Origin of the sequence: Acinetobacter stercoris (genome assembly GCF_900323515.1) — a bacterium.
Lineage (GTDB): Bacteria > Pseudomonadota > Gammaproteobacteria > Pseudomonadales > Moraxellaceae > Acinetobacter > Acinetobacter stercoris.
In genome coordinates this window covers 1-44100 of sequence record NZ_OOGT01000004.1, presented here as the reverse complement: position 1 = coordinate 44100, position 44100 = coordinate 1, and the positions used below count along the sequence as shown (strand labels likewise).

Here is a 44100-nt window from a genome sequence, read left to right as displayed (position 1 = left end):
ATGTTAATAGAGCACTATTTTTAGAACAAACTGTTGAATTAATAAGACACACCAGAGCATATACTTAGAGTAAAATTTTCTAAATATATGCTTTGCAGTTTACTTAGGCAGGACAAAGATCGAACTATTTTCTCTTGCATTCAACTGATAGTCTCGATCATAAACAGGCACACCAGCAATACTCAGAGGGCGAACAGATAATTTTTCGGAGTTAGAGCTTGATTGACTACATCCCAGAATTGTAAATGTAGTGAGTACAAACAAATATACGGATAATATTTTCATCACATATCCTCAACTCATTTTTGTTATGTTTTTAGAATAACATTCTTGTTTAAAAAATCATCTATTTTCTNTTACAAATTAATTCAGCTTTTATTCTGCATTTCACTCACTTTCATCTGGTAACATGGCGAAGACTGAGTTCGATAATCCCCACCCCAAGTTCGATATGCGACTGTGTCAATATGATAACTATGACTCGGATAAACACCCAATCCCAGTTTATATTCAGCACCGTATTCTTGCCAAAAGAGGCATAGTTCATGCTCTATGCTTTTATAATCAGAATAAGCTTTCCCATGTTCATCTAAGACTTTAAAATCTACTGCAAAATTATTTAAATGCTGGCTTTTCTTGGCGCCACCAACACAGCTATTTAGCTGAGGACTACGATAGGTTGAAATTATTTGAAATTGTTTAAATATTCCGACCTCTTGTAGTTTTTCAATAAGTTGCAAACTGGGTATAATTCTTTTCCATTCTTTTTCAGCCGGAATAGCAAATCTGAATATTTCACAATTTTTTGGTAAATGATGCGCAGTATAAGTCAATTCATATAAAGATAACTTGTGTTTCAAATTTTCATTGATCATATTTTGATACTGTTGCAATAACACAGGATCCTGTGTTTTTTGCCATTGATTAAATTGCTGCTGATGTTTCAATGTTTTTGAACTTATTTCAGATTGATCAGTTTGATGTCCACACGCGATCAATAAAAGTATCAAACTAATTAGTCCGAAAAACTTGCCCCCAATATTAAAAGATAAAATATTCATTTGTAATCGATTTAATTTTTACTTAATACTAAATATAATGCTTCGCTGGTAAATGATCCATCATCCTGAATCTGATAATATTTTCTAACCTCATCTGAAACTGCTTGTTGTAAATACCGGATTGTATTAATGGCTTCAATTGGTGTTTGCATGCGTTGTACCCAATGCTGGAAATTCAACGCCACATGTTGTTTCTCAATTGTCTCGATGCGAAAACCGGCATATTCAGCAAAATGCGTCCATTCCTGCAAACTATAATCACGCACATGGCTGGGATCACGAATCATTTCTATACTTTGTAAAAAACTATCAAATACTGGATTTGAATGCCCTAAGATATCGAAGATAATGATTTTTCCGTGTTGTTTTAGCACCCTGTTCATTTCAAGCATTGCTTGCCCAACATTTTGCCAATGATGTGCAGAGTAACGAGAAATAATGCAATCAAAAGTAGCTGCATCAAATGCTAACTGCTCTGCTGAACCAACTTGCCCGATAACATGACTAAAGTTTTTTTGTTTTGACTGCTGTTGAACGAGTTTCACCATCTCTGGAGTTAAGTCATAAGCAATCACTTGATCAGCATAAGCTGCGATTTGATATGTAACATGTCCACCGCCACACCCTAGATCCAAAATATTTTTTAATTTATGTTGTTGGATCAGCATGCGCATTTTGCCAAATTCCTGACCTTCTGCATGAACACTACTATGTAAATAGGCTTCTGACTTATCCTGGTATTGCTCTTGATTCAATTTATGTTGTGTTTTCATTTCTTGTTGCTCTGGTTATATAAGCAACAACAATAAACCGCAGAATACAAAAATAAAAATAATGTTTTTTAATTAAATTAATTACTAAAAGTTATTTAAATGTATAACATGGTGAGCGTTGTAAAGAGTGCCCTGTGCCCCACGTTCTATGCCCTAAAGTATCAATATGAAAAATATCCTGATCATAGATACCTAATCCCATTCGCAGTTCTCGCCCTTCCTTTCTCCAAAAAAGACACATTTTATTCATAATCAATGTCTTATTCATATATGGTTGATGATTTTCATCCAAAACCTGTATATCTATTGACTGATTATGCATATGGGGACTAATGGGTGAATGACTAAAACATGCACTTTCTAAATCTGGATGATAGCTTGAAATGATTCGATATTGCTCAAACAAACCATTTTCTTGTAATTTTTCAACCATTTGCAATGTACCAATAATATTTTTCCAGTACTCTTTGGGTGGGATATTAAACTGGTATTTCTCACAATTTTTTAAATTATTGGTTTGGTTATAAGTTAGCTCAAATATACTCGGAACTCGCTTTACATATTTCTCTACATAGTTTTGATATTCTGTGATCTTGTTTTTATCTTGTTTTTCGTACCAGAGTGCAAATTGCTTTTCCACAATTTTATTTGGGAATTCATATGGATAGTCTTGTTTCTTATTTTCAGGGTAACAGGCAACAAATACTATTGTTGATCCTAATATGATCAAACCTATTAAAAACATCTTGAACATAGTACGTTTATAAAACCTGATTTCTAGTCCTAAAAATTATTATTCTCATAGAATATTTTTTTATATTCATGCATTTCATGACTTAAAAATATGGTTGATTTGTAAAATGAATCATGTTGTAAATTTTTTACAAAAACACATCCGAATCATAATTTACAACGGACAAAAATGTCCGTTAAATATAACGATCATTCCCCATGCCTATTTGTATGCTTACACGCCAGCAACAGGCTGCTCAAAATCGCGAAGATTTGTTGAAGGCAGCACTTATTATTTTCCGTCATCATGGAATACGTGCACCCTTGCAAAAGATTATTGATCAGGCAGGTGTTGGACGAGCAACTTTTTATCGGAATTTTAAAGATCGTAAAGAACTGGTTATTGCTCTACTTGAATTTGGTCTTGAACGTTTAGAAAAAAATGCCAATTATTTTATACAATTTGAAGATGGTCTATTTCAGCTCATTCGTAATTATGTCAATAACCTTCCCCAACTTACAGCTTTGGTTGATTACTGGCGAGTAATTGACCACCATGATCCAATACTGATAGAAATATATACAAGGCGAGATGCGATTTTACAACCGCTGATTGATAAGGCGGTTCAGCACAAAGTTTGCCGCGCTGACCTAACTCCAAAAGATTATGCAATGATCGTTGGAATTTTGCGTTCTTCTTTTCAAGGTCTGACAGATGATGAACAAATCAAATTGGCAAATCGTGCTGTCGATTTGTTAATTAACGGTATTAAAGCCTAATTGAGGTCTCTATGGATAAAGCACCTCGTATTCTAGAACCAACACCAGACTGGACACCGGAAGAACGTCCAACGTTACCTGGTTCACCTGCCGCAATTGCACATTCAAACCATAAACGTTTGCTTTATTTGTTTATTGGCATATTTATCGCAATCTCTGGCAGTTTAAGTAATGGTTTTATTACAGCAAATTTACCGATTATTCAGGGCGAATACGGTTTAACACCAGCAGAAGGTGCATGGATTCCTGCTGCTTATGTCATGGCAAATGTCAGTTCTAACCTGATTTTATTCAAAGCTCGCCAACAATATGGGTTGCGTTTGTTTTCCGAGCTTGGACTGGTTCTATTTATTTGTGTCCTGATTTTACATCTGTTTGTACATACATTTCATATGGCATTGTTTGTCCGGATTGTCAGTGGATTAGCAGCAGCCCCTTTGAGTTCTCTTGGCATGTATTACATCATGCAGGCATTCAAACGTGTACATTTTGGCAAAGGGATGTACTTGGCACTAGGCTTTCAGCAACTTGGTGTTCCGCTAGCATGGATTATTTCTCCTTATCTGGTTGATGTAAATGACTGGACCCAACTTTATACCTTTGAGCTTGGTCTGGCTCTTTGCTGCCTAGCTATGGTCGTTTCGCTTAAACTACCACGTAGTTTGCGCATTGAAGTATTTGAAAAACAGGATTTTTTTACCTTTGCACTACTCGCACCTGGATTTGCCTGTCTATGTATAGTTCTAACTCAAGGACCAATTTTGTGGTGGTTTAACGCCACATGGATTGCTTATGTACTGATGGCAGGATTTGTACTGATTGTCGTAGGTCTTGTCTATGAGCATTTTAGGGTCAACCCGCTCATCATGACCCGCTGGCTCGGCACTGCCCCAACCATTCGATTTATCATTGGCGCATTGGCAATCCGTTTTCTAATGTCTGAACAAAGCTATGCAGCTGTTAACTTTTTAAAAACCGTGGGAATGGGACCAGATCAGTTCGTTTCACTTTATGTAGTGATTTTTCTCGGTATTACTTCTGGAACAATTTTTAGTGCCATGACTTTCGCTAGAGAACGAATGGTTTGGCATCTACTTCTTGCGGAACTACTCATCCTGATCGCATGTGCTCTGGATTATCACCTGACTAGTGATGTGCGTCCCGCAAACTTTTATCGTAGCCAGTTTTTAGTTGGCTTTGCGAGTGGTATGTTTATTGGACCGTTACTATTGACTGGTATTATTAGTGCCCTGCAAAAAGGTCCTACACATATGGTCACATTTGTGGTGCTGTTTTCTGCAACCCAAAATTTTGGAGGTCTGATTGGTTCGTCATTTTTCTCGACATATCAACAAATCAGGACACAATATCATAGCAATGAAATTGTAAGTGATCTTCCAAGAACTGACCCGCTGGTTGCACAACGTCTGGCTACGTATACGCAAAGTGCAACCAAATATACAATCGACCCTTCACTCGAACAAAACCAGGCAATCCGGAATTTAAATCAGGTCGTTACCCGTGAAGCTCAGGTGCGTGCATATAATGATGTTATTGCTTTAAATGGTATATTTGCAGTGTTATTACTGATTTGGGGGAGTTTCAATATCGCCCGAAGTAAATACCAGTTAAGAAAGCAGCAACGTATGGCAAAACCTGGCGAATAAAACCAAATTCAGCTTGTTATTTAACCCCATATTTAGTTGATTGAGTGAACTTATGACGCAAGAACAAAATAATACTGAAAAGCCATCAGAACCTTCTAAAGTTCATGCCACTCCAGCAGCTCCACCGCCTTCGAGTAAACTGATTCCAACAGCAACACGCACCTTGGTACTTATGTTTTTCGTATTATTGGTTGGGATTGGTGTAATTATGTGGGCATGGAAAATCGGCCCATTTAATAATGCTGTTCAGTCAACAGACAATAGTTATGTGAAAGGGAAAACAACTATTCTATCTTCTCAAATCAACGGTTACGTAAAAGAGGTTTCTGTTATTGATTTTGATCACGTTAAAAAGGGTGAAATCCTTATGCGTATTGACCCTACCATGTATGATCAAAAAATTACCCAAGCTGAGTCTGGTGTTGATCAGGCAAAAAATAGTCTCGCTAACCAGACGCAAGCAATAGAACAACGTAAAGCAGATATTATCGCTGCAAAAGCCAAAGTAGATCAGGCTAAAGCGACCTATGAGTTGTCTGTAGCACAATTAAAACGTTATCAGGAACTGGGGAATACTGGTGCAACTTCCAAGTCTGATTTAGATAAAGCTGCCGCAGATGCGAAAAATAATTTGGCACTGTTAAAACAAGCTGAAGCAAATGTTTTGGTTGCAAATCAGGCGTTAAAAACCGCGCAGGTTGCTGAATCTGGTCTAAAAGCTCAAGTAACGAGTGCCCATGCACAACTGGATCAGGCAATCACCACGAAAGATTATAGTATTATTTCAGCCCCAATGGACGGACAGTTAGGTGAAGTTACGCCACGTGTCGGCCAATATGTTGCCGCAGGAACACAACTATTATATCTCATCCCTAAACATACATGGGTGACAGCAAATTTCAAAGAAACACAAATTGCGGATATGAAAATCGGGCAAAAAGCATGGTTTACTGTTGATGCAATGCATCATCAGAAATTCTATGGTCGTGTTGAGGAAATATCGCCTGCTGCCGGGGCAGAATTTAGTGTGCTAAAACCAGATAATACAACAGGAAACTTTACTAAAGTTGTGCAACGTATTTCTGTGCGTATTGCAATTGATCCAGATCAAAAGGGTTTAGAGTTTTTACGCCCTGGTATGTCTGTTGTCACTTCTGTAGATACAGCATCCGAACCAATATTGAAATAAAAGCTCTTTAACATATGAGTCTCAATATTCAGTACAATACTGTGAAATATCAATCCAACCATTTTGTATGTTTGACAGTATTGCTGAAATTATTCCTTATCAAAAAATCAATCTGGACAGTCCCCTGCACCTCACAGTTAAACGTCTAGATATGATTCACCCTGAAATATCAGGAAATAAATTTTACAAACTCAAATATAACCTGCAAAAAGCAAAAAAATTGGAAGCACATTGTCTCATTACTTTTGGTGGTGCTTATTCAAATCACATTGCAGCAACTGCATATGCCGCCCATTTATTTGGATTTCAAAGTATTGGCATTATTCGTGGTGAAGAACTTATCCATCAGCCTCTTAATCATACCTTAGCTACAGCACAAAAATTCGGTATGACGTTTGACTTTGTTTCACGTGAAAAATATAGACAAAGGAATGATCCCATATTCCTTGAGCAGTTGAAAACCACTTATCCAGAAAGCTATATCATCCCGGAAGGTGGAACAAATCATCTGGCAATACAAGGTTGTAAGGAAATACTCACATCTCAGGATCAACTGGATTATGACTATATTTGTTGTGCCGTTGGAACAGGAGGAACAATTTCTGGAATCATTGAAGCAAGTAATGAGCGACAAAAAATTCTGGGGTTTTCAGCACTAAAAGGTAATTTCCAAAAATACGATGTGCAAAGGTGGACACAAAAAATCAATTGGAATATTACGGATGATTATTGCTTTGGCGGGTATGCTAAATTTTCAGCAGAGCTACATCAGTTTATAGGTGACTTTGAAGATCTATATCACATTCCCCTTGACCCAGTTTATACAGGAAAAATGATGTACGGTATCATGGATCTTATCTCAAAAAACTATTTCCCCAAACATAGCCGGATCCTGATCATTCATAGTGGTGGTCTGCAAGGTAAAATTTCACGTTGATCAACACCTGAAATTTACAGAAAACTTAGCTATAATTCGCGGCTTTTAATCATGGCGAGTTCCTTATGTCTTCTCAACAATATGATGTCATCGTATTGGGTGCTGGTGCATCTGGCTTAATGTTGGCTGCTCTCGCTGCTGCACGTGGTCGCCATGTTCTTATTTTAGAAAAAGCCAATAAAATAGGCAAAAAGATCCTCATGTCTGGTGGTGGTAAATGTAATTTTACGAACTTATATGTTGAACCTGAGAACTATATATCGCATAACCCTCATTTCGTCATTTCTGCACTTAGCCGTTATAGCAACTGGGACTTTATTGGCAAGGTTTGCGAATATGATATTGAATACGAAGAACGTAAGCATGGACAACTTTTCACATTAAATGGTGCAAAAGAAATTTTGAAAATGCTTGAAAATGAATGTGAAAACACAGGTAGAGTTGATATTAAAACCAACTGTGAAGTCAAAGCAGTCACAGCTATAGAGGAATATGACTTTCAAATCTCTACTGTTCAGGGGCATTTTCAATGCCACTCTGTTGTGGTCGCTACAGGAGGTTTGTCTATCCCTACCCTAGGTGGTTCAGGATTTGGCTACGAACTGGCAAAACAATTTGGACATCATGTTTATCCTACCCGAGCAGGTTTGGTCCCTTTCACTTTCTCAGATCAGTTCAAAGAAGTTACAACCCGCTTAAGTGGTAATGCAATTAATGCTACGCTTTCAAATGACCTGAATAGTTTCAATGAAGCACTCCTTTTCACTCATCGTGGTTTAAGTGGACCTAGTTCCCTACAACTTTCAAACTACTGGGATATAGGACAAAGTTTTCACATTGATTTATTACCATCTTTGGACATTGCCAACTTTTTAAAAAATAAAAAACAAAGCCACCCTAAAGCACTACTTCGTACATTACTAAATGAACATTTACCCAAAAATGTCACACTAGAGTTTCAAAACCTGATTTGGCCTGATATCGCTGAGACACCGATATCAAATGTGAGTGATGAAAAACTACTACAAATTGCGAACAGCATACATGCTTTTGAGGTCAAACCCTCTGGAACAGAGGGTTATCGTACTGCCGAAGTGACATTAGGTGGTGTTGATACCAGTGAAGTATCCTCAAAAACAATGGAAAGTAAAAAGCAAAAAGGTTTGTACTTCATTGGTGAAGTACTTGATGTCACAGGACATTTAGGTGGTTTTAACTTTCAATGGGCATGGTCATCAGCATATGCCGCATCACATTATGTTTAACAATAATAGAGGTATTTATTTTACCTCTTCAATTTCATCTGTTTGCTGATTTTCACTATATAAATCATTCTGTAACTGATGTGTTTCCTGCTTTTTCTTTTTAGGTTTTGCAAAGACAAACTTATAAGCACTTGCCAAAAAACCCACTGTTATTCCAGCAATCACAATAGGTGCTAAAAATTTATTAAATTTCTTTTGCGGCATCTTTATCCCCCTCATAAAAATAAAAAAGATCGACCATATTTATCCTGATCGATCTTTCATTAAATTAAAAGGTTATTTTAGGTCATCTTTTGAATCTGTATCTTTAGAGGATTCTTCGGTTGAACCATAAGGAGGATTTGCATCCTTATATTCAGATTCAATAACGTCAATATCCTCAGTGACTTGGTTATGCACTTGTGTATCTGGATTAACAGTTGACGTTTCTTCCTGATGAAGTGGATTCGGCTGATTAGCTTCTTTTTTAGCTTTATCAATCAAATCAGTCAGTACCCGTTCGGCAGGTTGTCTGCCTCCAAGTCCAAATGCCAGAGCAAAAGCGACAGCTACCGAACCAAGCGTTAATCCAAACGCCAGATTCACAATAGAGTCAGCGATACCCATTGCTCTTAGCCCCATGGCAAGAACCAATCCCATGATCAGAATACGAACCAGATTACCTAACCATCTTGAACTGTTATATTCACCACGTTGTACAACATTTGCGACAATATTTGCTAACCAGAAACCAATTACCAAAATGACAGCACCCAGTAAAATACTTGCACCAAACTGGATAAAGATTGCAATCAGCTCACTGATTTGCTCAAAACCGAGTCTATTTGCTGCTTCTGATACAGCAAACAGCATAGTGAAGAATACGATTAGATAACCCAAAATATGTGAAACTTTGGTATTACCTAAAAAGCGCTGAACTTCCAGCTTTTCAGGAATCTCATCAACACCTGTTCCAGCCACAAGCTCTGCAACCAGTCTGGCAACAAAACGTGAAACAATATAGGCAAGAACCAGAATCAATCCGGCAGCAATCACATTTGGAATAGCTGTCATGATTTGACTCAGCATTAGAGTCGCTGGTGCGGAAATCGCTTCGATACCCAATGCTTCAAACGCTACAATTAATGCTGTGATAATAATAATTGCAAAGACAAATGAGCCTAAAAACTTAGAGACATTTGAGTTTTTAAATAATCCGATCTTTTCTGCCTGACTTTGTAAATTCAGACTATTGGTTAAACCCTCAACAATTCCCCGCACAATTTTTGCAAGAATATATCCTACAAAAATAATCACACCAGCTATAAATATATTTGGAATATATGAAACAGCAACATTCACCATATTTTGTACTGGTGTGAGTAAACCATTTAATCCCAAAATCGAAAGTACAATAGGCAAGAATAATAATAAGATTAGCCAATAAATAATTTCAGCAATATTTTCACTGATCGGGCTTACCCCAACATCTGCACTGAGTTTTTCATCAAGCTGCGTTTTGGCTAAAACCCTGACCAACCCTGCTCTTGCTAAACGTGCAACGACCCAGCCAATAAATCCAACAACGATAGCAGCAATAATATTAGGGACAAAAATTAAAAACTGCCCGATCATGTCACTAAGTGGTCCACTGACACTACTGATATTGAGTACGTTAAGTGCAGCAATAACGGCTAAAATTAAAATAAACCAAAATACGAATTTTGAGATTATCGACTCATAATCAGGTCTATGTGAATCTGCAACAGTCCTCCCTGTTGCACTGGAAAGATTATGATTTGTATTCACTTTTTGTAGCAGTTTTTTAATACCTGCTGCAACAATCAATGCAATAATCCATCCTACAATGAGGATTAAAACTGCTGCGATAATGGGATGAAACTGATCCCAGTAATACATCATATTTAATCCTCTTGGATCTCCAGTAAAATAACCATTCATCGTATTACCCTCTTGTTATCATCTATTGGCAAAGATGTTGTTGTGTTATCAATAGATTTGTATCTTATTAGATACAACATTATAAATAGGTGATTTTTTATTCAAGCAAACTATGCATAAATACAACAAAAGTTTTACAGGCATTAAAAAAGCTTTAGCAAGAAACTAAAGCTTTTTTATATATTTCAACTTTATAGATATATCAAATTTGACATCACTGTTGATTTGATATTTTTATCACTGAATAATTTTCAATGACCAGTTTATTCAATAACTTATTTTGCCCAGTCAGCAATCATATAAAGCAACATTGCTAAAAAGAACAAACCTACAATAATCAGCATATAAACAGGTAAGCGGCGTTTTTGAGCAATTTCTTCAGCACTGGTTACATGTGATGGTCGTTTAAAATCATGTTGCATACGCACCTCTCTTATTTATAATCGATTGGTGAATTTTTATACTATCTCTATTTCTTATGGCTGTGTGTGAAAATTTGTTATTGGAGGTATTTATCACAATTATTCAAAGTCTGGCTGCAAAATGCGCTATAATACTGTCCCTCTATTTTTGATTTCCAACTTTATGTCATATCAAAGGCAACCTGTATCTCTTGATCTAGACACAGATGTCACCCATCAATGTTATCTACATACAACACGAGATGAACATTTAATTGGAATACTTGAGTTTCATAAACCAAGTTATCTTTTAAAATGGGGTGATCTGGAATACTTTCGACGTCGTACTGAAGAATTATCAGTGATGCCTTTTCCTGATTGTATCAATGCAATGATTATTGATATTCGTAATGTACACCCATTTCTGGATAATGACGTTCCAATTATTCCCTGGCGTTTACTTGAAGAAGAATGTCCAATTCGTTTAGTCGTGCCTGCTGAACGTCTGGAATACTATGCCGGCTTTTTTGAACCAACATGGCTCACCAGCGATTTAGATACTGCTATCTATGAGCTTCGTGAATTTATGGATATGTTTGTACATTAAACATATCCTTATCAAAAAATAGAAATCATCACTAATATTGAAAATTACCAATAATTTTCTACAGCAATATTCCCCTCTCCACGTCTATTCATCGTCAATCCTCTTGCCTTTAATGCAGCCTTTGTATCATCAACCATTTGCGGATTACCACATAACATGACATGCGTCGTATCAGGATTAAATTTTAAGCCAACAGCATTTTCCAATTCACCATTTTCGATAAGTACAGGCAAACGTTCATGCAAAGGTGCGAGCGGATCCCGTGTAATTATCGGGACAAATTTAAAGCCAGTATGCCCCTCACCAAATGTCTCTACAATCTCATTAATACGATCAATATAGGCTAATTCAGAGGTGGTTCTTACACTATAAGCCAAGGTTATAGATGAATATTTTGACCAGGTTTCAAAATCTTGTAGCATTGAAAGAAATGGTGCCAACCCTGTTCCTGTAGCCAATAACCATAAATCTCTAGGAAGCGGTAACTGATAACGTGCCAACGTCAAAAAACCATAAGGAATTTTTTCTAGATAAAGTTCATCGCCTACTTTTAAATGTTGTAGATTGGAAGTAAATGCGCCATCAGGAACGACGATCGAGAAAAACTCAAGTGTCTCATCAAAAGGAGACGAAACAACCGAATATGCCCTGACAACCAGATCATCACCAACTTTCAGACCTATACGCGCAAACTGACCTGCGGTAAATTTAAAATGTGCTGGTCTTGTCATGGTAAAACTGAACAGATTATTCGTCCAGCGATGAACAGATAACACTTTTTCTAAGCTAAATTTTTCAATTGACATGATTTCAACGTGGCATGAACGACACTGCTCATGGTAGCATGACACTCATATTTTTGAATAATTTTAAATGTTAAGGCTAAATTCCATGCGCATGACATTACGCCAATTGGCTGTTTTTGTAGCAGTCGCCCAAGAAGGAACTGTGACTAAAGCTAGTGATGCAGTAAGACTGACTCAAAGTGCTGCGAGTATGGCTTTAGCTGATTTAGAAGATGGCCTGGGTGCTCCATTATTTGATCGTTTGGGTAAACGCTTACAACTTAATGATCTAGGTCGTTTTTTGCTTCCGCAAGCTTTGGAAATACTAGGGCGTTGTGAAGCTTTTGAACAGGCAGCGAAAGGTGAATTACAAAGCATTGATTTAAGAATTGGTGCAACCCTCACCATTAGTGATTATTTAATGCCTGATCTAATGGCTGGTTTTTTGCAAAAACAACCTCAGGCACATTTACAGCTACAGGTTGGCAATACACGCCAAATGATCGAGGCGGTAAACCAGTTCCAACTCGATTTAGCACTTATTGAAGGCTCATGTCACTTGCCACAGCTACAATGTATCCATTGGCGTGATGACGAATTAGCTGTCTGCTGCTCTCCTCAACATCCACTTGCTCGACTTGAGCGTACTTTGACAGTGAATGATTTTAACAACGTTGAATGGATTCTACGTGAAGAAGGCTCTGGTACACGTGAAGTCTTTGATAATGCTATCTTGCAAGATTTACCTAATGCGAATATCCGTCTTACACTAGGTCATAATGAAGCTATTTTAAAAATTGTCGCTGGTGGTCTAGGAATGTCCTGCATTTCAAAGCTTGCAATTGAACCACTTCGTGAAAAAGGGCAACTTGTTATACTGGATACACCATTCTGGCAATTGACCCGCCCTCTATTTATGCTTGTACATCGTCAGAAATATCAGGGACCAGGGTTGAAAGCATTTATGAACTTTTGTGAAAATTAATATATAAATCAGGCTACTCCCATATGGGAGTAGCAGAGTAAATCAGAACATGTAATCTATGGAAAGTAACTGTTTTTGAGTACCCATCTGTTTACTAGTCTAGAATAATTAGAATTTACTTATAAACTTCAGCCATCAGATCATTTATGTGAACATTTAATAAAAATCCTAAAGCTTTATTACTTTCATTTATCTATCTTGGATAAATACTTACATCTTGAAAATTATGTCATTTTCATCTGAACCTGTTCAAATGCTTTAATCGCAACTTCTTTCGGCAGTAAATTCAAATCATTGACTGCAGCCTGTTTTGAAATCAAACCCAAACCATCTGCCACCAATGACCAGTTATGTACATGAAAAATCCCTTGCCAACCTTTTCCAATATAATGATTGATATCGATTTCCCTTAAAGTACGTTGTTGCATAATCTGCTTAAGCTCATGATATTCATCAGGATACGGAAGATTAGAAATATCTTGCCAAAAAGCATTGTCCTTACGGGTACAATCATAGTGCATTCGAAGAAAATCACGAATCCCATGCCATGCGAGCAAATTTCCTTCATTATATTTTTCTATATTTTTGTCTGTAATCAACCATCCAGATTGACTGATGACCTGCCCCAAGCTTCTCAATTGTTCAAATGTTTGTCCCAGAGATGTGGCTTCCAATGGTTCAACAAATCCTGAAGCTAACCCAACTGACACAACATTTTTGATCCAGACTTTTTTATATATACCAGGAACAAAACTTAAAGTTTTAAACAATTCAATTTTATTGCCATGCCTTTGTTCCAGCTCATCCATAGCCTGTTGTTCGGTTTTATGAGCACTACTGAATACATATCCAGCCCCAATCCTGTCTTTTAACGGAATTTGCCACTCCCAGCCAGCTTCAAATGCTGTTGCTGTTGTAATTAACTCAGGATTCTCTTTAGGGTGCTGTAAATGATAAGGAATTGCCTTGTCTAAAATTAAATATTTTTCAAATGATTCAAAGTCAGATTTCAAATATTTACCAATCAATATTCTTTTAAAACCAGATGCATCAATGATAAAGTCGGTCTGTGTAATGCCTTTGTCAGTGATAATCTTACATACATTTCCTTGCTCATCTTGTTCAAAGTCTTGCACTTCAGCATCTTCATAAACTACATGTCTTTGTATAGCAATTTTTTTCAAAAACTCTGCGACCGCAAAACTGTCAAAATGAAAACTAACACCTATTCCCCCCTGATTTTCAGTTTGTAGCAAATGTTTAGTCATTTCATCAAAACCAATTGGCTTTATAATATCCTGATAAATAGGAATAATTTTATGTAATTCTTTTCCCAAAGCAATGTAAGCCGCCATCACAGGATAAATATCAGCATATTTTTCTGACATTTCAACTAAACGGTGATTCATAAAAAAATGAAAATATTCATCATTTTCAAGCCCAGTACGCCACCCCTTATATCGAAACCCCAATTTATAGTTTGCTTTGGTTTCTTTAATAAATTCTCCAGTTGGAATCTGTAAATGATTCAGGGTCTGAACAATATTGAGTAGCCCTCCTTCACCTACCCCAACTATACCTATTTTTTCAGAAGCAATTACTTTAACTGCAACACCAGGATGAAATATTTTTCGAATAACTAATGCTGCAAACCAACCTGCAGCTCCCCCACCGATAACAGTAATCTGTTTGGCATTTCTTAAATCAAGCATAGCGAACCTTATTTATTGATATTATCCCCGCAAGATACTATAAACTGTATTTTCTTTAATAGCAGATTAATTTAATAATTTCCCATTGATTTATATATTTTTATTTTTTCTACATTATCATTTAAATATAAAAAAAGGCCTTTTATAAGCCTTTTTTTATGATTATTACAATAATAATTCAATCAATCTTTTTGCACACTACCAAAGATTTTATCACCTGCATCACCTAAACCTGGAACAATATAACCGCTAGTATTTAACCCTTGGTCAATTGAAGCAGTGAAAATAGTTACATCAGGATGTTTTTCTTCTACTTTTTTGATACCTTCAGGAGCTGCAACCAACACCATCACACGGATATCCTTACACCCACTTGCTTTTAACACATCAATTGCAGCAACTAAAGATGATCCTGTAGCCAACATTGGATCAATGATCATTGCAATACGATTTTGAACATCTGGTACAAGCTTTTTATAGTATGTACGTGCCTGTAAAGTTTCTTCATCACGTTCTAAACCTAACACAGATACCTTGGCACTTGGGATTAGATTAAGAAAGCCTTCAAGCATCCCTATTCCAGCACGTAAAATTGGAACTACAGTGATTTTTTTACCAGCAATACGTTGTGTAATAACTTTACCAGCCCAACCATCAACTTCATGATCTACAACAGGTAAATCTTTGGTTGCCTCATAAGTTAGCAACATAGTGACTTCCTGAGCCAGTTCACGAAAATTCTTGGTACTAATATCTGCACGACGTAATAAACCCAATTTATGACGAATGAGCGGATGACGAATTTCATGAATAGCCACGGGAGAACACCTAAAATACAGTAAAGTTGAAATATTATAATTGTTTTTTTGATAATAAATAAGAAAAGCCCTCAACGAATGAGGGCTTTTTTTGTTAAAACTTATCGTTTTTACAGATTAATGTTGCTGACTCAAGATGAAATGCAACGGTGACAAGATTTCAGACTTTAACGCAAGGTTGATAATCGGATCTGGATAAACACCAATGATCAAAACCAAAGCAGCCGCACCAAGCACCATAATACCCCCCACTTTTTGTCCCCAATGGTCGACAGCATCAATACGAGGCTGGTCTGGTGGAGTCATATACATTACAACCATTACACGCAGGTAATAATACAAACCAATACCACTACCAACAATAATCATTGCTGCCAGGAACCAGTGCTGGGTTGTTACAGCAGCCATAATGACCATAAATTTACCAATAAAACCTGCTGTTAACGGAATACCCGCTAAAGACAGCATCATTACTGTTAAAGTTGCTGTAAGCACTGGACGACGCCAGAACAGTCCCCGATAATCTGCAAGGCTCTCAGCTTCATCGAGATTATTGTATGGGCTAGACATTAAAGCTACAGCGCCAAATGCACCAATCGTAGTCAAAGTATAGGCAATAATATAAACACCAACACTACCCAGACTTGCATAGGTCATACTGACTAAACCGATAAGTAAGTAACCAAAATGTGCAATAGATGAATAACCTAAAATACGTTTCAAGTTGACTTGACGAACTGCAAGCATGTTACCGACAAGGATTGAAAGCACCGCGATAATCATAATGATTGTATCAATCGACGGGATAAGGATCGCACCTGAAGTCAATAAGAAACGGATCACCAAACCAATTGTTGCAACTTTAGCAACTGTAGCCAAGAATGTAGCAATCGGAGCTGGCGCACCTTGGTAAACGTCTGGAGTCCATTTATGAAATGGAGCAAGCGAAAGCTTAAATCCAATAGCAAAAATGATTAAACCTAAGCCTAATACTACCATCGGTTGACGAATTGCTTCAAATAATGCCTGAACAGAATCATAGAATGATAATGAACCTGTATAAGCATAAATGAATGCCATACCCATCAATAACATTGCTGAAGCAGTAGCAGAAAGTACCAAATACTTCACACCTGCTTCTAATGATTTTTCACGTTGATAGGTATAGGCCAACAATCCATAAACTGGAATTGACATAAGTTCAAGACTGATAAAGAACGAAGCGTAATTTGAACTTGCCACCATTAATAAAGCACCAGTCACAGATGCCAACATCAATAGGTAAAGCTCTTCACGATTTTCTTTATAAGTTTCAATATATGCATGCGATAAAGTACAGCATGCTAGTGCAGCAATAAGAATCACCAATTGATAAAGCAATGTAAATGGATCAACCATAAACAAGTTCATCACGTTTGATGGAGCGAAACCACCACCAAACATCATGATTAAAATATCTAAAGCTGCAAGATTTAGACCTACCACTGAAGCTGTTGCGATTAAATTATGATTACGTTTAATTGCAGTGAGGATCATCACGACGATCGTAGTTAAAGCCACGATCATCACAGGAGCCAATGGCATGAGCTCAGAAAATGACATTGTGAAGTTCATGGCTTATTGGATCTCCACATTTTGTTGAGTCACTACTTGTTGGGCAGTATCAACGATTTCTTGAACAGGAATATAGCTGTTTGCTAACCACTGCATACTTGAGTTTGAAATATCCAAGAATGATTGTGGATAGATCCCTAACCATACCAACCCAAGTGCACAAATCAATAAAAGGACAATCTCACGAGCAGATAAATCTTTCAGTGAACTAGAGCCTTTCTGTGCATCTTTTGCTGTACCGAATAAAGTACGATGGATCAGGATTAGACCATAAAGACCTGCGAATACTAAACTTACAGCGGCAATAATCGTAAATGCCGGGAATTTACCAAACGATCCCATCATGATCAGGAATTCACCGATAAAGTTACCTAGACCTGGTACACCAACAAGGGCTGCAATAAAGAACATCAGGAAGAATGATAAATATTGCACTTGACCACGTAGCCCACCCATCAAACGCATGTCACGTGTATGAAGACGTTCGTACACTTGACCACACATGATGAACAATGCAGCAGATGATAAACCATGTGCCAACATCATGATCATGATGCCTTGGAAGCTAATAATGTTACCTGCATAGAGAGCAAGTAAAATAAAGCCCATATGTGAAATTGATGTATAAGCAAGAAGGCGTTTCATATCAGTTTGCTGGAATGCACACCAAGCACCGTAGAAAATACCAATTAGACCGAAGATGATCGCAATGTCTGCAAACTGTGCAGAAGCTGCCGGGAAGAATGGGATAACAAAGCGGAGTAAACCATACGCAGCTGTTTTGATCAAAATACCAGCCAAGTCCACAGAACCTGCTGTAGGTGCTTGGGCATGTGCATCTGGTAGCCAGCCATGAAGTGGGAACACCGGAAGTTTTACAGCAAAACCAATGAACATACAGATCATGAATGCATAAGCAACATGAGGTGCCTGAGCATCTAAGGTACGTGCAACAGCAAGCAGATAGTTATAATCGAAACCGATCATACCAGTCATCATATAGCCATACACAACTAGACCTAAGATACCAACGAGCATCACTAGACCAGCAACTTGTGTATAGATAAAGAATTTAGTGGCAGCATATACACGTGATTTGTTTTCTGACCCGTGATGCCCCCATAGAGCAATCAAGAAGTAGATTGGAACCAGCATCATCTCCCAGAAGAAGAAGAATAAGAACAAATCAATTGCAAGGAATACACCGATTACGCCACCTAGTGACCACAACAGGTTCAAGTGGAAGAAACCGACATTCTTCTGGATTTCACCCCATGAACAGCCTACTGCCAAGATACCAAGCAAAGCAGTTAAACCAACCATAAGCAGTGATAAACCATCAACTGCAAGGTGAATATTAATACCTAGAGCTTTAATCCAAGGAACATAAAACTCAGCTGCCCAAGTTGGTGCTTTTTGCCCCAACTCATATGTGTAGTTACCATGACTCCAAAGCGCTATCGTTAACCCTAAAGTTACGACCATACCAATTAAGGCTATGTAGCGTGGTAAATGGTCGTCGAGCTTATCGACGAGCCAGCAAATAAAACCTGCAATGAACGGTACGAGGATCAAAGCGGGCAAAATCCAATTATTTGTGATTTCCATCTTATTTCCCCACTACCTGAATAACGATCAAGATCATCAGTAAGACCACAACACCGAGTGACATACTTGATGCATATTCGCGTAGCGAACCTGTTTGACGAGCGCTGGTAAATTTATTACCACCTTTTACGATCGCTGGTAATACAAGCCATAAACCATCAATAGGATCACGACCAATGATCTTCGCCAAAAGTAAATATGGTTTTACAAAAACGATGTTATATAACGCATCAAAACCAAACGCATTACGGAGAATATTTGCAAGTCCTGCACCAAATGACGTATTGGCAAAACCTTTAACAGCATTGTATGCAAAAGCAAACAAAATAATCCCGACAACCAGACCAGCAAGTGCGATACCTACCGCTGTATATTCAGCACTATGCATACCAGCTTCTAAAGCTTCTGCTACATCAAATGCCGGAATTTTCGCAGCATTTAAAATATTTGCGACAGGATCTTTAAGTAATGCACCCACTGCTGTAGAAAGCACGAGTAAGATAGAGAGTGGTCCCCAGTAAGTTACACCCTTGATATCGTGATAAGGTGTTTTTTCTTCACCAAAGAATACAACCCAGATTAAACGGAATGTATAAATAGAAGTTAAGAATGCACCAATAACACCTGTCCAGTACAAGCAGTCATAAAGCGGATTTGCCTGACCTTGCACCCAAACGGCACCCAAAATCGCATCTTTCGAGAAAAAGCCCACAGTAATAAATGGAATAGCTGCAAGTGCACCACCACCGATAGCGAAACATGCAAACAGGAATTTATTACGTTTGAACAAACCACCCATTTTGAAAATGTTTTGTTCGTGATGATACGCAAGAATAACAGCACCAGAAGACAAGAATAACAATGCCTTGAAGAATGCATGCGCAAGCATATGGAATAGACCGGCTTGATATGCTTCTGCACCCACAGCCATGAACATGTAGCCAAGCTGACTCATGGTTGAGTATGCCAGGATACGTTTGATATCGGTCTGTACAAGTGCTGCAAAACCAGCAACAAGTAATGTTATCGCACCTGTAATCGCAATGAATTGAAGCACTTCAGGCGCCATTTCAAATACAGTATAGGTACGGCAAGTTAAATAAACACCTGCTGTTACCATAGTTGCTGCGTGGATCAATGCCGATACTGGTGTTGGACCAGCCATCGCATCTGCAAGCCATGTTTGAAGTGGAATTTGTGCGGATTTACCAGCAGCACCCAAGAACAACATCAATGCTGTCCAGATTGCCAAAGAATGCTGTCCAGCCAATACTTCATGTGCATTTTCAACGATTGTTGCCGTATGCAAAGTACCGAATGTCTGGTAAAGCAAGAATAACGCGATAAGTAGGAATACGTCGCCGACACGAGTTACAGTAAATGCTTTGATTGCTGCCAGACCATTGCTTGGATTTGAATAATAAAAACCAATCAACAGGTATGAACACAGACCTACACCTTCCCATCCCAAGAATAACAACGCCAAGTTGTCACCCAGTACAAGTAAAAGCATACTTGCAACAAACAGGTTAAAATATGAGAAGAAACGAGCAAAGTCTTCCTCACCACGCATATACCATGCAGCAAAAATATGGATGAGAAAACCAACACCAGTGACCATACCTGTCATTAATAATGACAGACCATCAAGCTGCAAACTGATACCAGGTGCAAAGTTACCAGCACTAAACCAGGTCCAAAGATGCTGGGTTTGAGAGACTGAACCATTATTTACAAAGTCCAATCCTGCAATCAATGCAAATAATGCTGATAAACCTACTGCTCCAACACCAATAATTGCTGAAACTTTCTCTGGTAGGTTATTACGCCCTGCCGCTAATAAAATAAAACCGATTAGCGGGAATAAAATCGTTAGATATAAATAACTCATCCGCGCATCTCACTAGCAGCATCCACATCCAAATGATGGAAGCGATGATAAAACTGAAGGACGATCGCTAGACCGATACAAGCCTCTGCCGCAGCAAGTGTCAAAATCAGGATAAACATGATTTGACCATCTGGCTGTGCCCATGCACTACCAGCCACAACGAATGCAAGTGCCGCTGCATTCATCATGATTTCAAGGCTCATTAACATAAACAATAAGTTGCGACGTACCATTACACCGTAAAAACCGAGTGCAAAAAGAATCGAAGCAACGATTAAACCGTGTTCTAAAGGTATATTACCCATTATTCTTTTCCCCTTCTGCACTTGGCTCACGTTTACCTAAGTGGAATGCTGCAACCAGTGCTGCTAGCAAAATCATCGCGGCAACTTCAACCAATAATAAATAGCGAGTAAAGAGTGCCTGACCGACAGCTTTAGGTCCTACAACTTCTTGTCCGATAGTTGCGCCCGCAGCCGTGTAGTCTGAACCAAGCATCCAGACCAAAGCCAAACCAAGCAAAAAGCTCATAAGTGCAGGATATGCCCATGTCGTTGAACTCAGCCATTTACGCTCTTGTTCTACTGTATGTGAACCTAGATTCAACATCATCACGACAAAGACAAATAACACCATAATCGCACCAGCATAAACGATTACTTCGAGTGCACCAGCAAATGGTGCCCCAATAGTCATGAAAATGCCTGCAACGGCAAGTAACGATACGATCAAGCTTAATAAAGCATGTACAGGATTCGTGTTAGTGACAACACGAACCGTAGAAATGATGGCCACGAGAGCCATTAAATAAAATGGCCAAATCATGGTAATAAGCTCCGTACGTCAACAGGTGCACTTTCTTTTTGCGCCTGACCTTTGTCTTTACCGTTAATTGCCATACCCGTTACACGATAGAAGTTATAATCCGGGTATTTACCAGGCCCTGAAATAAGTAGGTTTTCTTTCTCATATACAAGGTCTTGACGCACATATTCACCCAACTCGAAATCTGGAGTGAGCTGAATAGCCGTTGTTGGGCAAGCTTCTTCACACATACCACAGAAGATACAGCGTGAGAAGTTGATACGGAAAAACTCCGGATACCAACGACCATCTTCCTTTTCTGCTTTTTGTAAAGAGATACAGCCTACTGGACATGCAACCGCACAAAGGTTACATGCCACACAACGCTCTTCGCCATCAGGATCGCGTGTTAACACAATACGACCACGGTAGCGTGGAGGTACGATTTGTTCGGCTGGTACTTCAGGATACAAAATCGTATCGCGTTTACGTGTTACGTGGGTGAATACCATCCACAGCGTACGAACGATTGATCCTACTCCAGCTAGAATTTTATACATTTTGTACTCCCTGCTGTCCTAGGCTTGATTCATCAGAATCACAGCACCAGTCACCAAAAGGTTAACCAACGCTAATGGTAAACACACTTTCCAACCAAAGTTCATTACCTGGTCATAACGTGGACGCATTAAAGAACCACGTGCCAAGACAAACATCATTACAAAGAATGCTGTTTTAGCAATAAACCAGAATGCTGATGGAATAAATGAAATTTCCAGATTGAATGGTGCTAACCAACCACCGAAGAATAAAGTCACGATCAATGCTGAAATCAGGATGATGTTGACGTATTCAGCAACGAAGAACATCCCCCATTTCATACCACCATATTCTACGTGATAACCTTCTGCCAATTCTTGTTCTGCTTCTGGTTGGTCAAATGGATGGCGGTGAGTTACCGCAACACCTGCAACCACAAAAATCATGAAGCCTAAGAACTGAGGAACAATAAACCAGACATCACGTTGTGCTTCTACAATTTCACGAAGGTTGAAAGAACCCGCAATCGCAACTACTCCCATCAATGAAATACCCAAGAATACTTCATAAGAAATGGTTTGAGCTGCAGAACGTAGACCACCGAGTAATGCATATTTGTTATTAGAAGACCAACCACCAAATAACACTGCATATACTGCAATACCTGCCATTGCCATAAAGAACAACAGACCGATACTCATGTCGGCTACACCCAAGTAAGGACTTACAGGGATAACCATAAATGACATGACTGCAGTCGCCATCGCAACTGCAGGCGCTAAACGGAAAGTAAGCTTATCTGCAAATTTTGGTGTCCAGTCTTCTTTGAACATGATTTTAAGCATGTCGGCAACGATCTGGAACATACCACCCGGACCAACACGGTTAGGACCATAACGGTCTTGCCATAAACCAAGCAAACGACGTTCAATAAATGACATCAATGCCGCAAGCAATACCACGACCAACAGAATCACAATAGCCTGGATAACTGCATAAGCAATTGGCCAATCCTGTGCCCATGTTGGTAGAGCGCGTAAAGTTTCATTCATGATTACACTCCTACCGCTACAGATACAGGTTCAGCAAGTGATACCGTAGGTGCTTGACCAATTGGGTAACCGATATAACCTGCTGGTAAATAATCAATTACTTGCACAGGAAGACTAATGGAAGTTTCACCTGCTTTTACTGTAATAGTCTGACCGTCTTGAACATTCAGACGCTCGGCATCCTGCTCACCTACAGCAAAAGCAGCTTCAGGAATACGTGATTCCATAGCAGGTGTTTTCACTGTAAATTCACTAGAAGCAAAGATGTGATGCATCGGAACTAAACGGAAGCTTTCAGGATTCGCAACAACTGCTGTCGGAGCAACATAGCTACGTGCAGGACGTTTTGGTAAACGATCAAATAAACGAATACCAGAATCACCACCGATCAAGTGACCACCTACTTCATCTTGGTACTTATTCCAAGATTGTGGAGAGTTCCAACCTGGTGCCCATGCAAATGGAACCAATGAAGATGCTTTTTGTGGACCAACATAACCTTCCATGGAGAATGTTAATGCTGAGTCTACATCAATTGGTTGTTTCGGCTCATGCACTGAGATCGGAGCACGCATTGCAGTACGACCTGAATAACGACGTGGTTCACGTGCAATTTTCAAGCCTTGAACACGATAGCCTGCATCTGGTGCAACATCTTGAATTGCTTCAAGAACTGGAACGTTCTTGACAACAGTTTCAATCACATCATCCAGCAATGTCCAGGAAATAGCTTTACCTTGTACACCAGTTTCGATGGCATGTAACCAGCGCCATGATTCTTTGATGGCATATTCTGGTTTGTAATAGCTCGGATCATAAACTTGATAGAAGCGCTGAGCACGACCTTCCTGACTCACGACAGTACCATCACCTTCAGCAAAACTTGCAGCAGACAATACAACATCAGCAGCTTTAACAGTTTCAGTTTCAGAATGATCTAAAACAATGACTGTCTTGGCTTTTTCTAATGCAGCTTTGACTTGTGCAGCTGGTAAGCGGCGATACAGGTCATTTTCGACAATCACGATAGAATCATAATCTTGAGCAAATGCTTGCTCCAGGCTTAATCCACCGAATAATGCCAAGCCCATTGAATTCACTTCAGGAACAACCAATGTTAAGCCAGCATTTTCACCCAAGTTTTGAGTAAGTTGTGCTGCTGCTTCCATGATTGCTGGGTCTTGTAAACTTGTACCCGCAATAATCAATGGTTTTTTTGCAGCTTTTAAAGTATCAGCAACAGTTTGTGCAAATGCTTTCGCATCTTCATCTAAACCACTTACAGCTTCACCTTTTACACTTGCTGCAACAGCAAAACCTAAACGTGCTATATCGTTAGGAGAGGCAACTACTTCACCTTCGGCAACATCAGCTAAACGTGTTTGAGTCGCTGCCAGAATGTAAACTGGAGAGTTTGCATCCTGACCAATACGTTGCACAGGTTCAGCTAACCAGTCTTGTGTACGACGATCTGCTGCCATTTGTTTTGCTTTGTTTTTCGCTGCTTGGCGAACAGACAATGCCATACGTGGTGCAGTTTGTGTCAAGTCTTCACCCAAGATAAGAACGGCATCATAACTTTCAATTTCACGCATATTCGGGTTGTAAATACCCTCTGTTTGCATGATAGATGCAGCAAGTTCAACCAGACTTTGCTCTTTTTGAGACAGTCCTGTTGAATAGTTATCTTGACCAACCAATTCACGCAGCGCGTAGTTTGACTCCAAGCTTGCACGCGGAGAACCGATACCCAAGACTTTTTTGCCTTTGATATCTGAAATCACATGATCAAGAGCCTGGTCAACTGAAACAGTAGTGACTGAACCATTTGCACGGAATTGAGGCTGACGTGGGCGATCTTCACGATTGACATAACCTGTACCGAAACGACCTTTATCGCACAGGAAATACTGGTTTACAGAACCATTGAAACGGTTCTCAACACGGCGAAGTTCACCATAACGTTCACCTGGAGAGATGTTACAGCCTGAAGAACAGCCTTGGCATACGCTTGGCGCATACTGCATGTCCCATTTACGGTTATAACGCTCTGAGTGGGTTTTATCAGTAAATACACCTGTTGGACATACTTCAGTCAAATTGCCTGAGAATTCTGACTCTAAAGTGCCTGATTCTGGACGACCAAAGTAAACACGTGATGCATTGGCGTAAACACCAAAGTCAGTACCACCTGCATAATCTTTATAGTAGCGAACACAGCGGTAACATGCGATACAACGGTTCATTTCATGGGCGATAAATGAACCCAATTCCTGGTTGTAATGCGTACGTTTGGTAAAACGATAGCGACGACGATCATGACCAGTCATCACTGTCATATCTTGTAAATGACAATGACCACCTTCTTCACATACTGGACAGTCATGTGGATGGTTTGTCATTAAAAACTCAACGATAGATTCACGAAAATCTGTCGCTTCTTTGTCTTCGATCGAGATATAGGTATTGTCAGATGCCGGCGTCATACATGACATCACTAAACGACCACGCGTATCATCTGCGTTTGCGTATTGTTTGACAGCACATTGACGGCAAGAACCTACAGAACCTAAAGCTGGATGCCAACAAAAATATGGGATGTCGATACCTAGGCTCAAACAAGCTTGTAGCAAGTTTTCCGAGCCGTTGACTTCGTAGTCTTTTCCATCGACATGAATTGTAGCCATAGTCGAATTCCTTAAGCTTGTTCTACGTTGCTGGCTTGAGCTGCTGGCTGACTAGCCACTTTAGCTTCAAACTCGCTACGGAAATGTTTGAGTGCACCCATAAGCGGCTCCATTGCACCTGGAGCATGAGCGCAGAAAGTTTTACCGATCCATAATTTACGAGTTAACTCTTGTAAATGATCGATATCCTCTTTCTTACCTTCGCCAGATTCAAGTGCTTTTAGCGCTTTTACAGCCCATGGCAAACCATCACGGCATGGTGTACAAAAGCCGCAAGATTCACGTGCAAAGAATTCTTCTAAGTTACGGGTTGCCGACACCATACATTGGGTTTCATCAAATACCATGAGCAAACAAGTACCTAAACGGGAACCTGCTTTCATAATGCTTTCTGAGTCCATTGGAAGATCAATGTGTTCAGCTGCAAGGAAATCGGTAGATGCTCCACCTGGTAACCAAGCTTTTAATTTAAGACCATCACGCATACCACCCGCGTGCTCTTCAATCACTTCACGTGCTGTAGTACCAAATGGTAACTCCCAAAGACCAGGAAATTTGACTTTACCTGACGCACCATAAATTTTAGTGCCTGGATCTTTTGATTTACCTTCAGATAAGCCGATGTACCATTCAGGCCCACGAAGCATAATCGCTGGCAAGTTATTATAAGTCTCTACGTTATTTACAATCGTAGGTCGACCCCATGCCCCAGCAACTTGAGGAAATGGTGGCTTGGTACGTGGGTTTGCACGGCGACCTTCAAGCGAGTTAATCAATGCGGTTTCTTCACCACAGATATAACGACCTGCTCCGGTATGCACGTGTAACTCGAAGTTCCAGCCTGTACCTAAAATGTTTTCACCTAAATAACCTTTAGCACGAATCTGCTCTAAAGCTTCATTTAAGTATTTTGCCGCTTCGATGTATTCACCACGAATAAAGATATAACCTTGAGTTGCTTCAAGGGTATAACCTGCAATCAACATCCCCTCAATGAGCTGGTGTGGAAGTTTTTCCATCAAAAGACGGTCTTTAAACGTTCCAGGTTCCATTTCATCGGCATTACAAATGAGATAACGTGGACCACCATCGTTTGGTGCCATAAGCGACCATTTGATACCAGCAGGGAAACCTGCACCACCACGACCTTTTACTGTTGCAGCTTTTACAACTTCGAGTACTTCGGCAGGCTGCATGGAAACAGCTTTTTTAAAACCGGCATAACCTTCGAGCGCTTCATAATCATCGGCATTACGAACGTGTTCTTGTTTGCTCAAACGCCATGTTAATGGATGAGTTTCTGGATTTCCGTCGCCATAAATTGGTTTTGGTTCAGTATTCATACATACTTCTCCAATAACTGTTGAATTGATGTCACTTCAACCAAACCGTGAGTATCTTCATCAATCATCAGGGTTGGACCTTTGTCACAGTTTCCGAGACAGCAAATTGGCAATAGTGTAAAACGACCATCTGCAGTCGTCTGACCAAACTGGATACCCAATTCGCGCTGGAAAGCTTCGGCTAAAGTCTCAGCACCCATTAAAAAGCAAGCAATCGAGTCACATAATAAAATTACATGACGACCTACAGGCTGGCGATAAATACGATTATAGAAAGTTGCAACACCTTCCAAATCAGCAACACTAATTGAAAGCAATTGAGCAATCGCGTTTAGCTGCGCATCATCTACCCAGCCATTACGGCGTTGTACACACTTTAAAGCATCTAACGACGCTGCACGTGGGTACGGATAGTGACCAATGTGATGCTGAATTTCATGAATTTCGTCATGAGTCAAAATTCCTTCAACATTCACGCGTGGCTTTTTATCAGTCAAAATCATCATAATGCGTTTCCCCTAGCGATCCACGTCAGCCATAACGACATCAATCGTCGCTAAATAAATGATCAAGTCAGATACAAGACTGCCGTTAATCACGGAAGGAATTTGCTGTAAATGTGTGAAAGTTGGCGTACGGATACGGGTACGATAACTCATCGTTGATTTATCCGAAGTTAAGTAATAGTTACTTGCACCTTTCACCACTTCTGCCATTACAGATGATTCACCTGCTGGCATTACAGGACCCCATGAAACGCTCAAGAAGTGCGTAATCAAAGTTTCAATATCTTGTAAAGTCTTATCTTTTGGTGGTGGAACTGCCAATGGATGATCTGCTTTATATGGACCAGATGGCATGTTATCCAAACACTGTTTCACGATTTTCAATGACTCGTTGATCTCATGGAAGTGAACCATGACACGAGCATAAGCATCCCCTTCGTACTCTAGTGGAACTTCAAAGTCGTAATTTTCATAACCACTATATGGACGATATTTACGAACATCAAAGTCAATACCTGTCGCACGAAGACCAGTGCCTGTCACACCCCATGCCAATGCTGATTTAGCATCATATTGAGCGACATTTTGTGTACGACCCATAAATACCGAGTTGCGAAGCGCAGCTGTATAGTATTCATTCATACGTTTTGGCATCCATTCGAGAATTTCACGAATAAGTTTTTGCCAGTTATTTGGAAGGTCGTGTGCTGTCCCACCTATACGGAACCATGCTGGGTGCATACGGAAACCTGTGATCGCTTCAATTGCATCATAGATTTTCTGACGGTCAGCAAACATATAGAATACTGGGGTCATACCACCCGCATCCTGAATCGCAGTACCGATATACAACAAGTGATTATTGATACGGAACAACTCAGACATCATGACACGAATACATTGTGCACGATCCGGGACTGTGATACCTGCCAGTTTTTCCACACCCATTACATAAGGCATGTTTTGCGCACAACCACCCAAATAGTCCACACGGTCTGTATATGGAATAAATGAATGCCAAGTTTGACGTTCAGCCATCTTTTCCACACCACGGTGGTGATAACCGATATCAGGTACACAGTCTTTTACTTCTTCACCGTCCAACTGTAAAACCACACGGAATGCACCATGAGCAGATGGATGGTTTGGCCCCAGGTTCAGGAACATGAAGTCTTCGTCAGCGTTACCGCGTTTCAAGCCCCAGTCTTCTGGAACAAAACGAAGATGTTCCTGTTCAAAATCCTGCTTGGCTTTATCTTGCATATACGGTGTATATTCGGTCGCACGTGCAGAATATTCTTTACGAAGTGGGTGACCTTCCCAATATGTCGGTAACAAAATACGACGCAGCATTGGATGCCCATCGAAATTAATACCGAACATATCGTAAGCTTCACGTTCGTACCAATTGGCATTTGGCCAAATGTTTGTTGCTGTCGGGATATTGAGATCACTCTCACTTAAAGCAACTTTGATACGGATATCTGAATTACGTTCTAACGATAGTAAGTGATAGAACACGGTAAAATCAGATGCAGGCAATCCTTCGCGGTGTGTGCGTAAGCGCTCGTCCATTGCAGACAAGTCAAACAACATCACATAAGGACGAGCAACTGTACGCAAGAACATCAATACTTCTTGCACACGAGCACGCTCTACCCAGACTGTTGGAAAATCTTCACAAGTCGGTTGCACGTAGAAGTTCTCACCAAATTTGGTCTTGAGTTCTTCTACAATTGCAAATGCTGGGCGCGAATCAACTGCAGCTGATTCTTCTGGCATAGCAATTTCAGTTTCAGCCATTGGCTTGGCTTCCTATTTAATACAAATTCTATCAATTTTCATGATGAACATATCCTTCTGATATGCCTTAAACTTCATCTTGAAAAATTACTCAATTTCATCCATAGAGCGTAAATTTTTCACAGCAATACGCTCAGCATTCTTACGATCGCGTTCCGGCATCATCTTTGGCTTATATACTGGCTGAAGATCATCACCGATCACTGCAGAAAGAGGACGACGCTCTAATTGAATTTGGTTTTGTAACAGCATTAATGCTTGAATCAATGCTTCTGGACGTGGAGGACAACCTGGCACATACACGTCAACCGGGATAATTTTGTCAACACCTTGAACAACTGAGTAAATATCGTACATACCACCAGAGTTTGCACAAGCACCCATTGAAATTACCCATTTTGGCTCCAGCATTTGTTCATACAAACGCTGAATTACAGGAGCCATTTTAACAAAACATGTTCCTGCAACAATCATCAAGTCAGCCTGACGTGGTGAAGCACGAATAACCTCGGCACCAAAACGCGACATATCATGCACACCTGTTAATGTGGTTGCATATTCAACGTAGCAGCATGATGTACCAAAGTTGAAAGGCCATACTGAATTTTTACGGCCCCAGTTCACAGCTGTATGTATTACATCCTCTAAACGGGTCATGAATACATTTTTATTCACTTCTTCCTCAAGCGGATCCGTTACAACTTGACGCTCTTGAAGTGGATATTGGTCAGCTTCTGGATTCGCACGGGTCAATGTGTATTTCATCCCGAGTTACTCCTTAACAGATGACGTAGTCGATGATACTGATTTCATTCGACCTGATGATTGAGCCGGGATTTGACCTGTAGGGTCTGTTACCAACTCTTCAATTGAGTTAAAGCGTGTAATCTCTGCAAGGTCCATATTCGGTGAACCTACTTTAGCCTTGATACCAGCTGCTTTACGACGATCTGACGGAGCCCAGTTCAAAGACCCTGTAGATAGCTCATAAACCAAGCCAATAAGTAAAACCAAAATAAAGATAGCTGCTGCTGCAAAACCGACCCAACCTACTTCACGGACATTGGTTGCCCATGCATATAAGTAAAGTGCTTCTAAATCGAACACCACAAAGAAAATTGCAACAAGGTAGAACTTTGCAGACAAGCGAATGCGTGCTCCACCAGCACTCACCACACCTGATTCAAACTGTTCCTGCTTCGCACGTCCCCATGATTTACCCCCAAGGAGTAACGGGACTGTGAGCATAAAAACACAAAGAAATGTAACGCCGATCACGAAGGCAATAATTGCCCAATCGTATGGAGTAATGGCACTCATGCGGGGATAACTCCTGGCAGGCCTAATTATTAACAAGAATGTATGTATTGGCCTTGTAAATACACCAAACACAAAATAAATCCTGTCAATTGTACCTGATTTATGATTTCTCTTGCTAGCTTATAAGCCTTAGTCTTTCGGATGATTTTTTAGGCAAAATTGATATTTCGCGCCAATTTAACCGTATAGCAAGCCCTGTAATCGCTTTCTCTAATCCTTTTCACTCTTGTGATTATTTTTTTAAATACAAACTTTCAACATTCTATTAGCAAACATAAATCAGCAACTTATTCATAGATCAATTTCCCCTACATGGATGCACAGAGGATGACATGCATCATTTTTTATACAAATAGCCTATTTTCTCTCTTTATTTCATCTAAATTATAATTTGTTACATTTAAAATGTGTTTTCAATAACAAAAATAGCGAAATTATGATTTTTTTATACAAAAATTCTCTTAATAAGATAATCCAAACAATAAATGAGAAAAATTATCAACTAAAATCACAAGCCCCCCATATAACCATACTTTTTAAATGGTATTTATTTCTAATATATAACAAGCATATTCCGAAGCCTTTCATGTGAATTTTTATCAATTCCATCAATGGAACATTAAAATTTATCAGGAAATATAAATCCAGCTCAGTCACAATACACTTGACTTCATTTTTACTAAAATATTATTTTTTTCAATTCATTAACATGCTTTAATCATCTTTATACAAAGCAGTTTGTATAAACTCTGTATGATTTATATCTATAATAAGGAGCCATGATATGAACTTAGAATATTCACACAAACCAAACTACTTCCTGAATGCGCAATTACTAATAAACCATATTGTGGGATATATAAAAAAACATCCTGATGCAACCAATGCTATTTTTGATTTACGTGATATCTATGAGTTATTCCGTCAGGATTTGGCTTCAACCACCACCAACCTGGAAGGGATTTTAAATATTGCCGATGAATATGCTGTTGATACACTTAATGGAGATCAAAAAATCATTAGCGCCTATAAAGTTGATGCAGAGAACAACTCTCTACTGATTGATTTTAATCAGGATGCTCTCCAGGCATTAAAAGATGGTAAAAATTTTATTGCACCAGATGCGACAATCCAGCAATAAACAAAATTTTATAAAAAATGCCAGTTTGACTACTGGCATTTTTTATATCTAGTATTTTAACAGCTACAAAATGCTAGATATTTTCCCTGAGCTTGCTACTCTTCTTCTTTGCTTTAAACCGTTTAGATGGCCAGATCATGGTAAAACGCGCACCACCTAATTCAGGACTCGCATCAACAGAAATTTGTCCACCAAACCAATAAGCGATACGACTGACAATAGACAATCCCAGACCATATCCTCCTGATGCCCGAGTACGGCTATCATCCAGACGGGCAAATGCTTCAAAAATACGAGTACGGTCTTCTTCTGGAATTCCAGGGCCATCATCTTCGACACAGACATAAGCCATTCCAGTTTCAGCATGAATACCACCACTGATGCGAACTTTGTCCTCACAATACCGAATAGCATTTCCAACCAGATTTTGTACAACACGATGTAGATAACGTCTTTCTGCATCAACAATAACGTTAGCAGCCAAAGGAACAAGTTGAATATTTTTCTGAGTTTTTAGCGCTTCAGTTTCATTAGCAACCTGACTTAATACATCAACCAATACAATTTCTTCAAAATCCAGAGAAGGTGTCCCCTGCTCTAGCTTCGCGTAGGTCATAATCTCATCAATCAAGGTATTGAGTGCTTCAATATCCTTATCGATCATCTCGACTTGCTGTAAACGGTATTCATACTCGTCTTCATCCGCCAACATCTCCATACCAAAACGAATGCGTGCAACGGGTGTACGAAGCTCATGTGATACAGCACGCATTAACTCGCGTTGAGCTTCAATCAAACGTTGAATATGATCAGACATATTGTTATAGCTTGATGCCAGCGTCGCCATTTCATCATTACCATCCACGTGTAAACGCAATGACAAATCACCTGTTTTCATTCTGTTTAAAGCATGGTTGACCTGACGGATTTTACGTTGCATCGGCACAATCAGGCCATACACACCCAAACAAAGTAAAAACATACTGAGCAATGTGATGCCTGCTGCAAGCTTGAAAGGCATCCAGTTAAACATAGGTACCGGACCAAGCACCAAAACCTTGCCTGGTATACTCATCGAGGATACAACAGAAATGGTTGTACCATGCATGGATGCACTATCACGATACAGAATGACGCTTTGATCTGAGCGTAACTGACCTATTTGTTCTGAGTCTAAATTAATATCTGAAACGTTTTCGATGCTTATCGGATAGGAAAAATGCTCCTGAATTTTTTCTAGATATTCTTCTTCCTGTCCAGGGTAATACACCAGATAATCCAAAACAAAGATAGGCAAGGCTTTCATTTGCCTTTGCCCAAATTTTGAGTCTTTTGAATCGACTTTGACATATAGGTAGTGTTTAGGATCATTTTTGATCCCCAAAATCATATATGCCACGCCCTGTTCAGCATCATAGCGAACTATGGCTTTCTGATCATTTATACGACGCTCTTCAGTGCGAGATAACTCAACCTTATTGGAATCAATATAATAAATTGGAAGCTCCAGCAAGTCGGAAGCATCAGAAATCCAATCCATTTTTTGTTGCAGTGTTTTTTGTCGTGCAACACTCTCACTCATGACATAGGAAATACCATCTGTGAGTGATTCACGATATTCCTGTGCACGCTGATAGTTGATTATCTGCACTAGCAAATAACCAAACATGGCAACCAATACGACAAGAATCACAAGCCCTGCATAGATACGCAGGAAGATACTGTGTTTAAACACCGAACAATTCCTTAAAAGGATGTGATGTAAACCAATGGCTTAAATTATAAGCCGTTGGTTTCTTTAACAAACAAATACCCTTTACTACGTACTGTTTTAATACGTTTCGGATTTTCCGGGTCATCACCAATTTTTGGTCGAATGCGCGAAATACGAACGTCAATCGAACGATCTTGACCATCGTATTCAATACCACGCAAACGCTCAAAAATATCTTCACGAGAAAGGATGCGTCCTGCATTTGAAGCAAGTAACCAAAGTAAATCATACTCGGCACTTGTAAAATCAACCAATTCACCATTTAAAGTAACGGAACGACCGCCGTTATCAATTACCAGATCATCAAACTCGATGCGCTGAGCCACTTCATCATCAGTGGTTTTGTCTGTTCGGCGAAGCAAAGCACGGATACGAGCGAGTAATACACGTGGCTGTACCGGTTTGGCAACATAATCGTCGGCACCCATTTCCAGACCAAGAACCTGATCCATGTCTTCAGTACGTGCAGTCAACATCAGGATAGGTTGATGGTAATGTGGACGAACTTCACGACAAACTGTTAAGCCATCTGCACCAGGAAGCATAACATCCAATACAACCAAATCAGGTTGCTCACTGATAATACGGCGAATCGCACGATTTCCGTCTGGTTCCACACCAACTTCCAAACCATTACGGATCAAATATTCTTGTGTTAAACGAGCGAGACGTTCGTCATCTTCAACAATTAAAATTTTTGGTAACTTTTCTTCTTGGCTCATATATATGCCCCTGTATTTGATTTGCAGTCTGCCTTTAAAATCTGACAGATACACCGCGCTATGCATTGCAATATACACACGTTTACATTGTAAACAAGATCTTTTTCACCAAACTGATACACGAGAGTGTAGTTTTGTTATATTTTTATTAACTATTGAATTATCTGATAATTTATTAAGCCAATGCTAAGTTTTACATTTTTTAGATGTTATTTTAAACAATTCAATTAATTTTAAACAATTTATTTCATTGATCATAATATGTGTTATTAATTTCACATTTTTAACTTATCCACAAAGTTATCTATAAGCAGTTTTTTTAAGCTTTGTTATGCTATGCCCTTGCCGAACAAGGCATACAAGAGAATCAAAAAAATCAGGAATCGAACTTATAATTTTTTTTGATGTCTAGGCAAAATTTTTATAAAAAAGTCAATCTTGATCTACTCCAAATTTTCCCGTATCTTGTGTCCTAAATTACATTAAACCACTAAGTCTTGTGTTTTAGTCCTCAAACATCGTGACTAAAAAGTCCGATTCAAATGGTCCATAAACATAACAATGATGACAATGGAGCTAAGCTGACAATGAACGCGATTACAACCCCTGGTCAACTGCAGGTGATTAAGCGCACCGGTGACGTTGCCACTTTTGATGCAGACAAGATTTCTGTAGCAATTGGTAAAGCTTTTTTGGCTGTAGAAGGTCAACAAAGTTCTGACTCTAGCCGTATTCATGACCGTATTACACAATTAACAGAAATGGTCTTAAATACCTTTAAACGTCGTTTACCATCTGGTGGCACGATCCATATTGAAGAGATTCAAGATCAAGTTGAATTGGCGTTGATGCGTACTGGTGAACAGAAAGTTGCCCGTGCTTACGTGATTTATCGTGAGCAACGTGCAGCGGCTAGAAATCAAACAGGTGCAAACCACCATCCTACTTTACAAATTACAGATGCAAATGGTCAGCTACAGCCTCTGGATTTAAGTAAAGTTCAAGCAGAAATTGAGCAAGCAAGCGAAGGTCTTGAAGGCATTGATGTTCAAGCCATTGTCGATGAAACAATTAAAAACCTTTATAACGGAGTAAAAGAGTCTGACATCTCAACAACTATGATGATGGCAACTCGTACCCGTATTGAACAAGAGCCTAACTATACTTATGTAACTGCCCGTTTGCTGCGTAATGAGCTTGTAGCAACTGGTCTGGAGTTCCTGGGCCTAGCTAAAGACACATTGGAAAATGATGCTTTAGAAACTTTCCTCAAGAAAGGTGTAGAACTTGAACTTCTTGATCCAAAATTACTTGATTTTGATCTTAAAAAATTGGCAGCAGCGATTAAACCAGAACGCTCTAACCAATTTACTTATTTAGGTCTACAAACTTTATTTGACCGTTACTTCATCCATTCAGACGGTATCCGCTACGAGCTTCCACAATTGTTCTTTATGCGTGTATCTATGGGTCTTGCACTCAATGAAGATAATCGAGAAGAACGTGCGATCGAGTTCTATAACTTGCTATCCAGCTTTGACTACATGGCATCTACACCAACGTTGTTTAACTCAGGTACATTACGTCCTCAGTTATCAAGCTGCTATTTGACAACGATTGGTGACGATCTGTATGACATTTATGGTGCAATGCGTGACAATGCCCTGCTTTCTAAATGGGCAGGTGGTTTAGGTAATGACTGGACACCAGTCCGTGCGCTGAACTCGTATATCAAAGGGACTAATGGTAAGTCTCAAGGTGTTGTACCTTTCCTTAAAGTTGCCAACGATACTGCTGTTGCAGTAAACCAGGGTGGTAAGCGTAAAGGTGCTGTATGTGCATACCTTGAAACTTGGCACTTGGACATCGAAGAATTCCTGGAGCTTCGCAAAAACACAGGTGATGACCGTCGTCGTACACATGACATGAATACAGCAAACTGGGTTCCAGATTTATTCATGCAACGCGTATTTGAAGATGCTGAATGGACTTTATTTACGCCTTCAGAAACACCTGATCTGCATGATTTGACTGGTGCTGAGTTTGCAGAACGTTATGCATACTATGAAGGCATTGCCAAAGAAAAGAACATGTTGCACAAAAAAATCCGTGCAAAAGACTTATGGCGTAAAATGCTGTCCATGCTTTTTGAAACAGGTCATCCGTGGATCACATTCAAAGACGTATGTAACTTGCGTTCACCACAACAACATGTTGGCGTAGTGCATTCATCTAACCTTTGTACTGAAATTACCCTCAATACAAATAAAGATGAAATTGCAGTATGTAACCTGGGTTCAATCAACCTTGTACAACACGTTCAAGGTGGCAAGTTAGATCGTGAAAAATTGGCTCGCACAATTAAAACAGCAGTTCGTATGCTCGATAACGTGATTGACATCAACTACTATGCAGTTGAGCAAGCACGTAATTCGAACTTGAAACACCGTCCTGTCGGTATGGGTATCATGGGCTTCCAGGATGCTTTATATGAAATGGGTATCGGTTACGGTTCTGATGCAGCTGTTGATTTTGCCGATGAATCAATGGAAGTCATCAGTTACTATGCTATCCAGACTTCAAGTGATCTGGCTGTAGAACGTGGTGTTTATTCGACATTCAAAGGTTCTCTATGGGATCAAGGTATTTTACCTATCGATTCTTTGGACATCGTAGCGAAGTCTCGCCCAGACCGTATGTTTGAAGTAGATCGTACTCAACGTCTGGACTGGGATACATTACGCAGCAAAGTTCAAAAAGATGGTATGCGCAACTCAAATGTCATGGCGATTGCACCAACTGCAACCATTTCTAACATTTGCGGCGTTTCACAATCTATCGAACCAACATTCCAAAACCTATATGTAAAATCCAACCTTTCTGGTGAATTTACCGTAATTAACCCTTACCTCGTTCGTGCATTGAAAGAACGTGGTCTTTGGGACACAGTAATGGTAAATGACTTGAAACACTTTGAAGGTTCGGTTCAAAAAATCGCTCGTATTCCTGAAGAACTTAAAACAATCTTCGCGACAGCATTCGAAGTTGAACCACGTTGGATCGTTGATGCTGCATCACGTCGCCAAAAATGGATCGATCAAGCTCAATCACTTAACCTTTACATCTCTGGTGCAAATGGTAAGAAACTTGATCTTACTTATAAAATGGCATGGCTACGTGGTCTAAAAACTACGTATTACCTCCGTGCACTTGGTGCAACTTCTGCTGAAAAATCAACCATTAATACTGGTGCATTAAATGCTGTAAAACCAGCAACCGTTGCAGCTCCTGCTCCAGTGGTAGCTAAACCTGAAGTTAATGAAGAAGAAGGCTTCTCTCAAGCAGCTCCAGTGCCACAGGCATGCTCAATCGATAACCCTGATTGTGAAGCTTGCCAGTAGTTTTAAATTAATCCCCCTATCTCCCCTTTTATAAAGGGGGAGTTCCGCGAAAAAGTTATTTCGTTGGTATTTCCTCCTTTTTAAAGGGATAGGGTGGATTTAAAAGAGGTCAAACCAATGTTTCATTTAAGTCATAACTATGAACTGGGTGTCATTGCACTGATTTTGGCTTTTTTAGTGTTTTATATACCCGTTATTTATGCTTTCTTTGCCATTCGCAAGCAAAAGCGTAATCAAAATAAGTAGTGGGGAATTTGTGTCTAATGGTTAAAACCAATGCACAAATCGACAAAACTTAATTTTGCTTACACAAAATAAGCGTATAGTAACGACATCTTTGTTATCACCTGTATGTGATCAAGATGTCCATAACAGATATAAATAACGAAGAGAGAAAGTAAATGTCTATTCTAAGTTGGGACGATTTTGAAGATGATGCACCGAAACCAGCTTCACAAACTAACAAGTCTGCGTCCGTCGAATCGCAAAAAACGACTGATTCGCAAGTGGTATCTGATGCACAGCCATCATCGCCGAATCTGGCAACTGCACAATCCGCTGGAACCAATACCAAACGAACAGCAGATACAACCGATTCGTTGGTTCGAGCATCTGAAGCCTTAAAAAACCTTGATGTAGCCCCAGGTCTGGAAGAACTGGAAATGGGTGCTCAGCGTGTTCAGGTTGATGATAAAGCCATGATCAACTGTCGCGCTGACTTAAACCAGCTTGTTCCTTTTAAATATGAATGGGCTTGGCAAAAATATCTGGATGGTTGTGCAAACCACTGGATGCCACAAGAAATCAACATGACTCATGACATCGCACTCTGGAAGTCAGAAGATGGTTTAACTGAAGATGAGCGTATTATCGTAAAACGTTCATTAGGTTTCTTCTCAACTGCTGACTCTTTAGTTGCAAATAACCTGGTTCTTGCGATTTATCGTCTGATTACTAACCCGGAATGTCGTCAATACATTTTGCGTCAAGCATTTGAAGAAGCGATTCATACACATGCTTATCAATACTGCATTGAATCTTTGGGTATGGATGAAGGTGAAATCTTCAACATGTATCGTGAGATTCCATCTGTTGCACGTAAAGCATCTTGGGGTCTGAAATATACTCAGTCTTTGAGTGATCCTACATTTAAAACAGGCACTCCAGAAGATGATCAACGTTTACTTCGTAACTTGATCGCATTTTACTGTGTACTTGAAGGGATTTTCTTCTACTGCGGTTTCACGCAAATCCTGTCGATGGGTCGTCGTAACAAAATGAGTGGTGTTGCTGAGCAATTCCAATACATTTTGCGTGATGAATCAATGCACTTGAACTTTGGTATCGATATGATCAACCAGATCAAAATCGAAAATCCACATCTTTGGAGTGCCGAATTCCAAGAGGAAGTGGTTCAAATGATTCTTGAAGGTACTATGCTTGAAATCGAATATGCACGTGACACTATGCCACGTGGTGTCCTCGGTATGAATGCAGGCATGATGGAAGAATATCTAAAATTTATCTGTAACCGTCGTCTAGCTCAATTGGGCTTACCTGAACAGTTCGCTGGTGTAAATAACCCATTCCAGTGGATGTCTGAAATGATGGACTTACGTAAAGAGAAGAACTTCTTTGAAACTCGTGTAACTGACTACCAAACTGGTGGTGCATTGAGCTGGTAAAATTCACCGATAAAAAATCCGACTTAAAGTCGGATTTTTTATCTCTGCTATTTGACCGTCAAAACTCCATATTAAACTTTACACCACCAACCCAAGCATTCCCATTGGACGCATTTGCACCAATATTATGTATATATTGAATATTGGGTTTGATCATGAACCAATTCATGAGTTTTAAACCATAATAAAGCTCTGTATTTACTTCACTATTAAAACCATGTGCCAGTGAGCTATTCTTAAATTTTTGCGCATCATCATTGATATGAATTCGTGCCACGCCTAAGCCAAACTCATCTTGAATCCTACTTTCAAATAATCCTCTATAAACCAAAGCTACATTTTGAATGTCTTTATAAATGCTGGTTTCATCATCAAAAAATATCGCTTGCCCCATCACCGTTAAGCCACGCGATTTATCTCCACCTTGAGTCGTTAACTGCTGCTTCATTGAAACCCAGAAGGAATTCTTATGATAATCGTCATTCAGCGGTTGATCTAGATTAGATTGCCTATAATCGTACTTGACATTTTTTGCATCAACAGTGCTATAAAAATATCCAAATCGATATTCGGCAGGTAATGGCAGTTTTTCAAAAGCCTGTTTTGGCGACCAGACAACTTCCACAGGAATAATTGCACCTTTTGAACCATCAGTGCTTAAATTAAATCCATCCTTTGCCGTCGTCGCATTACCATTTACAGGGTTTTGCTCAAACACCCCAGCTTGCAGATATAATTCTGGTTGAAGATGATAACGAGCACGCATAGCCCATTGACTTACTGGTGCATCATACCACTGGTCACCTGCACCCTTGGAAACTTGCCCACCACACAAAGATAGGTTTTGGAATAAACAATCAGCTCGAGAAAACTCACCACCTATACCATATCGCCCAACTTTAATATCCAGATGGCGATCCAGAAAACTTTTTTCAATCCAGAAATCAGTCAATCGCCAAGTTTGTCCACGACCATAAATCTCCTGTGTCTGGAAAAATTTTTCTGATAATGCATTACTTTCCTGACTCAATGACTGTCCGCCACGATGTGTTATTTTTATCTCGGCACGCGTAGCATCCCAATCCAGAATTTTATCTAAATCAAATTTGGTTCCAATTGTCCACTGATCGGCATAAGCACTGCCTTTGCCTTTATGTTCAGTATGCAAAGTTCCAGCAAATTGACCTGTATAGCCCAATGTAAACTCGTATCCGCGATCAGCTAATGCCGTTCTAGTACCATTCCAGTCACCAAATGCCCATTTACTGTCTGGATTAAAAGCAGGTTTAGCGAAAATGTGACTACTCAAACATGCTAATGATAGGAAAATGGTCGTTATAAAACGTTTTTTCCGGATAAACTTATTCATTTCCTGCTCTCCAGATCTTTAACTGAATAAATAAAAGCATGCTTATATCCCTATCTTTTTATTTTCAAAATTGAGTAATACGCCTGCTAAAACCCCAATCAATGCGGCGATAGCAACAGGAATAACTGCAGCAGTCCACCCTGCAAAACTTATCGCTAAACCTATTGCTAAAGGGCCTATGACTTGTCCAAGATAATTTCCCTGCATCACCAAACCAATACATAGCGAGACAAGACTTGTATCTGGTGAACTACGTGGTGCAGAACTTACGATAGTGGCAGGGATCAGACCACTGACCATTGAAAATAAAAAACATAAAGTGATTGCCAGTATTTCAGGTGTAAATGGCAGGAATATACCTACACCTAATATGCCTATAGCGGCACTGGCAAAGATAATAATTGTCTTTGCCTTGACACCACTATTCAGTAAGAATGAAGATGCAAGATTGCCTGTAATGTTAGAAATAACCACGGCTCCACAAACAAAACCGGCTTGAGCAACAGACATCCCTGTTCTTTTAACTAAAAATAAAGGTAAAAACGTAAGAACCGAGAAAAATTGAATGTTATAAGCAGCAAAAGCAATCCCTAATAAAGATGGATTTCGTGTTCTTAAAATTCTCAAAACATCATTTTTAATATGAACAGATTGGGGCGAAATTGAACCAGTTTTCTCTATACGGGGAACTTTTAAAACAATAAAAAGCAGAATTAAAAATGTCAGCCCCGCATTAATCAACCATAAACTTTGCCAGTTATTTAGCAATGGCCCTAAAAAAATTGAAATCGCAATGCCAATCCCCATGAACATACTCCAAAAACCAAACACAATGTTGTATTGCAGAGGAGTTGCTAAACGATTCAAAATAGATGGTGCGGATACGACGATCAATAAAAAACCTAACCCTTCAATAACTCTCGTTGCAATTAAAAATGCAAAATTAGTCGTCATTGCTCCAAAAAAACTTGCTCCTGCGAGAACTGCCAGACCGATGCAAAGTAACCTTTTATCTCCCCATTGCTTTACCAGGATTCCCGCAAGCATTCCTCCAATCACACCGATAAACGGGAAAACAGACATGACCCAGCTAAGTGCGGAAAGTGACCAATGATATTGTTCATGCATTTGGGGGATTGCGATCGAGGCCTTGCCTACATGCAAAGCAGAGATAATTCCAGCAAAAATCACCAAGGTGATGGCCAGATAGTTTGATTGATCTAAAGTTTTATTTTCAGCATCTTGAAATATTGCTTTCGCTTTCACAACCGATTACTCCGCTACTGCATTTACAAGTGTATTTAAGGTTTAACTAGCCAGCTAAATAAAAACTTACTTGATCGACCTTCTTAATCAATCTGGATTTCATATCTATCCAGATCGCGTGCTGAATCTTCCTTATCAGATCATCAGACAAATTCCGGCTGGATCAATGTAATTTATTTACCTAGCTAAATAAATAATAATTAGCAAGCTAAATAAATACAAGATATTTTTTTGCTATACTGACATTGCATCAACTAAATTTCTGATGTTTTGATTTTATTCAATAGCTTAAATATAGGTAAAGAAAATTGAACTCAACAGTTAAAGATAATCAAATGACTGAACAGAATGAACAAGAGTTTGAGGACTTTATCAGAGTGTGCCATAACCTGTTTAAAGCTATGACTCGTGATCGAGGCTATTATGCACAAATGCGCTCGCAACTTTCACTATCTCAACTCAACTTACTGGATGCTTTAGCAGATGAAGGCATTTTATCTGTTAGCCAAATTGCACATCGTGCTGGTGTTGCCATACCGACAGCAACCAGAATGCTAAAAATATTAGAAAATAAAAATATTGTAATACGTAAAAAGAATGAAGCCGATGCCCGTAGCTGGTTAATGGAGCTAACCGAATATGGCTTGCATTTAGTTAAAGAGCAGCGTAATGGTTTACGTGAAATCCAGTTTAAACACTTCTCCACATTGACGCCTGAACAACGTACAAATTTTGTCACTGTACTCCAGCAAATGTCTGACACTTTGGTAGCATGGTCAGATTTAGATAAAGACAATCAAAATACATGATATCATTCCGCTTCTTGTTCTGTAGTGGAGCGATTTATGTCCATTAGGAATGAGTTCACTGAATAAGAATCTATATCGCCTATCTTCAATAAAACATATATAAAATATTTATTCTCCAATATATAGGTTGCACTAGATAATGCGCTTTCACAATTCTATCTTTTTACTAACTCTTCAGTTTTAATGCGCTTTGACTTGCAGCCAGTTCCTGTTTCAACCACTCTAAAAAAATCAACTTTCTTGGATCTTCTTCAAAAGCTGAATGAGAGAGCAAATAATAAGCCGAACCATCCTTAAAAGCTGGAACCAGCATTTTTAAAAAAGAATATTCAAGTTCTTTTTCAATCATGTAAATAGAAAGAGTTGTGACCCCTAACCCTGCTAAACACCCTTCCAGACACAGATAAAAGTGTTCAAGTTCAACTTTTGAATATTGGGTTAATAACTTTTTGCAATCATTCAGCTTATTTAAATTATTCCAGAAATTAGGTCTGGATTTAGAAATTAAAATATCGTGATTTTTTGCGTTTTTTGGATTTTGAACGACTGCCATATATTCATCTACAAGTTTTTCGCTAAAAATATGTTCCCCCCAATCGAAATCATTACGCCGAATAGCAATATCAATATTACTCTTTTCAAAGTCAACCTGCCCTCCACCTGTGAGTAATACCACATCAAAATCATGACCTAATTCTCTAAACTTTGACAAACGTGGTATTAACCATTTCATTGAAATGGTAGGCTCACAAGATAGAACCAGTTGTTTAGTCACAAAATTGTGCTTATTAATTTCCAATAAGCATTCATCTAATTCAGCAAAAAGTTTTTGACAGCAATTAAAAAGCAAATGCCCTTTGGAAGTAAGTATCAAAGACTTGTTCCGCCTTTCAAACAACTCAGCCTGAACTGCTTCTTCCAGATTATTAATCTGTTTACTGACAGCACTTTGTGTAACAAACAATTTTTGTGCAGCAATCGTGACACTTCCAAACTTAGCAACAAAATAGAAAAATTTAAGCGAATTCAAAGATATTTTCTCAATCATTCCAAAAACTCATCATTCTTATGTCGAATTTATCAATTTTAATTTTTTTATATTTGTTCAGAAT

The 44100-nt window shown here is 39.2% G+C and carries 39 protein-coding genes and 1 pseudogene; 12 read left to right on the top strand and 28 right to left on the bottom strand.

Annotated features, from left to right (window positions below; translation table 11 throughout):
• Window positions 1-99: 99 nt before the first annotated feature.
• From KPC_RS20275 to KPC_RS00855, 4 genes are all read right to left on the bottom strand, one after another.
• Window positions 100-285, bottom strand: a complete 186-nt coding sequence (locus KPC_RS20275) for an NF038215 family lipoprotein (protein ID WP_146196610.1) — start codon at window positions 283-285, stop codon at window positions 100-102.
• An 83-nt stretch (window positions 286-368) separates the two neighbouring features.
• Entirely contained in the window at window positions 369-1061 is a 693-nt protein-coding gene (locus KPC_RS00865) for a YcbK family protein (RefSeq protein WP_121972567.1), read from the bottom strand.
• An 11-nt stretch (window positions 1062-1072) separates the two neighbouring features.
• Entirely contained in the window at window positions 1073-1834 is a 762-nt protein-coding gene (locus KPC_RS00860) for a class I SAM-dependent methyltransferase (protein WP_121972566.1), read from the bottom strand.
• Window positions 1835-1925: 91 nt separating this feature from the next.
• Window positions 1926-2588 (bottom strand): hypothetical protein, encoded by a 663-nt coding sequence (locus tag KPC_RS00855; protein ID WP_146196609.1) that lies wholly within the window; start codon window positions 2586-2588, stop codon window positions 1926-1928.
• Between the two features lie 209 nt (window positions 2589-2797).
• On the opposite strand from KPC_RS00855, the gene KPC_RS00850 reads away from it, so the two are divergent.
• The 5 genes from KPC_RS00850 (at window position 2798) to KPC_RS00830 (ending at window position 8404) form a co-directional block, all read left to right on the top strand.
• Window positions 2798-3346: a TetR/AcrR family transcriptional regulator gene (locus tag KPC_RS00850; protein WP_121972564.1), complete on the top strand. Its 549-nt coding sequence runs from the start codon at window positions 2798-2800 to the stop codon at window positions 3344-3346.
• Window positions 3347-3357: 11 nt separating this feature from the next.
• Window positions 3358-5013, top strand: a complete 1656-nt coding sequence (locus KPC_RS00845; protein ID WP_121972563.1) for an MFS transporter — start codon at window positions 3358-3360, stop codon at window positions 5011-5013.
• Window positions 5014-5065: 52 nt separating this feature from the next.
• Window positions 5066-6202, top strand: coding sequence for an HlyD family secretion protein (locus tag KPC_RS00840; RefSeq protein WP_121972562.1), 1137 nt, complete (start codon window positions 5066-5068; stop codon window positions 6200-6202).
• Between the two features lie 67 nt (window positions 6203-6269).
• A complete protein-coding gene (locus tag KPC_RS00835) occupies window positions 6270-7139 on the top strand; it encodes a 1-aminocyclopropane-1-carboxylate deaminase/D-cysteine desulfhydrase (RefSeq protein ID WP_121972561.1) in 870 nt (289 codons plus the stop codon).
• A 65-nt stretch (window positions 7140-7204) separates the two neighbouring features.
• Window positions 7205-8404: a BaiN/RdsA family NAD(P)/FAD-dependent oxidoreductase gene (locus tag KPC_RS00830; RefSeq protein ID WP_121972560.1), complete on the top strand. Its 1200-nt coding sequence runs from the start codon at window positions 7205-7207 to the stop codon at window positions 8402-8404.
• 15 nt (window positions 8405-8419) lie between these two features.
• On the opposite strand, the gene KPC_RS00825 is transcribed toward KPC_RS00830, so the two are convergent.
• The 3 genes and pseudogenes from KPC_RS00825 to KPC_RS20290 all read right to left on the bottom strand — a co-directional run.
• Window positions 8420-8608 (bottom strand): hypothetical protein, encoded by a 189-nt coding sequence (locus KPC_RS00825; RefSeq protein WP_121972559.1) that lies wholly within the window; start codon window positions 8606-8608, stop codon window positions 8420-8422.
• Window positions 8609-8680: 72 nt separating this feature from the next.
• Window positions 8681-10345 (bottom strand): mechanosensitive ion channel, encoded by a 1665-nt coding sequence (locus KPC_RS00820; RefSeq protein ID WP_121972558.1) that lies wholly within the window; start codon window positions 10343-10345, stop codon window positions 8681-8683.
• Window positions 10346-10632: 287 nt separating this feature from the next.
• Window positions 10633-10767: pseudogene (locus tag KPC_RS20290) on the bottom strand (hypothetical protein); the annotation flags it as partial.
• 163 nt (window positions 10768-10930) lie between these two features.
• Between KPC_RS20290 and KPC_RS00815 the strand changes: the two are divergent.
• Window positions 10931-11353: a hypothetical protein gene (locus KPC_RS00815; protein ID WP_121972569.1), complete on the top strand. Its 423-nt coding sequence runs from the start codon at window positions 10931-10933 to the stop codon at window positions 11351-11353.
• Between the two features lie 44 nt (window positions 11354-11397).
• On the opposite strand, the gene KPC_RS00810 is transcribed toward KPC_RS00815, so the two are convergent.
• Window positions 11398-12159: a ferredoxin--NADP reductase gene (locus KPC_RS00810; protein ID WP_121972557.1), complete on the bottom strand. Its 762-nt coding sequence runs from the start codon at window positions 12157-12159 to the stop codon at window positions 11398-11400.
• 85 nt (window positions 12160-12244) lie between these two features.
• On the opposite strand from KPC_RS00810, the gene gigC reads away from it, so the two are divergent.
• Complete coding sequence (gene gigC / locus KPC_RS00805; protein ID WP_121972556.1) at window positions 12245-13123, top strand: LysR family transcriptional regulator GigC; 879 nt, start codon at window positions 12245-12247, stop codon at window positions 13121-13123.
• Window positions 13124-13347: 224 nt separating this feature from the next.
• Here gigC and KPC_RS00800 read toward each other — a convergent pair whose 3' ends face one another.
• From KPC_RS00800 to ndhC, 15 genes are all read right to left on the bottom strand, one after another.
• Window positions 13348-14835: a tryptophan 7-halogenase gene (locus KPC_RS00800; RefSeq protein ID WP_121972555.1), complete on the bottom strand. Its 1488-nt coding sequence runs from the start codon at window positions 14833-14835 to the stop codon at window positions 13348-13350.
• Window positions 14836-15017: 182 nt separating this feature from the next.
• On the bottom strand, window positions 15018-15653 hold the full coding sequence (gene upp, locus KPC_RS00795; protein ID WP_121972554.1) for a uracil phosphoribosyltransferase: 636 nt from the start codon (window positions 15651-15653) through the stop codon (window positions 15018-15020).
• Window positions 15654-15770: 117 nt separating this feature from the next.
• Window positions 15771-17267 (bottom strand): NADH-quinone oxidoreductase subunit NuoN, encoded by a 1497-nt coding sequence (gene nuoN, locus KPC_RS00790; RefSeq protein WP_121972553.1) that lies wholly within the window; start codon window positions 17265-17267, stop codon window positions 15771-15773.
• A gap of 3 nt (window positions 17268-17270) precedes the next feature.
• Window positions 17271-18875, bottom strand: a complete 1605-nt coding sequence (nuoM, locus tag KPC_RS00785; RefSeq protein WP_121972552.1) for an NADH-quinone oxidoreductase subunit M — start codon at window positions 18873-18875, stop codon at window positions 17271-17273.
• Between the two features lies 1 nt (window position 18876).
• Window positions 18877-20766 (bottom strand): NADH-quinone oxidoreductase subunit L, encoded by a 1890-nt coding sequence (gene nuoL, locus KPC_RS00780; protein ID WP_121972551.1) that lies wholly within the window; start codon window positions 20764-20766, stop codon window positions 18877-18879.
• Complete coding sequence (gene nuoK, locus KPC_RS00775) at window positions 20763-21071, bottom strand: NADH-quinone oxidoreductase subunit NuoK (protein WP_004827952.1); 309 nt, start codon at window positions 21069-21071, stop codon at window positions 20763-20765. The genes nuoL and nuoK overlap by 4 nt, the downstream gene beginning before the upstream one ends.
• Window positions 21064-21588: an NADH-quinone oxidoreductase subunit J gene (gene nuoJ, locus KPC_RS00770; RefSeq protein ID WP_171334393.1), complete on the bottom strand. Its 525-nt coding sequence runs from the start codon at window positions 21586-21588 to the stop codon at window positions 21064-21066. Before nuoJ ends, nuoK begins: the two co-directional genes overlap by 8 nt.
• Complete coding sequence (gene nuoI, locus KPC_RS00765) at window positions 21588-22130, bottom strand: NADH-quinone oxidoreductase subunit NuoI (RefSeq protein WP_121972549.1); 543 nt, start codon at window positions 22128-22130, stop codon at window positions 21588-21590. The genes nuoJ and nuoI overlap by 1 nt, the downstream gene beginning before the upstream one ends.
• Before the next feature lie 18 nt (window positions 22131-22148).
• The gene (gene nuoH, locus KPC_RS00760) at window positions 22149-23162 is read right to left on the bottom strand and encodes an NADH-quinone oxidoreductase subunit NuoH (RefSeq protein WP_121972548.1); all 1014 of its coding nucleotides are present in this window, start codon (window positions 23160-23162) and stop codon (window positions 22149-22151) included.
• A 2-nt stretch (window positions 23163-23164) separates the two neighbouring features.
• The gene (gene nuoG / locus KPC_RS00755) at window positions 23165-25849 is read right to left on the bottom strand and encodes an NADH-quinone oxidoreductase subunit NuoG (RefSeq protein ID WP_121972547.1); all 2685 of its coding nucleotides are present in this window, start codon (window positions 25847-25849) and stop codon (window positions 23165-23167) included.
• 11 nt (window positions 25850-25860) lie between these two features.
• Complete coding sequence (gene nuoF / locus KPC_RS00750) at window positions 25861-27192, bottom strand: NADH-quinone oxidoreductase subunit NuoF (RefSeq protein WP_121972546.1); 1332 nt, start codon at window positions 27190-27192, stop codon at window positions 25861-25863.
• The gene (gene nuoE, locus KPC_RS00745) at window positions 27189-27698 is read right to left on the bottom strand and encodes an NADH-quinone oxidoreductase subunit NuoE (RefSeq protein WP_121972545.1); all 510 of its coding nucleotides are present in this window, start codon (window positions 27696-27698) and stop codon (window positions 27189-27191) included. Before nuoE ends, nuoF begins: the two co-directional genes overlap by 4 nt.
• Window positions 27699-27710: 12 nt before the next feature.
• On the bottom strand, window positions 27711-29501 hold the full coding sequence (gene nuoC / locus KPC_RS00740) for an NADH-quinone oxidoreductase subunit C/D (protein ID WP_121972544.1): 1791 nt from the start codon (window positions 29499-29501) through the stop codon (window positions 27711-27713).
• Window positions 29502-29588: 87 nt separating this feature from the next.
• The gene (locus KPC_RS00735; RefSeq protein ID WP_121972543.1) at window positions 29589-30266 is read right to left on the bottom strand and encodes a NuoB/complex I 20 kDa subunit family protein; all 678 of its coding nucleotides are present in this window, start codon (window positions 30264-30266) and stop codon (window positions 29589-29591) included.
• A 6-nt stretch (window positions 30267-30272) separates the two neighbouring features.
• On the bottom strand, window positions 30273-30821 hold the full coding sequence (ndhC, locus tag KPC_RS00730) for an NADH-quinone oxidoreductase subunit A (protein ID WP_121972542.1): 549 nt from the start codon (window positions 30819-30821) through the stop codon (window positions 30273-30275).
• Window positions 30822-31605: 784 nt separating this feature from the next.
• Here ndhC and KPC_RS00725 point away from each other — a divergent pair.
• The gene (locus KPC_RS00725) at window positions 31606-31962 is read left to right on the top strand and encodes a hypothetical protein (protein ID WP_121972541.1); all 357 of its coding nucleotides are present in this window, start codon (window positions 31606-31608) and stop codon (window positions 31960-31962) included.
• Between the two features lie 73 nt (window positions 31963-32035).
• Here the strand turns inward: KPC_RS00725 and bfmS are convergent, their stop codons facing one another.
• The gene (gene bfmS, locus KPC_RS00720; protein WP_121972540.1) at window positions 32036-33697 is read right to left on the bottom strand and encodes a sensor histidine kinase BfmS; all 1662 of its coding nucleotides are present in this window, start codon (window positions 33695-33697) and stop codon (window positions 32036-32038) included.
• Between the two features lie 44 nt (window positions 33698-33741).
• Window positions 33742-34458 carry a response regulator transcription factor BfmR gene (gene bfmR / locus KPC_RS00715; protein ID WP_121972539.1) on the bottom strand — a complete coding sequence of 239 codons (717 nt, stop codon included), beginning with the start codon at window positions 34456-34458 and terminating at the stop codon, window positions 33742-33744.
• Between the two features lie 542 nt (window positions 34459-35000).
• Here bfmR and KPC_RS00710 point away from each other — a divergent pair.
• The 3 genes from KPC_RS00710 to KPC_RS00700 all read left to right on the top strand — a co-directional run bounded on the left by KPC_RS00710 (window position 35001) and on the right by KPC_RS00700 (window position 39544).
• On the top strand, window positions 35001-37859 hold the full coding sequence (locus tag KPC_RS00710; RefSeq protein ID WP_121972538.1) for a ribonucleoside-diphosphate reductase subunit alpha: 2859 nt from the start codon (window positions 35001-35003) through the stop codon (window positions 37857-37859).
• A 117-nt stretch (window positions 37860-37976) separates the two neighbouring features.
• Window positions 37977-38105 (top strand): preprotein translocase subunit YajC, encoded by a 129-nt coding sequence (locus KPC_RS00705; protein WP_121972568.1) that lies wholly within the window; start codon window positions 37977-37979, stop codon window positions 38103-38105.
• A 155-nt stretch (window positions 38106-38260) separates the two neighbouring features.
• Window positions 38261-39544, top strand: coding sequence for a ribonucleotide-diphosphate reductase subunit beta (locus tag KPC_RS00700; protein ID WP_121972537.1), 1284 nt, complete (start codon window positions 38261-38263; stop codon window positions 39542-39544).
• Between the two features lie 58 nt (window positions 39545-39602).
• Here KPC_RS00700 and KPC_RS00695 read toward each other — a convergent pair whose 3' ends face one another.
• Window positions 39603-40913 (bottom strand): carbohydrate porin, encoded by a 1311-nt coding sequence (locus KPC_RS00695; RefSeq protein WP_121972536.1) that lies wholly within the window; start codon window positions 40911-40913, stop codon window positions 39603-39605.
• 42 nt (window positions 40914-40955) lie between these two features.
• On the bottom strand, window positions 40956-42179 hold the full coding sequence (locus tag KPC_RS00690; protein WP_121972535.1) for an MFS transporter: 1224 nt from the start codon (window positions 42177-42179) through the stop codon (window positions 40956-40958).
• A gap of 335 nt (window positions 42180-42514) precedes the next feature.
• Between KPC_RS00690 and KPC_RS00685 the strand changes: the two genes are divergently transcribed.
• Window positions 42515-42988, top strand: a complete 474-nt coding sequence (locus KPC_RS00685; protein ID WP_121972534.1) for a MarR family winged helix-turn-helix transcriptional regulator — start codon at window positions 42515-42517, stop codon at window positions 42986-42988.
• Window positions 42989-43154: 166 nt separating this feature from the next.
• Here KPC_RS00685 and KPC_RS00680 read toward each other — a convergent pair whose 3' ends face one another.
• Window positions 43155-44036 (bottom strand): LysR family transcriptional regulator, encoded by an 882-nt coding sequence (locus tag KPC_RS00680; RefSeq protein WP_121972533.1) that lies wholly within the window; start codon window positions 44034-44036, stop codon window positions 43155-43157.
• Window positions 44037-44100: the final 64 nt, after the last annotated feature.

What these genes read in the sequence shown, in the direction of transcription:
- KPC_RS20275 (WP_146196610.1), bottom strand. Translation starts at nt 285, where the DNA reads ATGAAAATATTATCCGTATATTTGTTTGTACTCACTACATTTACAATT.
- KPC_RS00865 (WP_121972567.1), bottom strand. Translation starts at nt 1,061, where the DNA reads ATGAATATTTTATCTTTTAATATTGGGGGCAAGTTTTTCGGACTAATT.
- KPC_RS00860 (WP_121972566.1), bottom strand. Translation starts at nt 1,834, where the DNA reads ATGAAAACACAACATAAATTGAATCAAGAGCAATACCAGGATAAGTCA.
- KPC_RS00855 (WP_146196609.1), bottom strand. Translation starts at nt 2,588, where the DNA reads ATGTTCAAGATGTTTTTAATAGGTTTGATCATATTAGGATCAACAATA.
- KPC_RS00850 (WP_121972564.1), top strand. Translation starts at nt 2,798, where the DNA reads ATGCTTACACGCCAGCAACAGGCTGCTCAAAATCGCGAAGATTTGTTG.
- KPC_RS00845 (WP_121972563.1), top strand. Translation starts at nt 3,358, where the DNA reads ATGGATAAAGCACCTCGTATTCTAGAACCAACACCAGACTGGACACCG.
- KPC_RS00840 (WP_121972562.1), top strand. Translation starts at nt 5,066, where the DNA reads ATGACGCAAGAACAAAATAATACTGAAAAGCCATCAGAACCTTCTAAA.
- KPC_RS00835 (WP_121972561.1), top strand. Translation starts at nt 6,270, where the DNA reads ATGTTTGACAGTATTGCTGAAATTATTCCTTATCAAAAAATCAATCTG.
- KPC_RS00830 (WP_121972560.1), top strand. Translation starts at nt 7,205, where the DNA reads ATGTCTTCTCAACAATATGATGTCATCGTATTGGGTGCTGGTGCATCT.
- KPC_RS00825 (WP_121972559.1), bottom strand. Translation starts at nt 8,608, where the DNA reads ATGCCGCAAAAGAAATTTAATAAATTTTTAGCACCTATTGTGATTGCT.
- KPC_RS00820 (WP_121972558.1), bottom strand. Translation starts at nt 10,345, where the DNA reads ATGAATGGTTATTTTACTGGAGATCCAAGAGGATTAAATATGATGTAT.
- KPC_RS00815 (WP_121972569.1), top strand. Translation starts at nt 10,931, where the DNA reads ATGTCATATCAAAGGCAACCTGTATCTCTTGATCTAGACACAGATGTC.
- KPC_RS00810 (WP_121972557.1), bottom strand. Translation starts at nt 12,159, where the DNA reads ATGTCAATTGAAAAATTTAGCTTAGAAAAAGTGTTATCTGTTCATCGC.
- gigC (WP_121972556.1), top strand. Translation starts at nt 12,245, where the DNA reads ATGCGCATGACATTACGCCAATTGGCTGTTTTTGTAGCAGTCGCCCAA.
- KPC_RS00800 (WP_121972555.1), bottom strand. Translation starts at nt 14,835, where the DNA reads ATGCTTGATTTAAGAAATGCCAAACAGATTACTGTTATCGGTGGGGGA.
- nuoN (WP_121972553.1), bottom strand. Translation starts at nt 17,267, where the DNA reads ATGAACTTCACAATGTCATTTTCTGAGCTCATGCCATTGGCTCCTGTG.
- nuoM (WP_121972552.1), bottom strand. Translation starts at nt 18,875, where the DNA reads ATGGAAATCACAAATAATTGGATTTTGCCCGCTTTGATCCTCGTACCG.
- nuoL (WP_121972551.1), bottom strand. Translation starts at nt 20,766, where the DNA reads ATGAGTTATTTATATCTAACGATTTTATTCCCGCTAATCGGTTTTATT.
- nuoK (WP_004827952.1), bottom strand. Translation starts at nt 21,071, where the DNA reads ATGGGTAATATACCTTTAGAACACGGTTTAATCGTTGCTTCGATTCTT.
- nuoI (WP_121972549.1), bottom strand. Translation starts at nt 22,130, where the DNA reads ATGTATAAAATTCTAGCTGGAGTAGGATCAATCGTTCGTACGCTGTGG.
- nuoH (WP_121972548.1), bottom strand. Translation starts at nt 23,162, where the DNA reads ATGAATGAAACTTTACGCGCTCTACCAACATGGGCACAGGATTGGCCA.
- nuoG (WP_121972547.1), bottom strand. Translation starts at nt 25,849, where the DNA reads ATGGCTACAATTCATGTCGATGGAAAAGACTACGAAGTCAACGGCTCG.
- nuoF (WP_121972546.1), bottom strand. Translation starts at nt 27,192, where the DNA reads ATGAATACTGAACCAAAACCAATTTATGGCGACGGAAATCCAGAAACT.
- nuoE (WP_121972545.1), bottom strand. Translation starts at nt 27,698, where the DNA reads ATGATGATTTTGACTGATAAAAAGCCACGCGTGAATGTTGAAGGAATT.
- nuoC (WP_121972544.1), bottom strand. Translation starts at nt 29,501, where the DNA reads ATGGCTGAAACTGAAATTGCTATGCCAGAAGAATCAGCTGCAGTTGAT.
- KPC_RS00735 (WP_121972543.1), bottom strand. Translation starts at nt 30,266, where the DNA reads ATGAAATACACATTGACCCGTGCGAATCCAGAAGCTGACCAATATCCA.
- ndhC (WP_121972542.1), bottom strand. Translation starts at nt 30,821, where the DNA reads ATGAGTGCCATTACTCCATACGATTGGGCAATTATTGCCTTCGTGATC.
- KPC_RS00725 (WP_121972541.1), top strand. Translation starts at nt 31,606, where the DNA reads ATGAACTTAGAATATTCACACAAACCAAACTACTTCCTGAATGCGCAA.
- bfmR (WP_121972539.1), bottom strand. Translation starts at nt 34,458, where the DNA reads ATGAGCCAAGAAGAAAAGTTACCAAAAATTTTAATTGTTGAAGATGAC.
- KPC_RS00710 (WP_121972538.1), top strand. Translation starts at nt 35,001, where the DNA reads ATGGTCCATAAACATAACAATGATGACAATGGAGCTAAGCTGACAATG.
- KPC_RS00705 (WP_121972568.1), top strand. Translation starts at nt 37,977, where the DNA reads ATGTTTCATTTAAGTCATAACTATGAACTGGGTGTCATTGCACTGATT.
- KPC_RS00700 (WP_121972537.1), top strand. Translation starts at nt 38,261, where the DNA reads ATGTCTATTCTAAGTTGGGACGATTTTGAAGATGATGCACCGAAACCA.
- KPC_RS00695 (WP_121972536.1), bottom strand. Translation starts at nt 40,913, where the DNA reads ATGAATAAGTTTATCCGGAAAAAACGTTTTATAACGACCATTTTCCTA.
- KPC_RS00685 (WP_121972534.1), top strand. Translation starts at nt 42,515, where the DNA reads ATGACTGAACAGAATGAACAAGAGTTTGAGGACTTTATCAGAGTGTGC.
- KPC_RS00680 (WP_121972533.1), bottom strand. Translation starts at nt 44,036, where the DNA reads ATGATTGAGAAAATATCTTTGAATTCGCTTAAATTTTTCTATTTTGTT.